At 61.6% G+C, this 44,198-nt stretch carries 41 protein-coding genes and 1 tRNA gene; 31 read left to right on the top strand and 11 right to left on the bottom strand.

Translation table 11 applies throughout. The annotated features are described in order from the left end of the window. Positions 1-95: 95 nt before the first annotated feature. A complete protein-coding gene (locus QHC67_RS13630; protein ID WP_319295190.1) occupies positions 96-2,189 on the bottom strand; it encodes a lytic transglycosylase domain-containing protein in 2,094 nt (697 codons plus the stop codon). 98 nt (positions 2,190-2,287) lie between these two features. Here QHC67_RS13630 and dapA point away from each other — a divergent pair, with 98 nt between their 5' ends. From dapA to alaS, 7 genes are all read left to right on the top strand, one after another. After that, entirely contained in the window at positions 2,288-3,166 is an 879-nt protein-coding gene (gene dapA, locus QHC67_RS13625; protein WP_319295188.1) for a 4-hydroxy-tetrahydrodipicolinate synthase, read from the top strand. Positions 3,167-3,220: 54 nt separating this feature from the next. After that, positions 3,221-3,703, top strand: a complete 483-nt coding sequence (gene smpB / locus QHC67_RS13620; RefSeq protein WP_319295186.1) for an SsrA-binding protein SmpB — start codon at positions 3,221-3,223, stop codon at positions 3,701-3,703. Then, the gene (locus QHC67_RS13615; RefSeq protein WP_319295184.1) at positions 3,704-4,294 is read left to right on the top strand and encodes a DUF2062 domain-containing protein; all 591 of its coding nucleotides are present in this window, start codon (positions 3,704-3,706) and stop codon (positions 4,292-4,294) included. Positions 4,295-4,375: 81 nt separating this feature from the next. Then, complete coding sequence (locus QHC67_RS13610; protein WP_319295194.1) at positions 4,376-6,823, top strand: ATP-binding protein; 2,448 nt, start codon at positions 4,376-4,378, stop codon at positions 6,821-6,823. Positions 6,824-6,908: 85 nt separating this feature from the next. Next, positions 6,909-7,268: a response regulator gene (locus QHC67_RS13605; RefSeq protein ID WP_319295182.1), complete on the top strand. Its 360-nt coding sequence runs from the start codon at positions 6,909-6,911 to the stop codon at positions 7,266-7,268. 130 nt (positions 7,269-7,398) lie between these two features. Further along, the gene (recA, locus tag QHC67_RS13600) at positions 7,399-8,499 is read left to right on the top strand and encodes a recombinase RecA (RefSeq protein WP_319295181.1); all 1,101 of its coding nucleotides are present in this window, start codon (positions 7,399-7,401) and stop codon (positions 8,497-8,499) included. A 288-nt stretch (positions 8,500-8,787) separates the two neighbouring features. Further along, positions 8,788-11,442 (top strand): alanine--tRNA ligase, encoded by a 2,655-nt coding sequence (gene alaS / locus QHC67_RS13595; protein WP_319295179.1) that lies wholly within the window; start codon positions 8,788-8,790, stop codon positions 11,440-11,442. Between the two features lie 20 nt (positions 11,443-11,462). Here alaS and QHC67_RS13590 read toward each other — a convergent pair whose 3' ends face one another. The 3 genes from QHC67_RS13590 to QHC67_RS13580 form a co-directional block, all read right to left on the bottom strand. Beyond that, the gene (locus QHC67_RS13590; RefSeq protein WP_319295177.1) at positions 11,463-13,235 is read right to left on the bottom strand and encodes a cation:proton antiporter; all 1,773 of its coding nucleotides are present in this window, start codon (positions 13,233-13,235) and stop codon (positions 11,463-11,465) included. A 61-nt stretch (positions 13,236-13,296) separates the two neighbouring features. Beyond that, the gene (locus QHC67_RS13585) at positions 13,297-14,913 is read right to left on the bottom strand and encodes a carbon-nitrogen hydrolase family protein (RefSeq protein WP_319295175.1); all 1,617 of its coding nucleotides are present in this window, start codon (positions 14,911-14,913) and stop codon (positions 13,297-13,299) included. Between the two features lie 90 nt (positions 14,914-15,003). Then, positions 15,004-16,221 (bottom strand): NADP-dependent isocitrate dehydrogenase, encoded by a 1,218-nt coding sequence (locus tag QHC67_RS13580; protein WP_319295173.1) that lies wholly within the window; start codon positions 16,219-16,221, stop codon positions 15,004-15,006. A 169-nt stretch (positions 16,222-16,390) separates the two neighbouring features. Here QHC67_RS13580 and QHC67_RS13575 point away from each other — a divergent pair, with 169 nt between their 5' ends. Together QHC67_RS13575 and QHC67_RS13570 are read left to right on the top strand one after the other, a co-directional pair. Then, entirely contained in the window at positions 16,391-17,125 is a 735-nt protein-coding gene (locus QHC67_RS13575) for a phosphatidylserine decarboxylase (RefSeq protein WP_319295172.1), read from the top strand. Continuing rightward, complete coding sequence (locus QHC67_RS13570) at positions 17,122-17,907, top strand: phosphatidylcholine/phosphatidylserine synthase (RefSeq protein WP_319295169.1); 786 nt, start codon at positions 17,122-17,124, stop codon at positions 17,905-17,907. The genes QHC67_RS13575 and QHC67_RS13570 overlap by 4 nt, the downstream gene beginning before the upstream one ends. A 7-nt stretch (positions 17,908-17,914) precedes the next feature. On the opposite strand, the gene QHC67_RS13565 is transcribed toward QHC67_RS13570, so the two are convergent. Further along, positions 17,915-18,139 (bottom strand): hypothetical protein, encoded by a 225-nt coding sequence (locus QHC67_RS13565; protein WP_319295167.1) that lies wholly within the window; start codon positions 18,137-18,139, stop codon positions 17,915-17,917. A gap of 257 nt (positions 18,140-18,396) precedes the next feature. On the opposite strand from QHC67_RS13565, the gene rpsB reads away from it, so the two are divergent. The 12 genes from rpsB (at position 18,397) to rpmE (ending at position 29,908) form a co-directional block, all read left to right on the top strand. Continuing rightward, positions 18,397-19,197 carry a 30S ribosomal protein S2 gene (rpsB, locus tag QHC67_RS13560; protein WP_319295166.1) on the top strand — a complete coding sequence of 267 codons (801 nt, stop codon included), beginning with the start codon at positions 18,397-18,399 and terminating at the stop codon, positions 19,195-19,197. 97 nt (positions 19,198-19,294) lie between these two features. Then, entirely contained in the window at positions 19,295-20,221 is a 927-nt protein-coding gene (gene tsf, locus QHC67_RS13555; protein WP_319295164.1) for a translation elongation factor Ts, read from the top strand. A 231-nt stretch (positions 20,222-20,452) separates the two neighbouring features. After that, entirely contained in the window at positions 20,453-21,178 is a 726-nt protein-coding gene (pyrH, locus tag QHC67_RS13550) for a UMP kinase (protein WP_319295162.1), read from the top strand. A gap of 2 nt (positions 21,179-21,180) precedes the next feature. Beyond that, entirely contained in the window at positions 21,181-21,738 is a 558-nt protein-coding gene (gene frr / locus QHC67_RS13545; protein WP_319295160.1) for a ribosome recycling factor, read from the top strand. Positions 21,739-21,764: 26 nt separating this feature from the next. Further along, positions 21,765-22,520 (top strand): isoprenyl transferase, encoded by a 756-nt coding sequence (locus tag QHC67_RS13540; protein WP_319295158.1) that lies wholly within the window; start codon positions 21,765-21,767, stop codon positions 22,518-22,520. Between the two features lie 39 nt (positions 22,521-22,559). Further along, positions 22,560-23,342: a phosphatidate cytidylyltransferase gene (locus QHC67_RS13535; protein WP_319295156.1), complete on the top strand. Its 783-nt coding sequence runs from the start codon at positions 22,560-22,562 to the stop codon at positions 23,340-23,342. Further along, complete coding sequence (locus tag QHC67_RS13530; RefSeq protein ID WP_319295155.1) at positions 23,339-24,499, top strand: 1-deoxy-D-xylulose-5-phosphate reductoisomerase; 1,161 nt, start codon at positions 23,339-23,341, stop codon at positions 24,497-24,499. Before QHC67_RS13535 ends, QHC67_RS13530 begins: the two co-directional genes overlap by 4 nt. After that, on the top strand, positions 24,496-25,629 hold the full coding sequence (gene rseP, locus QHC67_RS13525; RefSeq protein WP_319295153.1) for an RIP metalloprotease RseP: 1,134 nt from the start codon (positions 24,496-24,498) through the stop codon (positions 25,627-25,629). Before QHC67_RS13530 ends, rseP begins: the two co-directional genes overlap by 4 nt. Positions 25,630-25,732: 103 nt before the next feature. Further along, positions 25,733-28,417 (top strand): outer membrane protein assembly factor BamA, encoded by a 2,685-nt coding sequence (gene bamA / locus QHC67_RS13520; RefSeq protein WP_413818543.1) that lies wholly within the window; start codon positions 25,733-25,735, stop codon positions 28,415-28,417. After that, positions 28,417-29,082 (top strand): OmpH family outer membrane protein, encoded by a 666-nt coding sequence (locus tag QHC67_RS13515; RefSeq protein WP_319295151.1) that lies wholly within the window; start codon positions 28,417-28,419, stop codon positions 29,080-29,082. Before bamA ends, QHC67_RS13515 begins: the two co-directional genes overlap by 1 nt. Positions 29,083-29,095: 13 nt before the next feature. Next, on the top strand, positions 29,096-29,578 hold the full coding sequence (fabZ, locus tag QHC67_RS13510) for a 3-hydroxyacyl-ACP dehydratase FabZ (protein ID WP_319295149.1): 483 nt from the start codon (positions 29,096-29,098) through the stop codon (positions 29,576-29,578). A gap of 105 nt (positions 29,579-29,683) precedes the next feature. Next, positions 29,684-29,908: a 50S ribosomal protein L31 gene (rpmE, locus tag QHC67_RS13505; protein ID WP_104953960.1), complete on the top strand. Its 225-nt coding sequence runs from the start codon at positions 29,684-29,686 to the stop codon at positions 29,906-29,908. Positions 29,909-29,976: 68 nt separating this feature from the next. Here the strand turns inward: rpmE and QHC67_RS13500 are convergent, their stop codons facing one another. Both QHC67_RS13500 and QHC67_RS13495 read right to left on the bottom strand, forming a co-directional pair. After that, positions 29,977-31,194 (bottom strand): hypothetical protein, encoded by a 1,218-nt coding sequence (locus QHC67_RS13500; RefSeq protein WP_319295147.1) that lies wholly within the window; start codon positions 31,192-31,194, stop codon positions 29,977-29,979. Positions 31,195-31,252: 58 nt separating this feature from the next. Continuing rightward, positions 31,253-33,286 (bottom strand): PBP1A family penicillin-binding protein, encoded by a 2,034-nt coding sequence (locus QHC67_RS13495; protein ID WP_319295145.1) that lies wholly within the window; start codon positions 33,284-33,286, stop codon positions 31,253-31,255. 221 nt (positions 33,287-33,507) lie between these two features. Here QHC67_RS13495 and QHC67_RS13490 point away from each other — a divergent pair, with 221 nt between their 5' ends. The 3 genes from QHC67_RS13490 (at position 33,508) to QHC67_RS13480 (ending at position 36,078) form a co-directional block, all read left to right on the top strand. Beyond that, complete coding sequence (locus QHC67_RS13490) at positions 33,508-34,239, top strand: phosphatase PAP2 family protein (protein ID WP_319295143.1); 732 nt, start codon at positions 33,508-33,510, stop codon at positions 34,237-34,239. Continuing rightward, complete coding sequence (locus QHC67_RS13485) at positions 34,240-34,698, top strand: vgr related protein (protein WP_319295141.1); 459 nt, start codon at positions 34,240-34,242, stop codon at positions 34,696-34,698. A gap of 75 nt (positions 34,699-34,773) precedes the next feature. Then, positions 34,774-36,078: an MFS transporter gene (locus QHC67_RS13480; protein WP_319295139.1), complete on the top strand. Its 1,305-nt coding sequence runs from the start codon at positions 34,774-34,776 to the stop codon at positions 36,076-36,078. Here the strand turns inward: QHC67_RS13480 and QHC67_RS13475 are convergent. Next, positions 36,075-36,776, bottom strand: a complete 702-nt coding sequence (locus QHC67_RS13475) for an NAD-dependent deacylase (protein WP_319295137.1) — start codon at positions 36,774-36,776, stop codon at positions 36,075-36,077. The two genes, QHC67_RS13480 and QHC67_RS13475, sit on opposite strands and share 4 nt — an antisense overlap. Before the next feature lie 40 nt (positions 36,777-36,816). Here QHC67_RS13475 and dapB point away from each other — a divergent pair, with 40 nt between their 5' ends. The 3 genes from dapB (at position 36,817) to QHC67_RS13460 (ending at position 38,406) form a co-directional block, all read left to right on the top strand. Then, on the top strand, positions 36,817-37,584 hold the full coding sequence (gene dapB / locus QHC67_RS13470; RefSeq protein ID WP_319295135.1) for a 4-hydroxy-tetrahydrodipicolinate reductase: 768 nt from the start codon (positions 36,817-36,819) through the stop codon (positions 37,582-37,584). A gap of 6 nt (positions 37,585-37,590) precedes the next feature. Further along, on the top strand, positions 37,591-38,262 hold the full coding sequence (nth, locus tag QHC67_RS13465; RefSeq protein WP_319295133.1) for an endonuclease III: 672 nt from the start codon (positions 37,591-37,593) through the stop codon (positions 38,260-38,262). Positions 38,263-38,329: 67 nt separating this feature from the next. Continuing rightward, a tRNA-Arg gene (locus tag QHC67_RS13460) sits at positions 38,330-38,406 on the top strand. A 245-nt stretch (positions 38,407-38,651) separates the two neighbouring features. Here QHC67_RS13460 and QHC67_RS13455 read toward each other — a convergent pair. The 3 genes from QHC67_RS13455 to QHC67_RS13445 are packed head-to-tail and all read right to left on the bottom strand — an operon-like array spanning position 38,652 to position 41,342. Next, complete coding sequence (locus tag QHC67_RS13455; RefSeq protein ID WP_319295131.1) at positions 38,652-40,307, bottom strand: recombinase family protein; 1,656 nt, start codon at positions 40,305-40,307, stop codon at positions 38,652-38,654. Continuing rightward, positions 40,300-40,752 carry a DUF2924 domain-containing protein gene (locus QHC67_RS13450; protein ID WP_319295129.1) on the bottom strand — a complete coding sequence of 151 codons (453 nt, stop codon included), beginning with the start codon at positions 40,750-40,752 and terminating at the stop codon, positions 40,300-40,302. The genes QHC67_RS13455 and QHC67_RS13450 overlap by 8 nt, the downstream gene beginning before the upstream one ends. Then, positions 40,749-41,342, bottom strand: coding sequence for a DUF3489 domain-containing protein (locus QHC67_RS13445; protein ID WP_319295128.1), 594 nt, complete (start codon positions 41,340-41,342; stop codon positions 40,749-40,751). The genes QHC67_RS13450 and QHC67_RS13445 overlap by 4 nt, the downstream gene beginning before the upstream one ends. A gap of 251 nt (positions 41,343-41,593) precedes the next feature. Between QHC67_RS13445 and QHC67_RS13440 the strand changes: the two genes are divergently transcribed. From QHC67_RS13440 to QHC67_RS13425, 4 genes are all read left to right on the top strand, one after another. Continuing rightward, entirely contained in the window at positions 41,594-41,800 is a 207-nt protein-coding gene (locus QHC67_RS13440; RefSeq protein WP_319295126.1) for a hypothetical protein, read from the top strand. Then, positions 41,797-42,003, top strand: coding sequence for a DUF6771 family protein (locus tag QHC67_RS13435; RefSeq protein WP_319295124.1), 207 nt, complete (start codon positions 41,797-41,799; stop codon positions 42,001-42,003). The genes QHC67_RS13440 and QHC67_RS13435 overlap by 4 nt, the downstream gene beginning before the upstream one ends. Positions 42,004-42,394: 391 nt before the next feature. After that, positions 42,395-43,588 (top strand): alpha/beta fold hydrolase, encoded by a 1,194-nt coding sequence (locus tag QHC67_RS13430; protein WP_319295122.1) that lies wholly within the window; start codon positions 42,395-42,397, stop codon positions 43,586-43,588. Between the two features lie 21 nt (positions 43,589-43,609). Continuing rightward, a complete protein-coding gene (locus QHC67_RS13425; protein ID WP_319295120.1) occupies positions 43,610-44,170 on the top strand; it encodes a hypothetical protein in 561 nt (186 codons plus the stop codon). The last annotated feature ends 28 nt before the right edge of the window (positions 44,171-44,198 follow it).

The raw sequence follows: 44,198 nt of genomic DNA, 5'->3' as shown, positions 1-44,198 counted from the left end.
ATCCCCTCAAATCTCGCTTAGGGCATTGAATCATGCCAACACGGTCAGGTGAAGAGCCTTTTTCCGCGACCTGTTAAGGCCGTGTGCGCGCATCGTCACCCCGGCGTGTTCTTGCCCAGATAGCGGCTGAGTGGTGCGGTTGCGCCTTTGAACCGGGCCTGCGCCGGGTTGATGGCGTCGTAAACAACCGCATTTTCCAGCACGCGCTGCACATAGCTGCGCGTTTCGTAGATCGGGATCATCTCGATCCAGCGCAGCATGTCGGAGCCGCCCAGCCGGGGGTCGCCATTGGTGCGTATCCACTTGTTCACATTGCCGGGCCCCGCATTGTAGGCTGCGACGGCCAGTGGATAGCTGCCCCCGTAATAGTTCAGCATCTGCTGGAAATAGGTGCTGCCAAGCTGGATGTTATAGCTTGGGTCGGCGGTGAGCGAGGACATGTTGTAGCTGAGGCCGATCTTGCCCGCCGTTTCGCGCGCAGTGCCGGGCATAAGCTGCATCAGGCCGCGTGCTCCGGCGTGACTTACGGCTGCGCGGTCAAACTGACTTTCCTGGCGGGCAATGGCGTGGATCATCGTCCAGTTCGCCTGATGGCCGGACGGCACGGAAATACTGGGGAAGCTGGTCCGGCCATAGCGCGAGAGGCCATCGGAGACAGCCCGCCGCCCGACCATGACGCCAAGGTCAGGACGCCCAAGAGTCTGGGCGAGTTCAGCCGACAGGAGGTGGCTCTGCTGGTCATCGGCCCTGGCCGCGATGGCGCGCACGAATTTGCTCTGATCTTCCCAATAGCCCATCTGCCCAAGGGCACGCGCAGCGCGGACCACGCTGCGGTTGGCGAAGGTTGCCCGGTCTGCGGTTGTCACGGCAGTTGGAAGTGCCGCCACGGGAGCAGGGACGGGGCGACCCAAGCGTTCGAGCGACAATTGCCCGTAGAACTGATCGGGATAGGCGGCTGCCTGCATGAAGAAGTTATTGGCTCCAACGGCGTCTCCGCTGGCGAGCGCAGCCCGCCCGGCCCAGTAGAAGCCCTTCGATATTGTCTGCGGCGAACGCGCGGCGGTGGCATAGCGCTGGAACATGCCGATGGCGTCGCGGGGGCGGCCCAGATTGTAGAAGGCCGTGGTGCCAGCGAGCCATGTCAGGCTGGTATAGTCGTCCCGCTCGCCGATGCTGCGGTCGCGGACGGCCACGCCGGTTGGATAGGCATCGTCCACCTTGCTGGCGATGCCCCAGGCATAGCTCCACTGGCTATCGTTTGCAGCCGCCTTGGCGTTTGTCAGGAGCGTCTCGAACCACTTTTCGGCGTCGCCGGGCGGGGTGGAGAGCGTCTGGCGATTGGACAGGAGCGTGCGAGCCGCGATGCTGTTGCCGCTGTCGCGCAGCCAGGTTGCCTTGTCGTTGAGATAGCCGGCATCGTTTGCGCCATAGGATTCGGCCGCCTGCATCTGCGCCATGGCATCGACGGCCTTGCGCTGCAAAGCTATGCGCGCGGCGAATACGGGGCGGCGGCGGGGCGAGGTGTAGGCGAGTATCCGTTCGGCACCCGCATTGGCCCGGGCGAAGAGCAGCACGTCCGCGCGCTGATCGTAGTCCGCCGTGGTGAAGCTGCTGCCGAAGAGCGACATCAGCCGCGCTTCGTCATCGGGAGACAGCGCGCCGGTTATCCAAGCGGAACGCGCGGCTACTCGCGCTTCGGCCATGCGTCCGATGGCTGACAGAGCTACAGCGTTGCGCGCGTGACCCACTGCCGTTCGCGCAGGGAAGCGGGCGAAGAAGGCGACGACCTGATTAGGCTCATAGGCATTGGGATTGATCGAGGTTTCGGCGAGCCGCCGCATCCGGTCTTCGCCTGGCCAGTCGGGATAAGTGGTGATGAAGCTGGCATAGGTGGAGAAGCCCAGCCCGTCGCTCTGCTGCAAGCGACGCCATTCATTGATCGCGCCGACAATCTGGGAATCCTGCGCGACGCCGACTTGCGCGCGGACGGCATTCCACCCGGTCGATCCGGGGACCGGCTGTACCGAGGCGGGCTGTGCCGATGCCGGCTGCTGCATCGAAGGCGGGAGCAACTGCGTGGGCGCCTCGGTCTGCGCACTGGCGACGGCGGTGGAGGAGAGAAGGACAACCAAGGTTGTCCGGACGAGGCGTTTGCGGAGTTGAGGCGTTGACGTGACCATGCTGGACATTATGGGGGCAGGTTCCTTATCAGGCGCTGAATACGATGCCTGTGTTGGGCTATATCATATGTTGCCCGGTAAATCCGGCGTTTTGAAGGAGATTTTTCATGTTCTCCGGGTCCATACCGGCTCTGGTGACTCCTTTTCGCGACGGAGCGTTGGACGAACAGGCGTTCAGGACCTTCGTCGACTGGCAGATTGAGGAGGGCAGTTCGGCGCTGGTTCCCTGCGGCACCACAGGCGAAAGCGCTACGATGACGGTCGCGGAGCATAACCGGGTGGTCGCGATCTGCGTAGACCAAGCCGCTGGCCGGGTGCCGGTTATTGCCGGGTGCGGATCGAACGATACGAAGATCGCGCTGGAACACATGTATGCGGCGCAATCGGCGGGGGCGACGGCGGCTCTGGTCGTTGCGCCTTATTACAACAAGCCCAATCAGGAAGGCGTGTATCGCCATTTCGCCTATCTGGCGGAGCGGTGCGATCTGCCGATCATCCTCTACAACGTGCCGAGCCGTACGATTACCGACATCGGTGTGCCTGTGATGTTCCGGCTGGTGGAGGAATTCCAGTCGATTGTCGGCATTAAGGACGCCACCGGAAATCTAGGGCGTGTCACCGCGCAGCGCCTCGCCTGCGGCAAGGATTTCTGCCAGTTGTCCGGGAATGACGAGACGGCGCTGGGCTTCAATGCAATGGGTGGTGTGGGCTGCATCTCCGTCACGGCCAATGTGGCGCCGCGGCTCTGCGCTGATTTTCAGGCAGCCTGCTCTAGCTGGGACTGGGACGCCGCCGTCGCACTGCAGGACCGCCTATATCCGCTGCACGACGCGCTGTTCAGCGATTCTTCACCTGGGCCTGTTAAATACGCCCTCTCGCGCGTACTGCCGGACATGCCGGCGGACGTACGGCTGCCGATCACATGGCCTTCCGACGCCAGCCGCACGGCTGTCGACCGGGCGCTGGAGATCGCAGGATTGGTTTGAAGGTTTCGCACACCCATATCGTGACGACATAACGCCACACTGCATCAGGAAATCATGGCCCGCCCTCGTCCCGAAACATTCGACAAGAAGAAGATCGTCGCCGAGAACAGGCGCGCGCGCTTCGAATATTTTATCGAGGACGTGTTCGAGGCCGGCATCGCCTTGCAGGGCACCGAAGTGAAGGCGTTGCGCGGCGGCGAGGGATCGATCGCGGAAAGCTATGCCGAAGTGAAGGGCAATCAGGTGTTTCTGGTGAACAGCAACATCCCCGAGTACAGCCACGGCAACCGCGAAAACCATGAGCCAAAGCGTCCGCGCAAGCTGCTGCTGCATGAACGTGAGATCACGAAGATGCAGAGCGCAGTCGAGCGGCAGGGCATGACGCTGGTGCCGCTGATGGTCTACTTCAACAGCAAGGGCCGCGCGAAAGTGGAAGTGGCGCTCGCCAAGGGCAAGAAGCTGCACGACAAGCGCGAAGTCATGAAGGATCGTGACTGGAAGCGAGACGCTGCGCGCATCATGAAAGAGCGAGGCTAGATGAGCCGGCTGACCAAATGGTGGCATGCCAATGCTCCAACGCGCGAATCCCTGGAGCATAATCGCTTCATTGCGCCTGTTGCCCATCGCGTGCTTGAGCCTTCGTTGTGGCGCTTTACGCGCAGGTCGGTGCCGCGTGGCGTGGCGCTTGGCCTGCTGGTCGGCATCTTCCTGCTCATTCCGGGCATCCAGATCGCGGGGGCGGCGCTGTTGGCGCTGCCGTTCAGGGCCAATATTCCCGTCGCTGCGGCGATGACATTTCTCAGCAACCCCGCGACCACGCCGCTGATCTTGTGGGCCTCGGTTTATATCGGCAACTTCATGCTGGGGCGGACGGCGGATGCCTCGGGCTTCATGGCGCTCGTCCATAACCATGCGGGCATAGAGCAATGGATGGCGTGGCTGTTTTCGGAAGCCGCCCCCGCCATGCTTTTCGGGCTCGCTATTATTTCCCTTGCTTCCGCGGCAATAGGCTATCTGATTGCGATCGGGTTCTGGCGTGTCCGCATGGGCCGCAAATGGCACGCACGTAAAATGAGGATTGGCAACTGCGGCAAAACTGGCTCAATGGAAGAAACGGCAGCCGTCTGACCCGCGCTGCCTGACACGATCAGGTTGACGGGAGAACGCCACGCCATGGCGGCGCAGGGCAATATATCGCAGAAGAACGAGATGCTTGCGATGGCCGCGCCTGCGCCTTTGCGTGGATTATTGCCCATGCTCGCGGTCGCGGCGCTGGCCTGTGCGGGGCTCGTCTACTTCGCAGTGGGGCAGGTGGCGCTCGCCGCAGGATTTGCGGCTACGCTGCTTGCGGTCGCGGCTCTGGGCTATTGGTTTACGTATCTTTTCCCGCGTGAAGTCATGGATGTGGATGCCGTACCCGACTGGACTGTGGCCCGCGCCGCGGCGGATGCGTCGAGCATGGCCATCGCCGTGACCGATCGGTCGGGGCGACTGGTTTGCGCCAGCGACCTCTTCGGCGAATGGTTTCCGGGTTTTCCGACTCCCCCCGATCTTCCGCTGGAGCAGCCTGACGCCGAACGGCTCACGGCCGCAGGGCGCGCGGCCTGGTCCGATGGGGAAGGCAGGGCCGTAGGGATCGGGCGCGGCGCGTTGAGACTCGATGTCGATGTGGCGCGGACGGGGCGGTCCGAGGATTATCTGCTGTGGCGGTTCACGCCGGTGCGGCAAGTCAGCATCATTGATGACTTCAATAGGATGCTTACCGGAGAAGCGGGGCGTCAACTCACCGAAGCGGGCATCATGGCCGTGATGATCGGCGGCGAAGGGCGGATCAGGGCAGCTAATGGCGCGTTCCTGTTGCGTGCCGCCGGACGGATCGATTCCAATATAACGGGCCGCGATTTCGCGAGCTACCTTCGCATCGACGAGAAGGGGCGCGTGTTCTTCGCTCGCGAAGAGGGCAGCGCGCTGCCGGTCCGCCTGTTGCAGGTGCCCATGCGGCGGGGCGGTGCCGAGGGGCCGATGCTGATCCTGATGCTGGATGAGCAGGGCGGCAGCCTCGATGGTACATCGGCGCTGTCCTACATCGAAACCCTGCTGTCGCTGCTGCCCTTCGGACTGGCCATGGCGGATCGCGACGGGCGCGTGTTGTTCCTGAACAATGCGTTCGCCCGGGCAGTGGGCCTCAAGTCCGGCGAAAAGCCCAGCTATCCTGGCGACCTGGTCGTGCGCGAAGATCAGGCGGCAGTCGCTGATTCGGTGCGGCGCTTTGCGGTGGGACCGCAGATGTCGGGCGACATCGCCGTGCGAATGCGCGTCCAGCCCGATGAGCCGGTGGCGCTCAGCCTGGCGGGCGTGCGCGGCCTTGGCGAGGCGGCTGTGCTACTCAGCCTGAAGGACAACAGCGAGGAGAGCAAGCTGAAGCGCCAGGTGGCGCAGGCGACGAAGATGCAGGCGATCGGCCAGCTTGCAGGAGGTGTCGCGCATGATTTCAACAACATACTGACAGCGATCATCGGCCATTGCGACCTGATGCTGATGCGCCATACACCAGGCGACAGCGATTATGACGATATCCAGCAGATCAAGTCGAACAGCAACCGCGCGGCGGGGCTGACGCGCCAGTTGCTCGCATTTTCCCGCCAACAGACGTTGCGGCCGCAAGTGCTGCAGCTGCCGGATATCGTCGCGGACGTCTCCAACCTGCTCAATCGCCTGCTCGGTGAGAATGTGAAGTTGGTGGTCAGCCATGGCCGAAACCTTGGCGCAGTGCGCGCCGATCCGGGTCAGCTGGAGCAGGTGATCGTCAACCTGGCAGTCAACGCTCGCGACGCAATGCCGGACGGGGGCACGGTCAACATCCAGACCTACGCGGTTCCGGCCGTGAAAGTCCGGGAAATGCGGCACGAAGTCTTGCCCGTCGGCGATTACACCGCGTTGCGCGTTTCTGACAGCGGTCTCGGCATCGCGCCCGATGTCCTTGCCAAGATATTCGAGCCGTTTTTCACCACCAAGGACGTCGGGAAGGGGACGGGCCTTGGTCTATCCACGGTTTACGGCATCGTGAAACAATCAGGCGGATTCATCTTTGCCGAATCCGAACCGGGCCAGGGCGCGAGTTTCGTGATCTATCTGCCCGTCTACGCCTCTGTGGGTAAGCCGGCAGAGCCCGAAAAGCCGCGGCTTCCCGACAAGCGCAGCGAGGTATGGGGCACCGGCACCATCCTGCTTGTCGAGGACGAGGACATGGTGCGCACCGTCGCTGAGCGTGCCCTGTCGCGGCAAGGCTATACCGTGCTTGCGGCTGCGGACGGCGAGCAGGGGCTGGAGATTCTGGAGTCGACCTACGCGTCAGGTGGACATATCGACTTGCTCATTTCCGACGTGGTGATGCCGAACATGGACGGCCCGACAATGGTGGCGCAGGCGCGTCAGTCTCACCCGACGCTCCCCGTGCTATTCATGTCGGGATATGCCGAGGAGCAGCTACGGAAATCGATCGACATCCCTAACGTCAACTTCCTTCCCAAGCCGTTTTCAGTCAGCCAGCTTGCCGAATCCGCACGCGATACGCTGATCGCCTATGCCCCTGTCCAAGCTTCGGAAAAGACTGAAAGTCTCGGCAATCTTGCTGCAGATCAAGGGGAAAGGCACTAGGCAAGCCTGCTTCTATAGGATAGCGACAATTCTCCTTTCGCCATCGAAACACAAATGTTCGGGCACTCTGGGACCGCGGGGAATCATGACTTCAAGTAGATCTATTCTGGTGGTTGAAGACGAAGCCATGATTGGCATCATGCTGGAAGATTTTTTGGAGACTCTGGGCTACGGCGTCCATGGCGTTGCTGCCACGGTCTCTGAAGCTTGCGCTCTGGTGGATCAAGGCGGCTTCGACGCCGCCATCGTCGATTGCAATCTTCAGGGTGAAAAATCCTGGCCGGTTGCCGAAGCGCTGGCCAGTAAAGGCACGCCTTTCCTGTTTGCGACTGGCGGCAGTTCGGATGACGTGCCGACCATTTTCGAGGACCGTCCGACTTTGGCAAAGCCGTTCACCATCGGCGCGGTGGAGCGGGCGCTCGACAAGGTTCTGGCGAGCCGGTAACGACCGTTCAGGAAATTCCTGTTCCCCTCTTGTTCTTACGGAACAAACATAGTACATCATGGCTCAAGCGCTACTGGCGCGCTTCTCCGGCTCCGCAAGACGCGCGAGCTGCTTGACAGGAGGCCATGAGATGACCGCAATGCTGAAATTGATTGATTCCGACAAGAAGACGGGGACCATGGATAAAACTGGACTGGACCGGCAGAAAGCGCTGGACGCCGCACTGGCGCAAATCGACCGCGCGTTCGGCAAGGGCTCGGCCATGCGGCTTGGCTCGAAGGAGACTATGCAGGTCGAAGCGATTTCGACCGGCAGCCTCGGCCTAGACATTGCCCTTGGCGTGGGTGGATTGCCGCGCGGGCGTGTCATCGAAGTGTATGGGCCGGAAAGCTCGGGCAAGACCACGCTGGCGCTGCACGTTATCGCCGAAGCGCAGAAGGGCGGCGGTACAGCGGCTTTCGTGGACGCGGAACATGCGCTCGACCCAGTCTATGCCAGGAAGCTTGGCGTCAACATCGACGAACTGATCGTATCGCAGCCCGACACGGGCGAGCAGGCGCTCGAGATCGTAGACACGCTGGTGCGCTCCAATGCGATCGACGTGCTGGTGGTGGACTCGGTTGCCGCTCTGGTGCCGCGCGCTGAAATCGAGGGCGAGATGGGCGACAGCCATGTTGGGCTGCAGGCCCGCCTGATGTCACAGTCGCTGCGCAAGCTGACTGGCTCCATCAGCCGTTCGCGCTGCATGGTGATCTTCATCAACCAGCTTCGTATGAAAATCGGTGTGATGTACGGCAATCCGGAAACCACGACCGGCGGTAATGCGCTGAAGTTCTATGCGTCCGTTCGTCTCGACATCCGCCGCACCGGTCAGATCAAGGACCGCGACGATATCGTCGGCAATGCGACCCGCGTGAAAGTGGTGAAGAACAAGGTTGCTCCGCCGTTCAAGCAAGTTGAATTCGACATCATGTATGGCGAAGGTATTTCGAAGATCGGTGAGATCCTCGATCTTGGCGTTAAGGCCGGTATCGTCGAAAAGTCCGGCGCGTGGTTCTCCTATGACTCCATTCGCATCGGGCAGGGGCGTGAAAACTCCAAGACCTTCCTCAAGGAAAATCCCGAACTCGCCGACAAGCTGGAAAAAGCCATTCGCGCGAAGACCGAAAAGGTCGCCGAGGGCATGATGACCGGCCCGGAACCTGACGAAGCGGAAGACGGGGAAGCATAGGTCTAAAGGCTACCCGTCAGGTACAGGCGAGGCAGTCTTTAAGATCCAGTTTTCTCTTGCCATTTCAAGACCCGAAAGGCCCGCTGCACGAGTGCTGCGGGCTTTTATCGTAGTGGTCGAAATATGGCCTCGTTCTTCCGTGTTACCAGCCGGCCGACCAGTATGCTATTTGGCTGCTGTGTCGTGGCAAGAGGAAACGGCTTCAAAGTCGCACTTTATCCCAAAGCAATCACGATTTGGCTTGCCGTTTCCCTTGAGAAGCGTTCCGCGACCTTCTAAGTCCGCTGCATGACATCGACCAACGACATCCGCCGCTCCTTCCTCGACTATTTCGCTGGTGCCGGGCACACGCCCGTCCCATCGGCATCGCTCGTGCCGTACAACGATCCGACGCTGATGTTCGTCAATGCGGGCATGGTGCCGTTCAAGAATGTCTTCACTGGCCTTGAGAAGCGCGCTTACAGCACGGCTACGTCCAGTCAGAAATGTGTGCGTGCCGGGGGCAAGCATAACGACCTTGATAATGTCGGCTACACGGCCCGGCATCATACATTCTTCGAGATGCTCGGGAATTTCAGCTTCGGCGACTATTTCAAGGAACAGGCAATTACTCATGCCTGGACCCTGCTGACGAAGGAATGGGGCCTTGACCCGAACCGGCTGACCGCGACTGTCTATCACACGGACGACGAAGCATTCGAATTATGGAAGAAGATCGCAGGTCTCCCCGAGCAGCGGATCATCCGCATTCCGACGAAGGACAATTTCTGGGCGATGGGCGATAGCGGACCCTGTGGTCCTTGTTCGGAGATATTCTTCGATCATGGCGATCACATCTGGGGCGGCCCGCCGGGATCGCCGGAAGAAGATGGCGACCGCTTCGTCGAGATCTGGAATCTGGTCTTCATGCAATATGAGCAGGAAGCCAATGAGATCGTTTCGGAACTTCCCAGACCAAGCATAGACACCGGCATGGGCCTGGAGCGGATCGCTGCGGTGATGCAGGGCGTCCATGACAATTACGACACCGACACGTTCAAGGCATTGATTGCGGAGAGCGGCGCGATTTCCCGCACCGCCACAGATGGCGAGCACAAGGCCAGCCATCGCGTGATCGCCGATCATCTGCGCTCGGCCGGGTTCCTGATTGCGGACGGCGTACTCCCCGCTAACGAGGGGCGCGGCTATGTCCTGCGGAGGATCATGCGCCGGGCAATGCGCCACGCGCATATCATTGGCGCGCGCGACCCGCTGATGAACAGGCTGGTCGGCAGCCTCGTCAGTGAAATGGGCAGCGCCTATCCAGAACTCGTGCGGGCACAACCATTGATCGAGGAGACGCTGCTACGCGAGGAGACGCGCTTTCGACAGACGCTGGAGAAGGGATTGCGCTTGCTCGAAGACGCGACTGCTGATCTGGAGGAAGGCGCTACGCTCCCCGGTGAAACCGCGTTCAAGCTGTACGACACTTATGGTTTCCCTTATGATTTGACCGAAGATGCACTGCGGTCGCGCGGCCTTGCCGTCGATCGCACCGGGTTCGACGCCGCGATGGCGGAGCAGAAGGCGGCCGCCCGCGCGGCCTGGAAGGGCTCGGGCGACAAGGCTTCCGATGATATCTGGTACGACATTGCCGACAGTGAAGGCGGAACGGAATTCACAGGCTATCTCTCCACCGAAGGCGAGGGCCAGGTCGTCGCGATCCTGAAAGACGGGGTGAAGGTCGAGAGCGCCTGCGCGGGCGATAACGCCGTCATCCTGACCAACCAGACTCCTTTTTATGGCGAGAGCGGCGGGCAGAATGGCGACGCCGGCCTGATTTCCGGGAGCGGCGGACTTGCCGCGACGGTCAGCGACACCGCCAAGCCGCTGGGCCGTTTGCACGCCCATCATGCGCATATCGACGCGGGCAGCATCAAGGTGGGCGATACCGTTCATCTGGCGGTCGATGTCGAGAAGCGTGATCGAGTGCGGGCCAACCATAGCGCCACCCATCTGCTGCACGCGGCCTTGCGCCACAGGCTGGGCAATCATGTGACGCAGAAAGGCAGCATGGTTTCCGCAGACCGGCTACGCTTTGACTTCTCGCATCCTGACTCGCTGACTGCCGCTCAGATCGCCGACATCGAGGCGGACGTGAATGCCCAGATTCGGCACAATGAAGAAGTCACCACGCGCCTGATGACGCCCGACGATGCTGTGGCGGCAGGCGCGATGGCGCTGTTCGGCGAGAAATATGGCGACGAGGTGCGCGTCCTTTCGATGGGGAAGGGTGACGACAGCCATTATTCTGTGGAACTGTGCGGCGGCACACATGTTCGCGCGACCGGCGATATCGCGCTGTTCAAGATCATCTCGGAAAGCGCGGTGTCCAGCGGAATCCGGCGGATCGAAGCGTTGACCGGAGAAGCGGCCCGGCTGTGGCTGATCGAGCGCGACGAGCGTTTGCGCCAGGCAGCGGCGACGCTGCGTACGTCGCCCGATGATGTACCTGCCCGCGTTGCCGCGCTGGTGGAGCAGAGCCGCAAGCTTGAGCGTGAACTGGCCGACGCCAAAAAGGCGTTGGCGCTGGGCGGCGGGGGTGCTGCGGCGCCGTCCGGGCCGGAGCAGGTCGGCAATATCGCCTTCCTCGGACAGGTGATCCAGGGATTGGACCCCAAGGACCTGCGCGGCCTCGTCGATCAGAACAAGACGATGATCGGCAGCGGCGTTTCCGCGGTCGTTGCGGTGCTCGATGGCAGAGCGAGCATCGCCGTAGGCGTCACCAGTGATCTGGCGGCAACGATCAGTGCAGTCGATCTGGTAAAAGCCGGGGTGGATGCTCTTGGCGGGAAAGGCGGCGGCGGTCGTCCCGACATGGCGCAGGGTGGCGGGCCGGAAGGGGATAAGGCGGCGCAGGCATTGGATGCCGTCAAGGCCGCGCTAGGGGCGGTGCCTGCGTAAGGAGAGATCGTGCTGCGGGGTTAGGCGTCTTCGGCGCGGAGCTTTCGCAGTTTAGGTGCTGTCTCCAGATTTGCGGCGTCCTTGATGCCTTCGCGCAAATCCTCGCGCATTTGGTGGATCGACGCTATGACCGGGCCCATCGCGACGCCGAGGTCGACCAAGGCCGTTTCCGCCAACTGAAGCGAGCTTTCCAGCGTTTCGGGCACGGCGTCACTCGCCCCCGCTTTATACAGTTCCGCCGCATGGTCCGTGTCTCGCGCGCGGACGATGATGGGGAGGTCCGGTATCCAGCCGCGGACCCTGCGCGTGATGCGAACCGACAGCACCGGATCATCCATCGTCAGAATAAGCGCGCGGGCATGGCCCAGGCGCAACTTGTCCAGCATTTCCGCCCTTGATACATCACCGAACAGGATCGGATAGCCGTTGCGTCGCGCCTCCGCGACGACGTCCGCATCCGATTCCACGGCGATGAAAGGCTGATTGTGCGATTTCAGAAGGTCGCACACCATTTGACCCACGCGCCCGAAGCCGATGACCACAGCGGCAGGTTGAGCACCCTCTTCGCCCATCGACATGGGTTCTTCGGAACTGGCGAGTTCCAGCCGCCGGGCGACATCATGGCCAATACGGGCCAGCAACGGCGTGATGGTGAGGCCGATAGCCGTCACAATCTGCCAGAAGGCGGCGGTCGAAGGCATGATGAGTTGTGCCGCCGATGCCGCGGTCAGGACGATCAGCGTGGTTTCGGAGGGACTGGACATCAGCACTCCGACTTCCAGCGACACGCCGCGGCTGACGCCAGAGAAGCGCAGCAGCAAAGTCGTCACGACGGTCTTCACGATCACCACGCCCACCACCGCGAGCAGCAGCATCGACCAGTTTGCTGCAATCACGCGCAGGTCCAGGCTCATGCCGACCGTGATCAGGAAGACGCCCAACGCCAAGCCTTTGAACGGGGCGGTCATGACCTCTACTTCGCCATGATACTCTGTTTCGGCGATCAATATGCCGGCAAGAAGCGCGCCAACGATCGGTGACAGACCCACAATCGCGGTTGCGAGGCTGGACACGATGACGACCAGCAAGCTGGCGGCGAGAAAGACTTCCGGGCTCTTGGTGCGCGCCGCCTGGCTGAAGATATGGGGCAGCGTGAACCGGCCAAGGAACAGCATGATGATGATGGTGAGGCCGCCCTTCAGCAGCGTGTCCACGAGGCCGACCCAGCCTTCGTCGCCTGCGGCCGGGGCGAGGGCGCCGAGCAGGAAGATGATGGGAACGAGCGCGAGATCCTCGAACAACAGCATCGAAAAGGCCGATCTTCCTATGGCGCTCTGCGTGCCGACCATCGGTAGCACCAACGCCGTCGACGAGAGTGCTAGCGCTAGGCCAAGGCCAACTGCGCCGCCCACGGACTGGCCGATCAGGTAGAGCGCTATCCCGATCAGTCCGGCGCTGATCAGCAACTCTGCCGCGCCGACGCCGAAAACTTGCGTCCGCATCGTCCACAAGCGCTTGAAACTGAGTTCAAGGCCTATCGAGAAAAGGAGGAGGATGATGCCGAGTTCGGCGAACGGGGCAATCGCCTTGGGATCGGAAATCGTGATGTAGAACAGCCACGGGTACTGGCTGACGAGAGACCCCAGGCCAGCGGGCCCGACTGCAAGGCCCACCAGGATGAAGCCTATCACGGGGCTGATGCGGAACCTGGCGAATGCCGGGATGACCAGGCCCGCTGCGCCCAGAATTACAAGTGTATCGCTGAACCCGCTGTGATCGATTTCGACTGCCATGCCTCATCTTATGCATCAAGGCGGTCGATTGTCAGCGCTTTATACCAACTGCTTCAATATTTCAGCCGCCGCCGGGGGAATTATGACCACCCGCGGGCACGGGGCCGCCGCTGGGTGCGTGATCGTGGCCGCCCAACGTGCTGTCCCATTCGATATGGTATAAGTCGAAACGGCGGTCGCGCAAATTGCGGACGGTTCCCTCGGCCCGGGCCCAGCTCAGGTCGGCAAGGTTCACGTCGGCGATGGTCAGCGTCTCGACGTTCTCGCTCGCTTCCGCGGCAATGCCGTCGCGCGCGAACGGCAAGTCGCAAGGCGTCAGTATGCAGCTTTGCGCATACTGAATGTCCATATTATCCACGTTGGGAAGATTTCCGACATTGCCCGACATGATGACATAGCACTGGTTCTCGATGGCGCGGGCCTGACAGCAGTAGCGTACGCGCATGTAGCCGGAGCGACTGTCGGTGCAGAAGGGCACGAAGATCATCCGTGCGCCCTGGTCCACCAGCCGCCGCGCCAGTTCCGGAAATTCGCTGTCGTAGCAGATGAGCACGCCGATCGGGCCGCAATCGGTCTGGATCACATCCAGCGATTCTCCGCCCTTGATGTTCCACCAGAACGCTTCGTTGGGCGTGGGGTGGATTTTCTCCTGCGCATGGACCGAGCCGTCGCGCAGCGCCACATAGGCCACGTTCTGGATGTCGCCATCATCAGTGCGCGTAGGATGAGATCCGCCGATGATGTTGACGTTATATTCCAGCGCCATGCGCGCAAGTTCCTTGGTCAGGCGCGGCGTATACGTCGTGAGGCGGTCGATCGCCTCCATCGGCGAAAGCTTCTTCGTCTCGAACGACAGTAGCGGCAGCGTGAACAGTTCGGGAAATATGATGAAGTCGGAACGGTAATCGGCCGCGACGTCCACGAAATATTCGATGTTGCGCACGAAGCCTTCGAAATCCTCGACCGCGCGCGCCTGTAGCTGGCAGGTGGCAAGCCGGACGCTTTCCACGCCGCGGGGAACCCGCATTTCGGGTGCCTCGTCGGGATCGACATAGGGATTGCGCCAAACGAGATGCGCAGCATTGCCAGCCGATAGCTTGTCTTCGGGAAGGTAGTTTTCGAGGACGCCTATCGGTTCGAACTGGTTCTTGAGCTGGAAGCTCAGCACCGGGTCGCGTAATTTCCCCGCGATCACCCCCTCCAGATATTCCTGTGCGCTCCCGACGCGCCGCCTGGCGCGCGCATATCCGGGCAGTCGTCCAGCGATGACGATGCCGTGAAGGTCGAGTTGCTCGGCCAGTTCCTTGCGTTCGTCATACAGGCGCTGCCCGATTCGCAGGCCGCGCTGCTTCGGATCGACGGCCATTTCATAGCCATATAGCCATTCGCCCGCTGCGCTGTGGCGCGTACCGAAGCCGTTCGCGGTGATCTCCTCCCAATCATGCTTGGAGAAGGCCATGGCCTTGCTGACACGCATGGTGGCGCAATAGCCGACTACTCGATTATCATAGAGGGCGACGAAGCAGCCTTCGGGAAAGTTGTTGATCTGGCCCCGCAATGTCGCAGGGGAATAGCCGGGCATCCCGGGGTAAGCACGCTCGATCAGGCGCTGGATTGCACGGACATCTGTAGGAACGGCATTTCGGATTTCCAGCCGTTTGCGTACCGCAGTCGTCATATGCTGTTCCCCGGAAAATAATTCGGCCCCAGCGATGGGATTACCCGCCGCCGGAGCCGAACAATCAGTCGTTCACTGCGGTTCCGGTGCTTACCAGGACGCCATCTCGGTTTCGAGGTTCGCGCGGATGGCTTCGAAGAACTGCTCGGTCGTCATCCATGCCTGATTGGGGCCGATCAGCAACGCGAGATCCTTGGTCATCGCACCCTTTTCCACGGTCTCGATGCAGACACGCTCCAGCGTCTCTGCAAAGCGGGTGACTTCGGGTGTGTCATCGAACTTGCCGCGGAACGAGAGGCCCTGCGTCCATGCGAAGATCGAAGCGATCGGGTTGGTCGAAGTCGCCTTGCCCTGCTGATGCATGCGGTAGTGGCGCGTGACGGTGCCATGCGCAGCTTCCGCTTCGATGGTCTTGCCGTCGGGCGACATCAGGACCGAGGTCATCAGGCCGAGGGAACCGAAGCCCTGCGCAACGGTGTCTGACTGCACGTCGCCGTCATAGTTCTTGCAGGCCCAGACGAACTTGCCGCTCCACTTCAGCGCGGAAGCGACCATGTCGTCGATCAGGCGATGCTCGTAGACAATGCCGGCTTCCTTGAACTTGGCGGCGAAATCGGCGTCGAACACTTCCTGGAACAGATCCTTGAAGCGGCCGTCATAGGCCTTGAGGATCGTGTTCTTGGTGGAAAGATACAGCGGCCATTTGCGGTCCAGCGCATAGTTCATGCTGGCCTTGGCAAAGTCGCGGATCGAATCGTCAAGATTATACATGCCCATCGCGACGCCTGCGCTCGGGAACTGGAACACTTCCTCGTCGATCTTCTCGCCATTGTCGCCTTCCCAGACGAGGCGCAGCTTGCCTGGGCCGGGGACGAGGAAATCGGTCGCTTTATACTGGTCGCCGAAAGCATGGCGGCCGACGACGATCGGGTCAGTCCAGCCGGGGACGAGGCGGGGTACGTTCTTGATGACGATAGGTTCGCGGAAGACGACGCCGCCCAGGATGTTGCGGATCGTGCCGTTGGGCGACTTCCACATTTTCTTGAGGCTGAATTCCTCGACGCGCTGCTCGTCAGGGGTGATGGTGGCGCACTTCACGCCGACGCCATATTGCTGGATCGCCTTGGCGCTGTCGACCGTGATCTGGTCGTTCGTTTCATCGCGCTTCTGGATGGAAAGATCGTAATATTTCAGGTCGATGTCGAGATAAGGCTTGATCAGGCGTTCGCGAATCCATTCCCAGATGATGCGGGTCATTTCATCGCCGTCGAGTTCGACCACCGGGTTCTTGACTTGGATCTTCGCCATGCGCCTGTTTCGCTTTCTGTTCACTGGGGACTTGAAGTTGGCACCGCGTCTAGGGAAAGCGACCGGAATGATCAACCGCCGCTACAGAATTTGCGGGTCGAAAACAGAACGCTAAATGGAGGACCGGACGGGCGTTGTCAGTGGCGGCGTCTATCCGTAAGACAGGGCGATGGAAAACAACGAATTTACAATGGCCGTGGGTGGCAACGTGAAATGGCGGTTCCCCACCGTACATCCCGAAGGCCGCAAATTCGGCCTGATCGCCGCCGTCATCACAGGCGCCCTGTTCCTGTTCGGCTGGGAGACGGTGGGTTGGCTGATGGTGATCGTAACCATCTGGGTTCTCACATTTTTTCGCGATCCTATTCGGGCGACGCCGCAGGACGACAGCCTGCTGATCGCGCCGGCGGACGGGCTCATAACGCTGATCCAGCAAGTCACGCCGCCGCGCGAGATGGCGGGGCCGCAGGGTCTTGGCGACGCGCCGATGATCCGGGTGTCGATCTTCATGAGCGTGTTCGACGTTCACATCAATCGCACGCCGATCAGCGGCACCATCAAGAACGTCATCTACATCTCCGGCAAGTTCCTCAACGCAGACCTGGACAAGGCGAGCGAGGACAATGAACGCCAGCACATATTGGTAGAGCGGATGGACGGCGTGCGAATCGGCTTTACCCAGATCGCGGGGCTGGTCGCGCGGCGGATCGTGCCATTCGTGAAGCCGGGCGACATAGTGGCGGCCGGCCAGCGGATCGGGCTGATCCGGTTCGGTAGCCGAGTCGACGTCTACTTGCCTGCCGGAACCGTGCCGCGCGTCGTGCTTGGCCAGCGAACGGTTGCCGGTGAGACAGTGCTCGCGAAGCTCGGGGATGCGCGCAGCGTGACGGGTGTGTTGCAATGAGGCAGCGACGCGCGATTCCCCGCGGACTGCGCCGGGGCATAACGCTGCGTATGGTCGCGCCCAATGCAGTGACGGCCATGGCGCTGTGCTTCGGCCTGACGGGCGTGCGCTATGGCATTGCGGGCGAGTGGGAGCGGGCGGTCGCCTGCATCGTCCTGGCAGGCGTGCTCGATGGCCTTGACGGACGCATCGCCAGACTGTTGCGCGGCGAAAGCCGGTTCGGTGCCGAGTTGGATTCCCTCTCCGATGTGATCGCCTTCGGTGTTGCGCCCACGCTGATACTGTATCTCTGGTCGCTGCAGTCCATGCCCAAGGTCGGCTGGATATTCGCGCTGGCCCACGCGCTCTCCTGCGCTTTACGGCTGGCGCGCTTCAATGCGAATATCGATGCCGACGTGCAACCGCACAAGTCTGCCGGGTTCCTCACGGGCGTTCCGGCGCCTGCGGGAGCGGGCCTGACCTTCGTGCCGCTATATCTGTGGTTCGTGACAGGGCTGGACGTATTCCGCGCCTGGTACGTCGTTGCGCCATGGACGGCATTCATTGCCTTCCTGATGATATCCAACGTCGCGACGTTCAGTTGGTCGTCACTGCGGCTGCGCAAGACGGTGCGAATGGAGGCGATACTTGTAGCGGGCCTGCTGGCTGCACTGTTGATGACGGTGCCGTGGCACACACTATTGGTGATCAGCCTGATCTATGTAGGGCTGATCCCTTTCGGGATAATGAGCTACGCCAAAGTCCTGCGTTCCAAGCCAACAGCGGGCGCAGCCGCCCCGTGACGAGAACTCAGGCAGCGAGCGCCGTGCGAACGGGATTGGCGCGGTGCGTCTGGACCGGACGGACACGAGGACGCGTAATCCGCACCTCGTAAACTCGGACCGTATCCGGCATCGGCTCAACGAGAAGGGCGGCCACTATCTTTTCGCGATACTGGATGAACATCCACGCAATCACGCCAATGGCGAGCATGAAACTGGATACGAATACCAAGGCTGAGAGCAAACCAAACATCGAACTGGCCTTTCCATCCCACCGTTTGCACGGTTCATCGGGCATTGTGGTTTAAACCGCATAAACTAACGTTTTGTTCCGTTTGTTCTCTATATGTTCTATGAGGCGGTGCTGTCAAGCCTTGCAAACTCAAGGCTGTGGCAGTATGGGGCGCGTTCCAATCCACATGGGGATCGCACATCCCGGTGCCGGACGGCCTCTTTGAGAAGCTCGATGGTCACTGATCCCCAGAGGCTCAACCGGTAAGGAGAACTATTATGGCGGCACCTGTCGTCTCGATGCAGCAATTGATCGAAGCTGGCGCGCATTTCGGCCACCAGACGCACCGTTGGAACCCGCGCATGAAGCCGTACATCTTCGGCGACCGCAACGGCATCCACATCCTCGACCTTTCGCAGACCGTTCCACTGTTCGCCCGCGCGCTCGACTTCGTGTCGGCCAGCGTTGCTGCCGGTGGCAAGGTTCTGTTCGTCGGCACCAAGCGCCAGGCGCAGGACCCTATCGCCGAAGCCGCGCGTCGCTCGGGCCAGCATTTCGTCAACCACCGCTGGCTGGGCGGCATGCTCACCAACTGGAAGACCATTTCCGGCTCGATCAAGCGTCTGAAGACTCTTGAGGAAAAGCTGTCGGGTGACACCCACGGCCTGACCAAGAAGGAAGTGCTCCAGATGACGCGCGAGCGCGAAAAGCTGGAACTGTCGCTGGGCGGCATCCGCGACATGGGCGGCATTCCCGACGTGATGTTCGTCATCGACGCGGGCAAGGAAGAGCTGGCGATCAAGGAAGCCAATACGCTAGGTATTCCGGTCGTTGCTATCCTGGACACGAACGTGTCGCCCGATGGCATCGCGTTCCCGGTTCCCGCCAACGATGACGCCAGCCGCGCCATCCGCCTCTATTGCGACGCGATCGCCGCCGCCGCCACCAAGGGCAACCGCGGTGCGGTGCAGGCGTCGGGCGTTGACCTGGGCGCGATGGACGAGCCGCTTCCTGAGGAAGTGGCCGTTGAAGTTGCTCCGGAAGCCGCGCCTGCTGAGGCTGCCGCCACCGAAGCCTGACGCTTTCGCAAAACTGCAAAGCTCATCGGGTAGGGCGCGCTCTTCATCATGGGATCGCGCCCTCCCGCATATTTGAAATAGAATGAAGGAAATCACGATGGCCGAGATTACCGCCGCCACTGTCAAGGAACTGCGCGACCGTTCGGGCGCGGGTATGATGGATTGCAAGAAGGCGCTGACCGAATCGGGCGGCGACATCGAAGCGGCATCGGACTGGCTGCGCGCCAAGGGTCTTGCCGCCGCAGCCAAGAAGTCGAGCCGCACCGCTGCCGAAGGTCTGGTCGGCGTTGCCGTCGCCGGCACGAAGGGCGTTGCCGTCGAAGTAAACAGCGAAACCGACTTCGTTGCCAAGAACGAGCAATTCCAGGACTTCGTCCGCACCGTCGCGCAGATCGCGCTGGACGAGCAGGCTACCGATGCCGATGCGCTGGGCAATGCTGCCTATCCCTCGGGCGGCACCGTTTCGGAGAAGCTGGTCGCGAACATCGCCACCATTGGCGAGAACCAGACGCTGCGCCGCGTTGCGCATCTGTCGGTCGATCAGGGCGTGGTCGTTCCCTATGTGCATAACGCCGCGGCTCCCGGCCTCGGCAAGATCGGCGTGCTGGTCGCGCTGGAAGGCGATGCGCCTGCCGACGTTCTGGAGCCCCTGGGCAAGCAGATCGCGATGCACATTGCGGCCGCTTTCCCCTTGGCCCTCGCTGCAAGTGACATCGATCCGGCACAGCTTGAGCGTGAGCGTTCCATCGCGACGGAAAAGGCCGCCGAATCGGGCAAGCCTGCCGAGATCATCGCCAAGATGGTGGATGGCGCCGTGGCCAAGTACGCCAAGGAAAATGCGCTGCTCAGCCAGCTGTTCGTGATGGACAACAAGACGCCGGTCGCCGACGTCGTCGCCAAGGCGGCTAAGGACGCAGGCAAGTCGATCACGCTGAAGGGCTATGTCCGCTTCCAGCTCGGCGAAGGCATCGAGAAGGAAGTCAGCGACTTCGCAGCGGAAGTTGCGGCGGCGGCTGGGGTTTAACCCCTCTATAAACCGTTCGCCCTGAGCTTGTCGAAGGGGTCTGCTGAGCGGAGCCGAAGCCACTTCACTGCGTTCAGTGTGGCCCTTCGACTTCGCTCAGCGCGAACGGATTAAAGGGCTGCCTCCTAAGTGAGTGGCGCTACCTTAAGGGCCAAAACCCCGCTTCACATCATGGCGCGCACTGCCTAAGGTGCGCGCCATTTCCACGACCAGACAGGATCAACGCCCCGCATGACTCGGCCAGCCTTCAAGCGCATCCTGCTCAAGCTCTCCGGTGAAGTATTGATGGGGTCGGGCCAGTTCGGCATCGACCCGGAAACGGTGGACCGGATCGCGGGCGAGATCGCGGCGGCGAGCGATGCGGGTTTCGAGCTGTGCGTCGTCGTGGGCGGCGGCAACATCTTCCGCGGGCTGGCGGCGGCGGCCAAGGGGTTCGACCGGACCAGCGCCGATTACATGGGCATGCTGGCGACGGTGATGAATGCGCTGGCGGTGCAGAACGCGCTGGAACGCATGGGCCGCGATACGCGCGTGCAGTCGGCGATCCCGATGGCAAGCGTGTGCGAACCCTATATCCGCCGTCGCGCCGAGCGGCATCTGGAGAAGGGTCGCATCGTGATCTTTGCGGCGGGGACGGGCAATCCGTTCTTCACGACCGACACGGCGGCTGCATTGCGCGCCGCTGAAATGGGATGCGATGCGCTGTTCAAGGGGACCAGCGTCGATGGCGTCTATGATGCCGATCCCAAGAAGGTGGCGACAGCTACCCGTTACGAATCAGTGACTTTCGACCGGGTCCTCAATGATCATCTTCAGGTCATGGACGCGAGCGCAATTGCGCTATGTCGCGAAAACAACATTCCGATCGTGGTCTTCAACATCCGCGAAACTGGCAACCTGTCTCAGGTGTTGTCAGGTGACGGCACAGCAACGATCGTTCAGGCTCAGGAGATTTAATCATGGCGCAATATAGCAAGAGCGATCTGGAACGCCGCATGTCCGGGGCAGTCGAATCGCTAAAGGGCGACCTCTCGGGCCTGCGCACGGGGCGCGCCAATACGGCGCTGCTCGATCCGGTGACGGTCGAAGTTTACGGCGCGCATATGCCGCTCAATCAGGTGGCGACAGTCTCAGCGCCCGAACCGCGCATGATTTCCGTGCAGGTGTGGGACCGCAGCAATGTGACGCCCGTCGAAAAGGCAATCCGCTCGGCCGGGCTGGGGCTCAATCCGATCACCGATGGCACGACGCTGCGCCTGCCGATCCCCGACCTTACCGAGGAGCGCCGCAAGGAACTGGCCAAGCTTGCCAGCAAATATGCGGAAGGCGCGCGCATTGCGGTGCGTAATGTGCGCCGCGACGGCATGGACAGCCTGAAGGCGGACGAGAAGAAAGGCGAGATCAGCGAAGATGATCGCAAGCGGCTGGAAACCGAAGTCCAGAAGATGACCGATGCGACCATCGCCGACATCGACGCGACGGCCAGTGCCAAGGAAAAAGAAATACTTGGCCAATAAGCCGCAAATCGGCACATAGTTTTACCGTGGCAACCCAGGCATCCTCCAGCGCACACACCAGCGTTTCGCCGCATGACGTCCCCGATCATGGCGCGCGTCATGTCGCGATCATCATGGATGGTAATGGGCGGTGGGCGAAGAAGCGCCTGCTGCCGCGTTTCGCCGGGCATAAGGCAGGCGTGGAGGCGGTGCGGCGGATCGCGCGGGCAGCGCGCGAACTGAACATCGAATGCCTGACTCTCTATGCCTTCTCGTCGGAGAACTGGAAGCGGCCCGCGGCGGAAATCGCCGACCTGATGGGACTGCTTCGGCGGTTCATCGAAGCGGATATAGAGGAAATGGTGGCGGATAACGTGCGGTTGCGCGTGATCGGCAACTATCGGGCGCTGGAGCCGTCACTCGTGGCCTTGATCGACAATGCTCTGGCAAGGACGGCGACAAACAGCGGTCCGGTTCTGGCAATTGCCCTCAATTACGGATCGCAGGATGAAATGGTCCGTGCGGTTCAGTCATTGGCTGCGCGGGCAGCGGCCGGAGAAATTTTGCCGGATGAGATCTGCGCGGAACATCTGCACGCGTCCTTGGATACCGTGGGCTTGCCGCCGCTCGACCTTATGATCCGGACCTCCGGCGAGATGCGGCTCAGCAACTTCCTGTTGTGGCAGGCGGCTTATGCCGAACTGTATTTTACCGACGTGCTGTGGCCGGACTTCGACACGGCAGCCCTTTCCGGTGCGCTCCACGCGTTCAAGCATCGAGACCGCCGTTATGGTGGCCTTTGACCGAAGCATTTTCGTGCGGAACCGGGGCTTGAAGGTATAATGACCGGGCGTCCAAGCGACCTCAAGACCCGAGCCATGGTCGGCCTCGCGCTGATCTGCGTAGCGGTGGCGGCTCTGCTGATGGGCCACATCCTGTTCTGGATTTTGGCGTCCGTTGCCGGTGTCCTGATGCAGGGCGAATGGGCGAGCCTGATCGGTGCCGATGCGCGGGCGCGCAGGATTTCGATGTTCGCGATCTGCGTGCCCCTGGCAATCATGGCCCCCGATCCGCTCGCCGCCGGACCATCGTTTCTGGCCATCGGGCTCATTATGGGCGCGATGGTGTTCGTGGTCGTCATCACGCGCTCCGTTCCACTGGCGCTTGGTATCGCCTATGTTGGCGTGCCCGTGCTGGCGCTCCTGTTCCTGCGCGCGCAGCCGCAGGGCCTGCTGCTGGCCTTCTGGGCGCTGGGGCTAGTCTGGGCGACGGACATCGGCGCGTATTTTGCCGGCCGATCTATTGGCGGTCCAAAGCTCGCGCCCTCGATCAGCCCTTCGAAGACATGGGCCGGGCTCGGCGGCGGCGTACTGGCGGCGCTCGCATTTGGCTTCACGCTGCATTTTGCTGCCGGGTTGCCGCTCCGGCTGGCTGCGGCATGCGGCATCTTGGCAGTAGCGGCGCAGGGCGGAGACTTGTTCGAAAGTGCGCTGAAGCGGCGGGCTGGCGTCAAGGATAGCGGCAACCTGCTGCCGGGCCATGGCGGCGTACTGGACCGGCTGGACGGTGTCGTGACGGCCGCGCCGCTCGCTGCGCTCCTGGTGGCGCTGCCGGGGTTGCTATGACGCGGCGCATTTCGATATTCGGCGCGACGGGGTCAGTGGGGACGTCGACGCTCGACCTTATCGGGCGTGACGACGATGCCTGGAGCGTGGTGGCGCTGACCGCGCATAGCGACGTCCCCGCGCTTGCCGCAGCGGCCCGCGCCCATAGCGCCGAAGTCGCAGTGATAGGGCAGGAGGCGCTGTATGCAGACCTCAAGGAGGCGCTGTCCGGTAGCGGCATAGAGGTAGAGGCCGGGGCTGAGGCGCTGGTGGACGTAGCGCGACTGGACGTGGACTGGACCATGGCGGCCATTGTCGGCACGGCGGGGCTGGAACCGACCTTGGCCGCTCTGGAGCGCGGCAACAGCGTCGCGCTTGCGAACAAGGAATCGCTGGTCTCGGCGGGCGGCCTGATGATGGAGGCAGTACGCGCATCGGGCGCAACACTGTTACCCGTTGACAGCGAACATAATGCTATCTTCCAATGTCTTGCGGGCAGTCGTTTAGAAGATGTGCGACGTATAACGCTGACGGCCAGTGGCGGGCCATTCCGTGAGTTTACGCGCGATCAGATGGCGGCTGTCACTCCCGCGCAAGCCGTCAAGCATCCCAACTGGTCGATGGGCGCGAAGATCAGCATCGACAGCGCCACGATGATGAACAAGGGACTGGAACTGATCGAAGCCGATCACTTGTTTCCCATTGGCCTCGACAATATCGACATCCTCGTCCACCCGCAGTCGGTCATTCATTCGTTGGTCGAATATCGCGACCATTCCACGCTGGCGCAGCTTGGCAGCCCGGACATGCGCATTCCGATAGCCCACGCACTTGCCTGGCCGAAACGGATGGCAACGCCCTGTCAGCCGCTCGATCTGGTGACGATCGGACGGCTGGACTTCGAGGCGCCCGATCAGGTTCGGTTTCCAGGATTGCGACTGGCGCGCGAGGCGGCGAGGGCAGGGGGCGGCCATCCAGCGACGCTCAATGCCGCCAATGAAGTGGCGGTCGCCGCGTTCCTTTCCGGGCGGATCGGGTTCCTGGACATCGCCACGATTGTGGAAGAGGTGCTGGCAGGCTATAGCGCGCCAAAGCCGCGTGACATCGCGGGGATATTGGAGGCGGATGGTCAGGCACGAGAGGCCGCGTCCCGCATCGTGGAAAGAGTGCAAGCTTGATTGAAAATCCGGGCCTTCTACTGACCATATTCGCTTTCCTCGCCATTATCGGCCCGCTCGTCTTCGTCCATGAATTCGGCCATTATATCGTCGGCCGCTGGTGCGGGGTGAAGGCCGAGGCGTTCTCCATCGGCTTCGGCAGGGAATTGTTCGCCTGGGTCGACAAGCGCGGCACTCGCTGGCGCGTCGCGATGCTGCCGCTGGGCGGATATGTGAAGTTCAAGGGCGACATGAACGCCGCCAGCCAAGCAGATCCGGCATGGCTGGAAATGCCCGCGCACGAACGCGCAGAGAGTTTCCCTGCGAAGCCGGTATGGCAGCGCGCGGCTATCGTTTTCGCGGGCCCTGCAATCAACTTCCTTGCGGCGATCCTGTTGCTCGGCGGCCTGGCCTATGTTCAGGGTGACCCGCAAAGCCCCCCGGTCGTCGGCGCAGTATCTGCCGGATCGGCTGCGCAGTCGGCAGGTCTAAGGAAAGGCGACCGGATCGTCAGCATTATGGGACGGGAGATCGAGGATTTCTCCGACATTTCGTCCATAGTGACGCTGCGCCCCAATGAAGTGCTGCCTTATGTCATCGAACGAGACGGGCGGAAGTTCGACATCTCGATCGCAGCCGGAACCAGGATCGAGAAGGACCGCTTCGGCAATATCTTCAGGCTGGGACAGTTGGGTGTGGCTTCTGCGCCGCTGGTGTTCCGTCCCGTCAGCATCATCGAAGCGCCGATCGTGGGCGCGCGCAAGGTTGGGCAGCTATTTACGTCCGCGCTGGACGGCCTTTGGCAGATCGTCACCGGACGGCGCTCGGTCAAGGAACTGGGCGGACCGCTGAAAATCGCGGACGTATCGGGCCAGGCTGCGAATATGGGGTGGCAAAGCTTCATATTCCTGATGGCCTTCATCTCGATTAACTTGGGGTTCATCAACCTCTTGCCAATTCCGATGTTGGATGGCGGCCATCTGCTGTTCTATGCAATCGAGGGGATAAAGGGGCGTCCGGTCAGCCCGCAGGTGCAGGAAATGGCCTATCGGTCGGGCCTGATGGTTCTTCTCACCATGATGGTGCTGGTGACATTCAACGATTTGTCGTCTTTCGGCCTGTGGAGAAGCCTGTCCGGCTTGATCGGCTGACCCGGTTCGGGCAGTGAGCAGGCGGGGGCTCGGGCAACAATCCGATACCAGAGAGCACAATTCTTCGGCCGATGGCCACGATCTTATTTCAAGGGTGAAGCGGGTGACAGCGACCAAGAGCAGCAAATTCGACCGGCCGGTGCAACAGCGCCTGGGCCTGGTTGCCCTGTTGGCGGGAACGATGCTGGCGGGTGTGCCCTCCGCTGTGCTGGGTCAGGTTGCGCCGGCGCCTGCCGCCGCTGCGCCCGCCACGCCCCCGGCGGCGCAGGTGGCCGCGCCGATCAAAGCGATCAACATCACCGGCCAGCAGCGCCTGGAGCCGGACACGGTGCTTTCCTACACCAAGCTGCGCGTCGGTCAGCCCTACACGCGCGAAAGCCTCGATCAGGCTCTGCGAGACTTGTTCGAGACGGAGCTGTTCGCCGATGTGCAGATCCGCGACGATGCGGGTGTGCTGACCATCGAGATCAAGGAAAACCCGGTCATCAACCGCATCGTGCTGGAAGGCAACAAGCGGCTGAAGGAAGACAAGATCCGGCCGGAAATCAAGCTTGCGCCGCGCCAGATCTATACTCGGTCGAAGGTTCGCGCCGACGTCGCTCGCATCATCGAACTCTATCGTCGCCAAGGCCGCTTTGCCGCCACGGTCGAGCCGAAGATGGTGCAGCTTGACCAGAACCGCGTCGACATCGTCTTTGAAATCAGCGAGGGTCCCAAGTCCAAGGTCCGCCAGATCAACATTATCGGCAACGAGAAGTTCAAGGACGGCCGCCTCCAGGGCGAGATGGCGACCAAGGCCGCACGCTGGTTCCGCTTGTTCTCCTCGGGCACCAGCTATGACCCCGATCGTCTGGCCTATGACCAGCAGAAGCTGCGCCAGTTCTACCTGACGCAGGGCTATGCCGATTTCCGCGTGATCTCGGCCGTCGCGGAATTGACGCCTGACAAGCAGGACTTCATCATCACTTATGTGGTGGAGGAAGGCGACCGCTACAAATTCGGTGACGTGAAGGTCGAGAGCGAAATTCGCGACCTGTCCGGCGATTCGCTGACCAAGCTGCTGCCGATGAAAAAGAGCGACTGGTACAATGCGAAGCAGGTCGAGGACACCGTCGATCAGCTGAACGAAACGGCCGGCCTGTTCGGTTACGCCTTCGCCGACGTGTCTCCGGATTTTAATCGGAGCAAGGAAAACCTGACGATGGGGATCACCTTCCGCATCGCCAATGCGCCACGCGTCTATGTCGAGCGGGTGGACATCAACGGCAACACGCTGACGCAGGACAAGGTAATCCGTCGCGAATTCCGTTTGGCGGAAGGCGATGCGTTCAACAGCTTCGCCGTCAAGCGTTCGAAAGATCGCATCAACTCGCTCGGCTTCTTCCAAGAGAAGCTGGACATCGAGCAGAAGCCCGGATCGACGCCCGACCGCATCATCCTGGAAACCAATGTCGAGGAAAAGTCGACGGGCGAGCTGTCGCTGTCAGCCGGTTTCTCCAGCCTTGAGCGCTTCATTATTTCCGGATCGGTCACACAGCGCAACTTCCGCGGCAAGGGCCAGGAGCTGCGCACCAGCGTCAACTATTCCAGCTATTCCAAGTCGGTAGAGGTCGGCTTTACCGAGCCGTATTTGCTCGACAAGAACATTGCGGTGGGCGGGGACATCTTCCGCCGCGACCTCAACAGCTTCCAATATGGCCTCAACAACGACCGTAATACCACTTACGAGCAGACCAGCACCGGCTTCCAGCTTCGCGCAGGCGTGCCACTCACCGAGTATATGTCTCTGGCGCTGCGTTATGGGCTGAGCTTTGACGATGTGACGCTTGCCCGGTCGACCTATTTTACAGATGATAATGGTGACGGCATCCGGGGCAATAGCGGTACCGATGACTGCGATCCTATTCAGGCGGGCCGCTATCTTTGCGATGCAATCGGCAAGCGCACAACTTCTTCCATTGGTTACTCGGTAATTTTTGATAATCGAGACAATCGCATCCGGCCTACGCGCGGGCAAAGCTTGTCACTGAGCCAGGATTTTGCGGGACTAGGCGGCAGTGTGAAATATATCAAGACGCGGCTGAACGCGACGAAGCACTTCAATATCGGGAGCGGCTTTATTGCCAGCCTGTCGGCGGAAGGCGGCTATATCCACTCGCTTGAAAAAGCGCGGTTCGATCGTTCTAATCCTACCATCGAAGTGGAGCGCGTCCGCTTGACGGATCGCTTTTTCTTGGGTGAGCCGCAGATGCGCGGCTTCGCGATCCGAGGGATCGGACCGCGTGTCTTGCGCTATTACCTTCAGCCGGGAGCCACTGCCGGGGAATATGTGCGCGTTGATAGTAACGATAACCGCACGGACGATGCGCTCGGTGGCCGGATGTACTACATGGCGCGAGGCGAGGTGGAAATCCCACTTGGATCAGGCGCTCGTGAATTGGGTTTGCGGCCCTCTGTTTATGTCGATGTTGGGGCGGTCGCTGGAATCAAGGATCCAATCACTAATGGTTTTGCAGGGTACTGCACAACCGCTGGCACGGGAACTACTACGACTACGCCAGCACCGGGAACTCCTCGTAATCCAGGATGCCCGGCGGGGTCGACAGTGAGCAACAACTTCGAGGAAGTCTATACCGGCGATACGCTGAAACCGCGCCTTTCGGTGGGCTTTGGTGTCAACTGGAACTCGCCCTTCGGCCCGTTCCGGATCGACATCGCGAAGGCGCTGCTCAAGGAACCAGGGGACGACGACAAACTCATTACTTTCAACGTAGGGACTCAATTCTGATGAAGACGATTTTCAAAGCTGCCGCGCTGGCCCTTGCGCCGATGACGGCAATCGCGCTGGCTTCCGCGCCCGCCGCTGCTCAATCGAAGAGCGGCATCGCGGTTGCCAATCTGGAACAGGCCGTTGGCACCAGCGTCGCGTACACCACGGCGCAGACGCAGATGCGCACCACGTACAAGGCGCAAATCGACGCGTTCAACGCTCGCAAGACGGTAATCGACGCCGATCTGAAGACCCGGGGCGAAGCGCTGCAGACGGCTATCAACGGGGCAGGCGGCAAGCCGACTCCGGCGCTTCAGACGCAATATGAGCAGTATCAGGCGCAGACCCAGACCTATCAGCAGGAACTGCAGCGTCTTGGCCAGCCCATCGCGCTCGCCAATGCCTATGTCGAGCAGCAGATCACGGCCAAGCTTTCCGATGCGCTCAAAAGTGCGATGACCAAGGCGAAGGTCGACCTGGTTCTCACGCCTGACGCGACCGTTTCCTATCAGCCGACTGTCGACATCACGGCTGCGGTGGTTACGGAACTCAACGCGCTCGTGCCGAGCGTCGGCATCACGCCTCCCGCAGGCTGGCAGCCTGCTCAGCGTGGCCAGCAGCAGGCCGCGCCTGCTGCATCTGCCGCGCCGACTAACCCGGCTCAGAGGCCGACCACGCGCTGATCGGTCGATTCCAGTGACTGACACAAATGTGCCCGAAGCGGCGGAAATCCGTGGCCCCCTGGATATCCGGGGGGTCATGGCCGCGCTGCCGCATCGTTTCCCGATGCTGCTGATCGACCGCGTCGTTTCGATGGTGCCGAGCAAGAGCATCCATGCGGTAAAGGCCGTGACGATCAACGAGCCGTTCTTTGCCGGACACTTCCCCGAGCGGCCAATCATGCCGGGCGTGCTGATCGTGGAAGCGATCGCGCAGGCGGCTGGTGTGCTGGCGGTGGAGTCGCTGGGGCTTTCGGGCACCGGCAAGCTCGTCTATTTCATGGGCATCGACGGCGCGAAGTTCCGTGCGCCGGTGGAGCCGGGTTGCCTGCTGGACATCCATGTGGAGTTCAACACGCTGCGCGGTGCGATCTGCAAATTCTCCGGCAAGGCAATGGTCGACGGCAAGTTGATGGCCGAAGCCAGTTGCACGGCGATGATTGCCGATCCGCCGAAATAACGCAGCGTATTGCCTTTTCGCGCCAGACTCGCTAACCGCGCGCCTTCGCAGAGTTTCCACGCATCCACAGGCCGGTCGGAACCGGCCATCACCGGAGCATTACCCATGAAGACCGACACGCATCCCGACTATCACTTCATCACCGTCCAGATGACTGACGGCACTACCTATCGCACGCGCTCGACCTGGGGCAAGGAAGGCGATACGCTGGCGCTCGACATCGATCCCAAGTCGCACCCGGCCTGGACCGGCGGCACGCGTCAGCTGGATCAGGGCGGCCAGGTTGCACGCTTCAACAAGCGCTTCGGCGGCCTGACGCTGAAGAAGTAAGTTTCGGAACTTCCGGCTACGAAGAGGGCGCCCGCGGGCGCCCTTTTTTGTGCTGCCGAGCGTGAATGCTATTCGATGCCGGTCAGGACGAACTTCTGGACGCGGCGGCCTGTGCTGACTTCCGTCGCATAGATATTGCCTTCGGAGTCCGTGTCGATGCTGTGCAACCAGGTGAATTCGCCCGCATAGCGCCCGTTGCGCCCGATCGCGCCGAGCACCTGATGCGTGGACCTCAGCAGGATCCAGATGCGCCCGTTCATCATGTCCGCGACGTAAAGATATTTCTCGTCGGGCGATAGCGCGATGTCCGTCACGGTGCGCGTGCCCCCAGTTTCGGGCGCTATGACGATGTCGCGCACGAATACGGCGTTGCCCTTGGCATCGCGCCTGAACAACTGCGCGCGGTTGTTTCGCCGGTCGCAGACGTAGAAATGATCGTCCTTGGCCTTCACTATGCAATGGACGATGTCGCCAAATTGCTTCGATTCAGGATTGGCGCCTCCGTCCGACGCGCTCGACGCTTGGGATTGGTCGAAATGGCCAGCTCGTGACTCGCCGCCGGGCACCACCCCATAGGCGCCCCAATAGGTGCGGAATGCATCTGTCCTGTGATCGAAGCCGATGATGCGCTTGTTGACATAGCCATCCGCGATCAGGACTTCGCCGTCTTCGTGCATTACATCGGCCGGATTGCCGAGCGCCGCCTTGTCCAGGTTCCCGCGCGTTTGCTCCCGCCGCCCATAGCTTTTGATGAATTTTCCGTCCGCAGAGAAATTGAGCACTGCGTGGTCGCCATCGCCATTGCCACCGAACCACACGGTCTTGGCGGCATCCACATAGATGCCGTGCCCGCTTTTCGGCCACTGGCTGACGCCGTCGATCACCGGACCTGTATCAGGCGTTCCCCAGCCCGCGAGATAGGCACCCGCCTGGCTGAACCGCACGATGGTGGGCGCGGGGCGGCAGCACTTTGCGATCGGCGGGTTTTGCGCAAGGCCGTTGTCGGTCGGGCTCAACGAGTGCGGCCTGTGGATTATCCAGACGTCATTGTCTTTGTCGACCGCCACGCCGCTGACCTGGCCGAGCATCATGTCGTCGGGCAACGTTGGCCATGCGGCATCGACCTTGAACCGAGGAACCGGCGTACCCTTGGCCGCCAAGATTTCGGTGTACACCTCAGTGAGAGATGCAGGTCGTGCAATCGGCTTCTCGGCCTGCACCGACGCGCCGAGCCCCAGAAGCAATGCCGCGCCGATGGGCCAGCGCATGTTCGTAACCTGATCCATCGTCGCGATTCTCCGGAGGAGAGCCCAGCCTACCGCACCGCAGCATCGGCTCAAGCCCTTATTGCGGTGGCAGGGGCGGCTCGTTCGTCGGCTGCGTAGGCACTATGCGCGGTGCAGGAGTAGAAGGCGGCGCGTCGGGATCGTCCGGCAGATCCGGCTCGATGCCGATGTCTATGCCCTCCGATCCCAAGTCGATGTTCACATTTCCAAGCTCGGTGGAAAGGCTGACATTGGCAATGGAGTTCACGATGTCGCCGCCATCTTCGGGCAGGACGACGTCGGAACTGGGTTCATCGATCGCGCGCGCCATGAAGTCGCGCCACACTCGCGCAGGGACACCGCCGCCCGCAAAGCCCGGCAGGGGAGTGTTGTCGTCATTGCCGATCCAGACGGCCGTCACCAGCCCGCCTGCATAGCCGACGAAGATCGCGTCCCGGTTGTCCTGTGTCGTCCCGGTTTTGCCAAAGGTGCTGGTGCGCAACGCGGCGGCAGTACCCGTGCCGCGATTGGCAGCGGAGGACAGCAAGTCCCGGATCATCTCCAGTTCGTCTTCGGGCAAGGATTTCTGCCGCTCCATCAGCGATGCGACCCAGCTGCGCTCCTCCGGCGGGAGGCCATGCGCCTTGACGGGATACGCCCCTGCAGCAATCGCTGCATAGGCTTGCGTCAACTCCAGGATCGTCACTTCCGACGTGCCGAGCGCACTGGAGAGGTTTTCCGCTATCGGGCTGGCGATGCCAAGCTCCTGCGCCACCTTGATGACATTACGGATGCCGACTTTCTGGGCCAGCCGCACCGCCGCCACGTTGCTGGACACGGCGAACGCCTGACGTAGGGTGATCCTGCCGCGATAGCGTCTGTCATGGTTGGACGGGCGATACTCTCCTTCGGTGATCGGCGTATCGTCGATCATGTCGTCGGGAGTCATGCCCGCGCGGAAAGCGGCGAGATAGACGAACAGCTTGAAGGTCGATCCCGGCTGCCGCTTCGCCTGCACCGCTCGGTTGAAGGCGCTATCCTTGTAGCGCTTGCCGCCCACCATGGCGACAACGGTCCCCTCCGGCGTCATTGCGACCAGGGCAATCTGAGCCTTGCCCAGCGGGGCGCGCCGCGCAGCGCCCTCGGCCTGTTTTTGCAGCCTGCTGTCCAGCGTAGTCACTATGTCCTGTGCGCCATAGACGGCGCCTGCCCGGTCCCGCGCTTCCGGCAGCACCCAGTCGGCGAAATAGGTGCCGCTCGTCGCTTCGGGAGTCTTTCGCACGTTCAGCCGGGCCGGGCGAAGGGCATCTTTCCGCGCCTGGCCGATGTAGCCCGCTTCCACCATGGCCTGCATCACCAGCGCGGCCCGCTCGCGTGCGCCAGATAAGTTCGATGTCGGCGCCAGCCGGGAAGGCGCCTTGAGCAAGCCCGCGAGCATGGCTGCCTGCGGGATCGTCAGATCGTCGGGGCTGCGATTGAAGTAATGCTTGGCCGCCGCACGCAGTCCATAGACATTGTCGCCGAAGTAGACGTTGGACATATAGCGTTCGAGAATCTGGTCCTTCGTCAGCCACGCCTCCAGCCAAAGCGCGATCATCGCCTCACGCAGCTTTCGCCCTGCGGTGCGGTCGCTGTTGAGGAACACGCCCTTTGCCAACTGCTGCGTGATCGTGCTGCCGCCCTGATGGGTGCCGTGAATGGTGTTGCTCCACAGCGCACGGGCAATGCCGCGCGGATCGATGCCCAGATGGCTGTAGAACCGCCGGTCCTCAATCGCCATGAAGGCTTGGGGAACATGCTCCGGCAATTCCGCGATCGTGACCGGCCGGTCGATGATCGCTCCCTTGCGGGCGATGACTACGCCGTCCGCCGACTTCAGCGTGATACTGGGTGGCGCTATGGGCTTGAGCGAGCGGGAAAGGGGTGCCGTGATCGCCAACCACGCCACCAGCGCCATGAAGATGGCGAGCATGGCGGCGAACACCCAGCCGGCAATGCGCACCCTCTTGCGCCAGGGCGTGCGGGAGGGAAAGCTACTCGGCGGCCCCTCGCCGAAACCTGCGGAGGACGGCGGCGGGACGCGGTCGGAAATCGGTTCGGGAAAAGATGTCATGCAGAATGTCTGTACTGTGTTACACAAGCCATACAGTCAAGTCTTCCGGAAGTTTGTTTCTGCAAGTACGGCGCGCGTCCGTTTTCCAGCGATAGCGTGGTACGTCGGTATAATCCACGATCAACCACTCCGTTGCACCCCATGAGCATCTACAGGCGTTTCCTGTGTCGCAACTATCCGGGCTATGCGATGGAAAGCCGCACTTCGTTGAGGATCATGACGTGAACCCATTCCAACGCCTGACATCCTTCTGGCGTGACAGCATCCGCGTAGACGCTCGGCTGTTGCTTAGCTTTCTTGCCATATGCCTCGCGCTGTTCGTATTCGGCAAGCTTGCGTCGGAGGTGATGGAGGGAGACTCCATGGCGCTCGATCACGCCATCATCTCGGCGCTTCGGGTGCCGGGCGATCCGGATACGCCAGTTGGACCGCGCTGGTTCCTGCTTTGCGTGCGGGATATCACCGCACTGGGTGGATGGACCGTGCTGACCCTCATCACGGTAGCAGTGGCAGGGTTCCTCATGGTCGCGCGGCGGCGTGCGACCGCGCTGTTCGTGGTGCTCGCCATCGCAGGCGGGGCCACCCTCAGCACGATCCTAAAATCGCTGTTCAATCGTCCCCGCCCCGATGTGGTTGCGCATCTGGTGGACGTGCATTCCACCAGTTTCCCGAGCGGTCACGCGATGAACTCGGCCATTGTCTACCTGACGCTCGGCGCATTGCTGGCACGCACGCAGCAGGTTCGGATATTGCGGATCTATCTGTTGTCGGTGTCGATCACGCTTGCCCTGATGATCGGGGCGTCGCGCGTGTATCTGGGCGTCCATTGGCCAAGTGATGTTCTTGCCGGATGGATGGTGGGTGCAAGCTGGGCAGTGCTGTGCTCGCTATTGGCGAGGCGCCTGCAACAGAGCCATACGCTGGAGCCGGGCACTACGCCCAAGGTGCAGTAGATGACCGGACGGCCACTAACTGCCGCTGAGAGAGCCTTGGCAAAGAGCGTGTTCGGGAACGCGATCGACCTTGACCGCGTGCGACTGCACCATCGCAAATGGTGGCCCTTCCAGCCACGCAACGTCACCATGGCGCCGCGCGGCGCGATCCATTTCCATCCGAAAGGCCACAGCTATTGCGACTGCTTTGCCAGCAACAGCATCGCGATGCAGGGGCATTTGATCCACGAACTGGTGCACGTGTGGCAACATCAACGCGGCGTCAATCTGGTGCTGAAGCGGCATCCCTTCTGCCGTTACAGCTACACCATCAAGCCGGGCTGGACGCTCACGCGCTATGGCATCGAGCAGCAGGCGGAGATCGCCCGCCACGTTTTCCTGATGCGGCACGGCGTCGCCGTGCCCGGCGCACCGCCGCTCGCGACGCTCGAAAGCATATTGCCTTTCGGCACTGGCTGAACACGGCGCAATCGGCAGTTGACGTACAGGGGCGAAACGTTCGATCAGGAGCAGCCTCAAGCCCGAAGGACCTGCATGCCCGATCCCGTCCCACCGGCACCGACACAGCGCAGCCGCCTTTTTGCGATCTTCGGCGGCTCAGCGGGCAATCTGGTCGAATGGTATGACTGGTATGTGTACTCGGCCTTCGCACTGTATTTCGCGCCGGTCTTCTTCCCGAAGGGGGATCAGACGGCGCAGTTGCTGAATACCGCCGCGGTCTTCGCAGTGGGCTTTCTGATGCGTCCGATCGGCGCTTGGATCATGGGCGTCTATGCAGACCGGCATGGGCGCAAGGCGGGGCTTACGCTCTCCATTGGCCTGATGTGCGGCGGTTCGCTGTTGATCGCGGTCGCGCCTGGCTATGCGGCCATCGGATACTGGTCGCCCGCGCTGCTGATCCTCGCGCGGCTGATGCAGGGCCTCAGCGTAGGCGGCGAATATGGGGCAAGCGCCACCTACCTGTCGGAAATGGCGAGCCAGAAGCATCGCGGCTTCTTCTCCAGCTTCCAATATGTGACGCTGATCATGGGGCAATTGCTGGCGCTTGCCGTGCTTCTCGTTCTTCAGGCGACGATGAGTGAGGCGACGCTGGAGGCATGGGGATGGCGCATCCCGTTCCTAATTGGCGGCGCTCTGGCCGTCAGTGTGCTCTATCTCCGGCGGCGGCTGATGGAGACGCAATCTTTTCACGCGGCGAAAGAGCGCGAAGGGCCGAAGTCCGGCATGTTCGCACTGTTCCGCCATTATCCGGGGCAAGCGCTGCTCGTTATCGCGCTGACTGCAGGAGGCACGCTCGCCTTCTATGCCTATTCGACGTACATGCAGAAATTCCTGGTGAACACGTCGGGGTTCAGCCGCGAGACGGCCACTGCCATCATGGCCTGCGCGCTGCTCGTCTACATGGCTTTGCAACCGCTGGTGGGCGGGCTGTCCGACCGGATCGGGCGTCGGCCGATCATGATAAGCTTTGGCGTGTTGGGCGTCGCCGCAACGGTATGGATATTCCGGTCGCTGGAGGCCGTGCGCAATCCCATAGAGGCATTCTTGCTGGTCCTCCTCGCGCTCGCCATCGTCAGTGGCTACACCGCGATCAACGCCGTCGTTAAGGCAGAGCTGTTCCCAGCGAACATTCGCGCTCTGGGCGTCGCGCTGCCCTATGCGATAGCCAATGCGCTGTTCGGTGGAACCGCCGAATATGTCGCTTTCTACCTCAAGGACATCGGCATGGAGTCGCTATTCTACTGGTATGTCACCGGCATGATCGGGGTGTCGCTGATCGCCTATCTCTGGATGCGCGACACCAAGCGGCACAGTCTTATCGACCGCGACCTGGACTAAAGCTGCAGCACCTCTTTCACCCAGTCGGGAACCAGCACACTCGCCGGACCTGTACGTGTCTCGTCGAAGTAAATGCTGCCCGCTGATGAATCGAGATTGAGTTCCAGCGTCCGCGCTCCGATATGCCGGGCGGTCTGCACGAACCCGGCCGCGGGGTAGACTGCGCCCGACGTGCCGATGGAAACGAACAGATCCGCATCCCGCAGCGCCGCGTCGATCCGGTCCATCTCATAAGGCATTTCGCCAAAGAACACGATGTCCGGGCGCAGCGCCGGTGCGTTGCAGAAAGGGCAGGGCGTCTCTGGCGGTAGCGCGTCGTGCCACGGCTTGGACGTTCCGCAGGCAGCACAGAGCGCCGACATCAACTCGCCATGCATATGCAGCATCCGGTTGGCTCCGGCGCGCTCATGCAGGTCGTCCACATTCTGCGTCACGATCAGCAATTCCCCCGGCCAGGCGCGGTCGAGTTCCGCGAGCGCCGCATGCGCTGCGTTCGGCGTCACCTCCGTCAGCTTCGCGCGGCGCTCGTCATAGAAGCGATGCACCAGCGCCGGATTGCGGGCGAGTGCTTCGGGCGTACAGACGTCCTCCACACGATGCCCTTCCCACAGCCCATCCGGCCCACGAAAGGTCGCAAGGCCGCTCTCGGCGGAAATTCCTGCGCCGGTGAGGATGACAATGTTGCGAATGTCTGGCATCCGCGCATCGAAGCATGAAGGCAGCAGAGGCGCAACAGCGATGACCGCGATAGGCATTTACGGTGCGGCAGGACGCATGGGGCACGCGATCGCCGCTGCCGCTACTGAAGCGGGCGTTGGCATTTCGGGCGGCGTCGATCGCGCGGGCAGCAGCGGCGAGATCGCACCTGGCATCGCCATTGGCAGCGATCCTCTCGCGCTGGCCGAAGCAAGCGGCGTGCTGATCGACTTCTCCTCGCCCTCTGCGCTGGGCGTGCATCTGGACGCCTGCATTGCCGCGCGCCGTCCGGTCGTGATCGGCACGACCGGGCTGGAGAGCGTGCATCACGCGCTGATCGATCAGGCGGCGGAACAGATCGCGGTGCTGCAAACGGGGAACACCTCGCTGGGCGTTAACCTGCTCGCGGCTCTCGTGGAAGAAGCGGCGCAGCGGCTGGGCAATGACTGGGACATAGAGATTGTAGAGATGCACCACCGGCATAAGGTCGATGCGCCGTCCGGCACTGCACTGTTGCTGGGCGAAGCCGCAGCGCGGGGGCGGGGCATCGCCCTCGGTGAGAACAGCGCGCGCGGTCGCGACGGCATCACAGGCGCGCGAGACGTCGGAAGCATCGGTTTCGCATCACTGCGCGGCGGATCGGTCTCGGGCGATCATCAGGTGATCTTCGCGGCCGAAGGCGAACGCATAGAACTTGGCCATCGCGCGGAGAACCGCACCATCTTTGCGCGCGGTGCGCTCAAGGCCGCGATGTGGCTCACGGCGCAGCCTGCCGGGCGATACGACATGAAAAGCGTGCTCGGCCTCTGAGCTGCGATGAAGAAGGCCGACATCTTCGAATTCTACCGGCGGCTGGCCGAAGACAATCCCGCGCCGCGGACGGAACTCGCCTATGGCAACGACTATCAGTTGCTGGTCGCGGTGACACTCTCGGCGCAGTCCACTGACGTCGGCGTCAACAAGGCGACCCATCGGCTTTTCCAGCAAGTCGAAACGCCCGAACAGATGGTGGCGCTGGGCGAGGAGGGCCTGAAGCAGCACATCAAGACCATCGGCCTCTACAATGCCAAGGCGAAGAACGTGATCGCTTTGTCGGAAATGCTGGTGCGGGATTTCGGGGGAAAGGTGCCGCAAGACCGCGACCCCCTCACCACGCTGCCGGGAGTAGGGCGCAAGACCGCCAATGTGGTCATGAACACCGCGTTCGGGGCGGAGACGTTCGCCGTAGACACGCACATCTTCCGCGTCGGCAATCGCACGGGCCTCGCGCCCGGCAAGAACGTGGTGGAAGTCGAGGCGAAGCTGGACAAGCAAACGCCCGCACCCTTTCGGCGCGACGCGCATCACTGGCTGATCCTGCACGGCCGCTACGTCTGCAAGGCGCGCAAGCCCGAATGCTGGCGCTGTATCGTCGTGGACCTGTGCCGCTACAAACCCAAGACGCCGCCTCCGGCCACGAAGGGCAACGCCGTCGCGACAATCCCATGAAGGATCATTTTGCCGCTGGCGCTGCCCCACCGCCTTTGCTAAGCGACCCCAACGGCGCATCGCCCAGGCACCCGTAGCTCAGCTGGATAGAGCGCTGCCCTCCGAAGGCAGAGGCCACAGGTTCGAATCCTGTCGGGTGCACCACTTTCACCTCAGTACCACTGTGGTCGCGACATAGGTCGCTGTGGGATGATTTTCTCAGGCAAATTCCGGTACTTACCGCCACCTCCTTTGCGGGGTGCGAAATGCAGACACTTTCGGCACGGTTCACTGGTTAGAATATGCCCGATATCTGGAATCCCTTTGTTGGTAGCCGCGAGATTTGTGAGTGGCCGGAACGAGAAGGGCGAGGCCATGGCCTCGCCCAGATGCATCAGACATGTAAGCGATCAGGTGATGCCGAACAGGGTCTCCTGCTCGGACCAGAGCAGCGAAAGGTTCTTGGTCCGTATCAACTCGGTGCGAGAAAGCGATGCCGGCTGCCGACCCTCGACGATGGCCGTGATGATCTTAGGCGATAGAAAGCTCGTCCGCAGCAGGTCGGCAAGATAGTGGCGACCATAGCCAAGCCTCTCGGCGACGGCATCGAAGGATCCGCCATTTTCCAGTTCACGCCGTGCCGAAAAGGCCTGTGCGATCAGCTTGAGCAGCGCGGCGTTAGGCGCTGGCATGTCTTCGTGCGCCGGCGGCAGCACTAGCTTGATCTGTCGGCCCGATCGGACGAAGCCGATGGGCACGGCGATAACCGGTGAGGCAAGGCCGGCATCGATGGCGCTGAGGTTTGCTGTGATGGTGAGATGCGCTTCGGAAAGATCCACGCGCGTGATCAGGGCAAGGAAGGCGCGCCGTTGCACATGCGGCAGGCCATGGATTTGCTCGATGGCATCGTTCCCCGCCTTCTTCAGCTTTTCGATGGCATCGCCTGACAACGCACCCGAGGCGATGCTGGCGGCGATGGCATCGTCAATCCCGCCCGCCAGTCTTGCCGCCACCAGCGTTTCGACGTCTGGTGCGCTGATGCGCCAGCAGGGTTCATCCCGATCATCGCCCTGCAGCGCCGAGACATAATAGCGATAGCGCTTGCCGCTTCGCGCTGCATGACTGGGTGACAGGCGACGGCCATGTCCATCCCATAGCAGTCCCGCGAGCGGACTGGGCTCATCAGCATTGACACCGTGGCTGCGCTCCACCCGTGCCTCAGCAAGCTGCTGCTGGACCTGGTCGAATAGCTCTGGCCCGATGATGCCGGTGTGCTCGCCAGCATAGATGCGGCCCTTATGAACGATCTCTCCGACATAGAGGCGGTTCTTCAGGATCGCGTAGAGCGCACCGCGGCTGAACGCGCCGCCGCCATAGCTGCGTCCATGCCGGTTCGTGCGCATGCGTCCATGGATACCCTGCCGCCGAAGCTCGGTCATAAGCTGCAGCGCTGAGCCAAGTTCGAGATAGCGCGTAAAGATCAGGCGCACGATGTTGGCCTCGTCCGGCGCGACGTGCAGCTTGCGCTCCTCCAGTCGATAGCCCAGCGGTATAACACCGCCCATCCACATGCCCTTGGCCTTAGATGCGGCGATCTTGTCGCGGATGCGCTCGCCCGTCACCTCACGCTCGAACTGGGCGAAGGAGAGCAGGACATTCAGTGTAAGCCGTCCCATACTGGTGGTGGTGTTGAACGACTGGGTCACCGAGACGAAGCTCGCTGAAGCGGCGTCGAGTATGTCGACGATCCTGGCAAAGTCCGACAGGCTGCGGGTGAGGCGATCGACCTTGTAGACGATGATGATGTCAACGCGCCCGGCTTCTACCTCGGCAAGCAGGACCTTCAATCCAGGGCGTTCCATCGTGCCGCCTGAATAGCCGCCATCATCATAATAGTTTGGCACCAGCGACCAGCCTTCATGCCGTTGACTCAAGATATAGGCGGCACAGGCTTCACGCTGCGCGTCCAGGCTGTTGAACGCCTGCTCCAGTCCTTCCTCAGTCGACTTGCGCGTGTAGATGGCGCAGCGCAGGGCGCGCGGCGCTGTGGTGTCGGTCTTACGCATCGGCCGTCGTCCTGGAGCGAGACGCAAGTCCGAAGAAGCGCGGTCCAGACCATGTCGCGCCGGTAATCAAGCGTGCGATGCTGCTGAGCGAGGCATAGTGCTGCTCGCGGTAGAGGAAGCCTTTCTCCAGCACTACCACATGGTGGCTGACGCCACCCCAACTTCGCACCAGCCTTGTGCCGGGTTTAATGCGGATCGCCGGACCAGACGTTGCCTCGCCGGTCCGGCCAAGCTCGCGGCATAGGCGCTCGATCTCGCGCAAGGTCGCTGGCCTATAGCCACCACCCGCTTTCTCCTGCAGCTTACCCGCAATGCCGCGACGGAGCAGGTCGGTGGTGAGCGATGCGGCAGGGGCCTTGTAGAGCTGCAGCCATTCTGAGCGCAGCTGGGCCGAGGAGAGGGAGGGAAGCGCGGCGACCCGCGCTTCCATGGCTGCCCGCTTCATGCTGCGACCTCGGCGTTGAGCGTGTAGCAGCTTAGCTCGTCGCGCTTGCCACGCACGATGGCGTGCCCCTTCTTGCGCAGGCCGGTCAGCGCTGCGCGCGTCGTATGCGGTAGCCAGCCAGTGGCGGTTGTGAGCTCGTCGAGCGTCGCGCCGCTCTCCCGGCGCAGGAGTTCGAGCACTTCGGCCGTCTTGGTGCGGGCAGGAGCGGGTTGGGCAGGGGCGGGCGCGTCAACTGCGGCCGAGGATGTCAGCACTTCGGCAGCAGGTGCATGACTTACTGCTGGGGGAGACGTAGCTGCCTGACCTTCATTATCATCCTCAGCAGGATCCACCGCTATAGCCGCTCGCCCGGCGTCGGTGATGACGACGCCAACCGCGCGATTGCCCACGGAGCGCCAAGCGTCGGCGCCGGGGGCAAGTTCTGCTTCTGCAGCAAGGCCGCGGCGGATCAGGGCTTCGACCGCTTTGCGGATGCGGGCAGGTCCCTCGCCCAGTGGCTCGGGCGGCGGCAGCAGGCTTCCATTGTCACGGCGTGCAGCGGTGGCAAGCAGCATCAGTTGGATGTCGGTCAAGCGGGTGATGCCAGTCATAGGTGGTCTCCTTGTGTCAGAGCAGCTGATGCTGCTCCCACCACCCAAAGCCCCGTGGGCCTCAAGCCATCGGGGCAGGGGCTTTGAGATCCAAACCCCGTGCGTTCAACATGAATAGCGTTCGCTCTGTTCGGCAGCGAAGTCGAATGGAAAAGCGACCGGTCAGTGCAGAAAGTGCATGGCCTTGAAAAAGCTGCATCTGGACTGCGCCGCGACAGTATCGCTTCTGGCGCGCAGGAGGCGACACCCCCATGCAAGACGACGACTGCAATGCGCTCAACAGTGCGCTGTTTGCGCTGCTCACCGCCAAGTTCGAGGATGCCGCAGCCTTTGCGGTTGAAGGGCAGGACCCACGCTGCCCACATACCGGTGACCTTGTGGTGCAGGTCCGCTATCTGGCAGAGCAGGCCATCAAGCTCATCGACGCCATCGACATGGTGGATAACAGCCGCTCTTGACCGGCACCGCGATCGCTGCTGGTGCCACAGTCATGGACCAGCCCGATCTCACCGCCATCGTCACCGCCGTTCTGGCCAAGGCCCCGCAGTGGATCCGGCATGATCTTGCTTCAACCGACGCAACCCTGCGCGTGCGCGCCGAGGAAAGCCTCGCGGCCATGATTGCCGCCGCGTTAGGTGCGGATCAAGGTGCCACTGGCTAAATGACATAGTCCAAGTCGAGCAGCGAATCGTCGGCTTTTCGGCGAGAGCTGGGACATTCGCGAATGTCGGCTTCGGAGCAACTATGTTAAGATAGCTGACATTCCCGGCGTTCTGCGTTGATGACGGCTGCCGCCAACGAAGCCGACGTTCCCCACCCGGGCGTTCGACATCGCGGAACAACAAAAGCTAAGCCGTAAGTCGACACGCAGCTCATGAGCTACAATTGCTAAAAGCCGACATTCGTACTGGCGTTGCATGACACAGAAGATGACACCCAGCTGTCTCTCCGCACTTCACGGTAGTAAACGTGAGTTCATGGGGTCGTCGCGGATAGCAGATAGATGTGTGTGCGTAGCGGTTCACGCGTGCATATTGGCATCGCACTCGCTAATGAAAGACAATGGCGAAGGGGCGGCGATGAAGGGCGATTGGGTTAAACATGGATCGTCGACCGCACCCGTCGTTGTGTTTATTCACGGCGTTCTGTCGAGTGGCGAAAGTTGCTGGCGGCACGCAAGCGGAGCCTACTGGCCAGACATTGTCGCTAATGATGCGGAGATGTTGGACCTTGGCGTCTACGTCTTCACTTATAGAACCGGCTTCTTTTCCGGTAGCTACCACCTGGCGGACGCTGTTGACGCATTAAAGGAACATCTCGCTCTCGATGGGATCACCGGTTCGGCGGGGTTGATATTGGTTTGTCACAGCATGGGCGGGATCGTCGCGCGCAGATACTTAGTATCGCGAGCCGCGGAGCTGATCGAGCGTCATGCACAGGTGGCGATCTTCCTTCTGGCATCACCTTCGCTGGGAGCGGACTATGCTGACTGGCTTAAGCCGCTCGCCAAACTCGTTGGACACTCTCAAGCAGGCGCTCTACGTTTCGCTCGATCTAATATGTGGCTGGCTGACCTCGACCGGGATTTTCTGAACTTGAAGGAGCAGGGTCGTCTCTCCCTTGTAGGCAAAGAATTGATCGAGGATCGCTTCATCGCTTTACGTTGGCTGTGGCGCAAACAGGTCGTCGAGCCGTTCTCTGGAGCCCGCTATTTTGGCGAGCCCTACAAGGTGCCCGAGTCAGACCATTTCTCAATCGCGAAAATTAATGATGAACATGCGGTCCAACATCGTCAACTTAAGCGCTTCGTAAGGGAATGGCGCCAGACCCACGTTAGAACGACGATCTCGACAGAGTCATCTAAGCATAGCAGCATTCAACCGGTAGGATCGGACGAACAGTCGTTACCTATCTCCATCAATGACACCGCTTCTGAAAAATTTCTATGCCTGAATCCGCATCTCGGGCCTTCCCGGACGGCAATTTCTGTCGTTGAGGAGGCTATTGTCCCCGCCCCCCACCTAATTCTAGAGGTAATTATGGGCGACCCAACAACTAAACATCTCATCGACCGCTTCTGGGATTTAGATGCAAGCCACCGGCGTGAGATCGCACTCGAACTCGGCCTGATCACGGAGGACGAGATCAACCTGCCTGAGCCGCAGCGCTACGGCATCGCCTTCATACGCGCATCGGAGCGCAATCTTCTCGACCTGCTGGAGCAGCTGGTCGATGAAAGAGAATGAGAAATCGGGAGCACGATCCAAATGCACAAAGACTTTCCGAAACTGTTCTCCGAGATCTCAATCGATGGCGACCAGAGGGATCTGCGTTGGGCGGCCATCGAAACCTACGCTCGCACATACACCACCGCGCGGATCGAAATGCTCGCCCGCCTCGCCTTTGGGACGAAGCCGCCGGCCGGAGGGCTCCAGCAGGAAGATCTCGCGACCGCGCTGACCGCCTTCCATAAGGTCTTCTCGGATGCGGATCCGGCCTTTGAGCCGGCGGAGCGGCAGGACCAGATCCTCGCGGCGGGGACATTGCTTCTATACTTCGGCACGAGGTCGATCGCCGCGATGGCAGTGACGAACACGGCCTGCGCGGGCGCGCGGAAGGCGGTGCTACCCATCGATCTCGTAACTGCCGCCGAGAATGAGATGTCGCGTCTCGCAGCCGTCCGCCGCAAGCGCCCGGACCTCGGCAAAGTCGAGATAGAGGTTCCAGATTTCTCGTTCGAGCCCGACTTCGCGGAGGTCCAGCCGAATTCCCCTACTACCTTTAACAGGTCGCGGAAAAAGGCTCTTCACCTGACCGTGTTGGCATGATTCAATGCCCTAAGCGAGATTTGAGGGG

It is taken from the genome of Sphingobium sp. (assembly GCF_033795625.1).
In the GTDB taxonomy this organism is placed as follows: domain Bacteria; phylum Pseudomonadota; class Alphaproteobacteria; order Sphingomonadales; family Sphingomonadaceae; genus Sphingobium.
The sequence above is the reverse complement of the archived record's forward strand: the minus strand, read 5'-3'. Positions and strand labels throughout refer to the sequence as shown.

Excerpts from the sequence above, each read along its gene's own strand:
- QHC67_RS13570 (WP_319295169.1), top strand. The coding sequence starts at position 17,122 with ATGAGGCAGCGACGCGCGATTCCCCGCGGACTGCGCCGGGGCATAACG.
- smpB (WP_319295186.1), top strand. The coding sequence starts at position 3,221 with ATGGCCCGCCCTCGTCCCGAAACATTCGACAAGAAGAAGATCGTCGCC.
- tsf (WP_319295164.1), top strand. The coding sequence starts at position 19,295 with ATGGCCGAGATTACCGCCGCCACTGTCAAGGAACTGCGCGACCGTTCG.
- nth (WP_319295133.1), top strand. The coding sequence starts at position 37,591 with ATGAAGAAGGCCGACATCTTCGAATTCTACCGGCGGCTGGCCGAAGAC.
- QHC67_RS13515 (WP_319295151.1), top strand. The coding sequence starts at position 28,417 with ATGAAGACGATTTTCAAAGCTGCCGCGCTGGCCCTTGCGCCGATGACG.
- QHC67_RS13575 (WP_319295172.1), top strand. The coding sequence starts at position 16,391 with ATGGAAAACAACGAATTTACAATGGCCGTGGGTGGCAACGTGAAATGG.
- frr (WP_319295160.1), top strand. The coding sequence starts at position 21,181 with ATGGCGCAATATAGCAAGAGCGATCTGGAACGCCGCATGTCCGGGGCA.
- QHC67_RS13500 (WP_319295147.1), bottom strand. The coding sequence starts at position 31,194 with ATGGATCAGGTTACGAACATGCGCTGGCCCATCGGCGCGGCATTGCTT.
- QHC67_RS13590 (WP_319295177.1), bottom strand. The coding sequence starts at position 13,235 with ATGGCAGTCGAAATCGATCACAGCGGGTTCAGCGATACACTTGTAATT.
- QHC67_RS13610 (WP_319295194.1), top strand. The coding sequence starts at position 4,376 with ATGCTTGCGATGGCCGCGCCTGCGCCTTTGCGTGGATTATTGCCCATG.
- QHC67_RS13615 (WP_319295184.1), top strand. The coding sequence starts at position 3,704 with ATGAGCCGGCTGACCAAATGGTGGCATGCCAATGCTCCAACGCGCGAA.
- QHC67_RS13605 (WP_319295182.1), top strand. The coding sequence starts at position 6,909 with ATGACTTCAAGTAGATCTATTCTGGTGGTTGAAGACGAAGCCATGATT.
- QHC67_RS13475 (WP_319295137.1), bottom strand. The coding sequence starts at position 36,776 with ATGCCAGACATTCGCAACATTGTCATCCTCACCGGCGCAGGAATTTCC.
- QHC67_RS13450 (WP_319295129.1), bottom strand. The coding sequence starts at position 40,752 with ATGAAGCGGGCAGCCATGGAAGCGCGGGTCGCCGCGCTTCCCTCCCTC.
- recA (WP_319295181.1), top strand. The coding sequence starts at position 7,399 with ATGACCGCAATGCTGAAATTGATTGATTCCGACAAGAAGACGGGGACC.
- rpsB (WP_319295166.1), top strand. The coding sequence starts at position 18,397 with ATGGCGGCACCTGTCGTCTCGATGCAGCAATTGATCGAAGCTGGCGCG.
- alaS (WP_319295179.1), top strand. The coding sequence starts at position 8,788 with ATGACATCGACCAACGACATCCGCCGCTCCTTCCTCGACTATTTCGCT.
- QHC67_RS13485 (WP_319295141.1), top strand. The coding sequence starts at position 34,240 with ATGACCGGACGGCCACTAACTGCCGCTGAGAGAGCCTTGGCAAAGAGC.
- dapA (WP_319295188.1), top strand. The coding sequence starts at position 2,288 with ATGTTCTCCGGGTCCATACCGGCTCTGGTGACTCCTTTTCGCGACGGA.
- QHC67_RS13630 (WP_319295190.1), bottom strand. The coding sequence starts at position 2,189 with ATGTCCAGCATGGTCACGTCAACGCCTCAACTCCGCAAACGCCTCGTC.
- QHC67_RS13585 (WP_319295175.1), bottom strand. The coding sequence starts at position 14,913 with ATGACGACTGCGGTACGCAAACGGCTGGAAATCCGAAATGCCGTTCCT.
- QHC67_RS13445 (WP_319295128.1), bottom strand. The coding sequence starts at position 41,342 with ATGACTGGCATCACCCGCTTGACCGACATCCAACTGATGCTGCTTGCC.
- QHC67_RS13580 (WP_319295173.1), bottom strand. The coding sequence starts at position 16,221 with ATGGCGAAGATCCAAGTCAAGAACCCGGTGGTCGAACTCGACGGCGAT.
- QHC67_RS13535 (WP_319295156.1), top strand. The coding sequence starts at position 22,560 with ATGACCGGGCGTCCAAGCGACCTCAAGACCCGAGCCATGGTCGGCCTC.
- QHC67_RS13430 (WP_319295122.1), top strand. The coding sequence starts at position 42,395 with ATGAAAGACAATGGCGAAGGGGCGGCGATGAAGGGCGATTGGGTTAAA.
- QHC67_RS13530 (WP_319295155.1), top strand. The coding sequence starts at position 23,339 with ATGACGCGGCGCATTTCGATATTCGGCGCGACGGGGTCAGTGGGGACG.
- QHC67_RS13440 (WP_319295126.1), top strand. The coding sequence starts at position 41,594 with ATGCAAGACGACGACTGCAATGCGCTCAACAGTGCGCTGTTTGCGCTG.
- QHC67_RS13455 (WP_319295131.1), bottom strand. The coding sequence starts at position 40,307 with ATGCGTAAGACCGACACCACAGCGCCGCGCGCCCTGCGCTGCGCCATC.
- QHC67_RS13480 (WP_319295139.1), top strand. The coding sequence starts at position 34,774 with ATGCCCGATCCCGTCCCACCGGCACCGACACAGCGCAGCCGCCTTTTT.
- dapB (WP_319295135.1), top strand. The coding sequence starts at position 36,817 with ATGACCGCGATAGGCATTTACGGTGCGGCAGGACGCATGGGGCACGCG.
- rpmE (WP_104953960.1), top strand. The coding sequence starts at position 29,684 with ATGAAGACCGACACGCATCCCGACTATCACTTCATCACCGTCCAGATG.
- QHC67_RS13425 (WP_319295120.1), top strand. The coding sequence starts at position 43,610 with ATGCACAAAGACTTTCCGAAACTGTTCTCCGAGATCTCAATCGATGGC.
- pyrH (WP_319295162.1), top strand. The coding sequence starts at position 20,453 with ATGACTCGGCCAGCCTTCAAGCGCATCCTGCTCAAGCTCTCCGGTGAA.
- QHC67_RS13565 (WP_319295167.1), bottom strand. The coding sequence starts at position 18,139 with ATGTTTGGTTTGCTCTCAGCCTTGGTATTCGTATCCAGTTTCATGCTC.
- QHC67_RS13495 (WP_319295145.1), bottom strand. The coding sequence starts at position 33,286 with ATGACATCTTTTCCCGAACCGATTTCCGACCGCGTCCCGCCGCCGTCC.